At 70.6% G+C, this 55452-nt stretch carries 55 protein-coding genes, 3 tRNA genes and 1 pseudogene (2 of these 59 running past the window's edge); 28 read left to right on the forward strand and 31 right to left on the reverse strand.

The window, feature by feature from the left end; genetic code table 11:
- The 5 genes from fxsT to fxsA form a co-directional block, all read right to left on the reverse strand.
- Positions 1–24: the beginning of an FxSxx-COOH system tetratricopeptide repeat protein gene (gene fxsT, locus IG08_RS0129700; RefSeq protein ID WP_030609125.1), read on the reverse strand. 3942 nt of this gene lie to the left of the window's left edge; the window shows 24 of its 3966 coding nt (coding positions 1–24); it begins with the start codon at positions 22–24; its stop codon lies off the left edge, out of view.
- A gap of 68 nt (positions 25–92) precedes the next feature.
- Positions 93–1346 (reverse strand): TIR-like protein FxsC, encoded by a 1254-nt coding sequence (locus IG08_RS0129705; protein ID WP_030609127.1) that lies wholly within the window; start codon positions 1344–1346, stop codon positions 93–95.
- A 107-nt stretch (positions 1347–1453) separates the two neighbouring features.
- Complete coding sequence (locus IG08_RS0129710; RefSeq protein WP_030609129.1) at positions 1454–1729, reverse strand: hypothetical protein; 276 nt, start codon at positions 1727–1729, stop codon at positions 1454–1456.
- Between the two features lie 100 nt (positions 1730–1829).
- Entirely contained in the window at positions 1830–4226 is a 2397-nt protein-coding gene (locus tag IG08_RS0129715) for an FxsB family cyclophane-forming radical SAM/SPASM peptide maturase (RefSeq protein ID WP_030609131.1), read from the reverse strand.
- Between the two features lie 37 nt (positions 4227–4263).
- Positions 4264–4461: an FxSxx-COOH cyclophane-containing RiPP peptide gene (gene fxsA, locus IG08_RS0129720; protein ID WP_030609133.1), complete on the reverse strand. Its 198-nt coding sequence runs from the start codon at positions 4459–4461 to the stop codon at positions 4264–4266.
- Positions 4462–4947: 486 nt separating this feature from the next.
- On the opposite strand from fxsA, the gene IG08_RS0129725 reads away from it, so the two are divergent.
- A complete protein-coding gene (locus tag IG08_RS0129725) occupies positions 4948–5886 on the forward strand; it encodes an intradiol ring-cleavage dioxygenase (RefSeq protein ID WP_234343004.1) in 939 nt (312 codons plus the stop codon).
- 9 nt (positions 5887–5895) lie between these two features.
- Entirely contained in the window at positions 5896–6738 is an 843-nt protein-coding gene (locus IG08_RS0129730; RefSeq protein WP_030609136.1) for a triphosphoribosyl-dephospho-CoA synthase, read from the forward strand.
- Here IG08_RS0129730 and IG08_RS54525 read toward each other — a convergent pair.
- The 4 genes and pseudogenes from IG08_RS54525 to IG08_RS0129750 form a co-directional block, all read right to left on the reverse strand.
- Positions 6710–7270: an MFS transporter gene (locus IG08_RS54525; protein WP_420823294.1), complete on the reverse strand. Its 561-nt coding sequence runs from the start codon at positions 7268–7270 to the stop codon at positions 6710–6712. The genes IG08_RS0129730 and IG08_RS54525 overlap by 29 nt on opposite strands.
- 165 nt (positions 7271–7435) lie before the next feature.
- Positions 7436–7885 (reverse strand): annotated as a pseudogene (locus IG08_RS57500) (GntR family transcriptional regulator); the annotation flags it as partial.
- 53 nt (positions 7886–7938) lie between these two features.
- A complete protein-coding gene (locus IG08_RS0129745) occupies positions 7939–9408 on the reverse strand; it encodes an aminopeptidase P family protein (protein ID WP_030609142.1) in 1470 nt (489 codons plus the stop codon).
- A 92-nt stretch (positions 9409–9500) separates the two neighbouring features.
- Complete coding sequence (locus IG08_RS0129750; RefSeq protein ID WP_199820925.1) at positions 9501–11000, reverse strand: PP2C family protein-serine/threonine phosphatase; 1500 nt, start codon at positions 10998–11000, stop codon at positions 9501–9503.
- A gap of 493 nt (positions 11001–11493) precedes the next feature.
- Between IG08_RS0129750 and IG08_RS0129755 the strand changes: the two genes are divergently transcribed.
- Positions 11494–12159: a bifunctional DNA primase/polymerase gene (locus IG08_RS0129755; protein WP_030609147.1), complete on the forward strand. Its 666-nt coding sequence runs from the start codon at positions 11494–11496 to the stop codon at positions 12157–12159.
- 56 nt (positions 12160–12215) lie between these two features.
- Positions 12216–12809, forward strand: a complete 594-nt coding sequence (locus tag IG08_RS0129760; RefSeq protein WP_052424927.1) for a hypothetical protein — start codon at positions 12216–12218, stop codon at positions 12807–12809.
- Positions 12810–13066: 257 nt separating this feature from the next.
- Here IG08_RS0129760 and IG08_RS0129765 read toward each other — a convergent pair whose 3' ends face one another.
- The 3 genes from IG08_RS0129765 to IG08_RS0129775 all read right to left on the reverse strand — a co-directional run bounded on the left by IG08_RS0129765 (position 13067) and on the right by IG08_RS0129775 (position 15760).
- Positions 13067–14032, reverse strand: coding sequence for a DUF5926 family protein (locus tag IG08_RS0129765; RefSeq protein WP_030609153.1), 966 nt, complete (start codon positions 14030–14032; stop codon positions 13067–13069).
- 192 nt (positions 14033–14224) lie between these two features.
- A complete protein-coding gene (locus tag IG08_RS0129770; protein ID WP_063757796.1) occupies positions 14225–14863 on the reverse strand; it encodes an ATP-binding protein in 639 nt (212 codons plus the stop codon).
- A gap of 69 nt (positions 14864–14932) precedes the next feature.
- A complete protein-coding gene (locus IG08_RS0129775) occupies positions 14933–15760 on the reverse strand; it encodes a glycerophosphodiester phosphodiesterase (RefSeq protein WP_030609157.1) in 828 nt (275 codons plus the stop codon).
- 247 nt (positions 15761–16007) lie between these two features.
- On the opposite strand from IG08_RS0129775, the gene IG08_RS0129780 reads away from it, so the two are divergent.
- From IG08_RS0129780 to IG08_RS0129795, 4 genes are all read left to right on the forward strand, one after another.
- On the forward strand, positions 16008–17480 hold the full coding sequence (locus IG08_RS0129780) for a S1C family serine protease (RefSeq protein WP_030609159.1): 1473 nt from the start codon (positions 16008–16010) through the stop codon (positions 17478–17480).
- A gap of 63 nt (positions 17481–17543) precedes the next feature.
- Positions 17544–17630 (forward strand) — tRNA-Ser (locus IG08_RS0129785).
- 174 nt (positions 17631–17804) lie between these two features.
- Positions 17805–18773, forward strand: a complete 969-nt coding sequence (locus IG08_RS0129790) for a hypothetical protein (RefSeq protein ID WP_030609161.1) — start codon at positions 17805–17807, stop codon at positions 18771–18773.
- Positions 18774–18873: 100 nt separating this feature from the next.
- Entirely contained in the window at positions 18874–19164 is a 291-nt protein-coding gene (locus IG08_RS0129795; protein WP_030609163.1) for a zinc-ribbon domain-containing protein, read from the forward strand.
- Here IG08_RS0129795 and IG08_RS0129800 read toward each other — a convergent pair.
- Genes IG08_RS0129800 through IG08_RS0129815 form a run of 4 tightly spaced genes read right to left on the reverse strand, consistent with a single transcriptional unit; the run spans position 19155 to position 21658 of the window.
- Positions 19155–19766 carry a nucleotidyltransferase family protein gene (locus IG08_RS0129800; RefSeq protein ID WP_030609165.1) on the reverse strand — a complete coding sequence of 204 codons (612 nt, stop codon included), beginning with the start codon at positions 19764–19766 and terminating at the stop codon, positions 19155–19157. The two genes, IG08_RS0129795 and IG08_RS0129800, sit on opposite strands and share 10 nt — an antisense overlap.
- On the reverse strand, positions 19763–20296 hold the full coding sequence (locus IG08_RS0129805) for a DinB family protein (RefSeq protein WP_106981050.1): 534 nt from the start codon (positions 20294–20296) through the stop codon (positions 19763–19765). The genes IG08_RS0129800 and IG08_RS0129805 overlap by 4 nt, the downstream gene beginning before the upstream one ends.
- A 17-nt stretch (positions 20297–20313) precedes the next feature.
- Complete coding sequence (locus IG08_RS0129810) at positions 20314–20733, reverse strand: hypothetical protein (RefSeq protein ID WP_043455552.1); 420 nt, start codon at positions 20731–20733, stop codon at positions 20314–20316.
- Between the two features lie 58 nt (positions 20734–20791).
- Positions 20792–21658, reverse strand: a complete 867-nt coding sequence (locus IG08_RS0129815; RefSeq protein ID WP_030609172.1) for a bifunctional DNA primase/polymerase — start codon at positions 21656–21658, stop codon at positions 20792–20794.
- Between the two features lie 371 nt (positions 21659–22029).
- Here IG08_RS0129815 and IG08_RS0129820 point away from each other — a divergent pair, with 371 nt between their 5' ends.
- From IG08_RS0129820 to IG08_RS0129845, 6 genes are all read left to right on the forward strand, one after another.
- Positions 22030–22344, forward strand: a complete 315-nt coding sequence (locus IG08_RS0129820; RefSeq protein WP_030609175.1) for a hypothetical protein — start codon at positions 22030–22032, stop codon at positions 22342–22344.
- A 194-nt stretch (positions 22345–22538) separates the two neighbouring features.
- Positions 22539–23441, forward strand: coding sequence for a bifunctional MaoC family dehydratase N-terminal/OB-fold nucleic acid binding domain-containing protein (locus tag IG08_RS0129825; RefSeq protein ID WP_030609176.1), 903 nt, complete (start codon positions 22539–22541; stop codon positions 23439–23441).
- Complete coding sequence (locus IG08_RS0129830) at positions 23438–23827, forward strand: MaoC family dehydratase (RefSeq protein WP_030609179.1); 390 nt, start codon at positions 23438–23440, stop codon at positions 23825–23827. The genes IG08_RS0129825 and IG08_RS0129830 overlap by 4 nt, the downstream gene beginning before the upstream one ends.
- Positions 23824–24990, forward strand: coding sequence for a lipid-transfer protein (locus IG08_RS0129835; protein ID WP_030609181.1), 1167 nt, complete (start codon positions 23824–23826; stop codon positions 24988–24990). Before IG08_RS0129830 ends, IG08_RS0129835 begins: the two co-directional genes overlap by 4 nt.
- A 147-nt stretch (positions 24991–25137) precedes the next feature.
- Entirely contained in the window at positions 25138–25695 is a 558-nt protein-coding gene (locus IG08_RS0129840; protein ID WP_030609184.1) for a SigE family RNA polymerase sigma factor, read from the forward strand.
- A 147-nt stretch (positions 25696–25842) separates the two neighbouring features.
- On the forward strand, positions 25843–27486 hold the full coding sequence (locus tag IG08_RS0129845; protein ID WP_043455555.1) for a long-chain fatty acid--CoA ligase: 1644 nt from the start codon (positions 25843–25845) through the stop codon (positions 27484–27486).
- 146 nt (positions 27487–27632) lie between these two features.
- Here IG08_RS0129845 and IG08_RS0129850 read toward each other — a convergent pair whose 3' ends face one another.
- Positions 27633–31628, reverse strand: a complete 3996-nt coding sequence (locus IG08_RS0129850; protein WP_030609189.1) for a hybrid sensor histidine kinase/response regulator — start codon at positions 31626–31628, stop codon at positions 27633–27635.
- Between the two features lie 175 nt (positions 31629–31803).
- The gene (locus IG08_RS0129855) at positions 31804–32247 is read right to left on the reverse strand and encodes an SSI family serine proteinase inhibitor (RefSeq protein ID WP_030609192.1); all 444 of its coding nucleotides are present in this window, start codon (positions 32245–32247) and stop codon (positions 31804–31806) included.
- A 180-nt stretch (positions 32248–32427) separates the two neighbouring features.
- Between IG08_RS0129855 and IG08_RS0129860 the strand changes: the two genes are divergently transcribed.
- Together IG08_RS0129860 and IG08_RS0129865 are read left to right on the forward strand one after the other, a co-directional pair.
- Positions 32428–32518: transfer RNA gene (locus IG08_RS0129860), tRNA-Ser, on the forward strand.
- A gap of 187 nt (positions 32519–32705) precedes the next feature.
- Positions 32706–32778: transfer RNA gene (locus IG08_RS0129865), tRNA-Arg, on the forward strand.
- Between the two features lie 309 nt (positions 32779–33087).
- On the opposite strand, the gene IG08_RS0129870 is transcribed toward IG08_RS0129865, so the two are convergent.
- The 4 genes from IG08_RS0129870 to IG08_RS0129885 form a co-directional block, all read right to left on the reverse strand.
- Positions 33088–33291 carry a hypothetical protein gene (locus IG08_RS0129870; RefSeq protein WP_030609195.1) on the reverse strand — a complete coding sequence of 68 codons (204 nt, stop codon included), beginning with the start codon at positions 33289–33291 and terminating at the stop codon, positions 33088–33090.
- 160 nt (positions 33292–33451) lie between these two features.
- A complete protein-coding gene (locus IG08_RS0129875; RefSeq protein ID WP_030609198.1) occupies positions 33452–33994 on the reverse strand; it encodes an MOSC domain-containing protein in 543 nt (180 codons plus the stop codon).
- Positions 33995–34052: 58 nt separating this feature from the next.
- Positions 34053–34658, reverse strand: a complete 606-nt coding sequence (locus tag IG08_RS57505) for a hypothetical protein (RefSeq protein WP_052424928.1) — start codon at positions 34656–34658, stop codon at positions 34053–34055.
- Positions 34659–34660: 2 nt separating this feature from the next.
- Positions 34661–35059, reverse strand: a complete 399-nt coding sequence (locus tag IG08_RS0129885; RefSeq protein ID WP_078655801.1) for a VOC family protein — start codon at positions 35057–35059, stop codon at positions 34661–34663.
- A gap of 81 nt (positions 35060–35140) precedes the next feature.
- On the opposite strand from IG08_RS0129885, the gene IG08_RS0129890 reads away from it, so the two are divergent.
- Positions 35141–36001 (forward strand): GntR family transcriptional regulator, encoded by an 861-nt coding sequence (locus tag IG08_RS0129890; protein WP_030609207.1) that lies wholly within the window; start codon positions 35141–35143, stop codon positions 35999–36001.
- Between the two features lie 11 nt (positions 36002–36012).
- Here IG08_RS0129890 and IG08_RS61590 read toward each other — a convergent pair whose 3' ends face one another.
- Positions 36013–36624, reverse strand: coding sequence for a GtrA domain-containing protein (locus IG08_RS61590; protein ID WP_234343005.1), 612 nt, complete (start codon positions 36622–36624; stop codon positions 36013–36015).
- Between the two features lie 243 nt (positions 36625–36867).
- Between IG08_RS61590 and IG08_RS54535 the strand changes: the two genes are divergently transcribed.
- The 10 genes from IG08_RS54535 to IG08_RS0129940 all read left to right on the forward strand — a co-directional run bounded on the left by IG08_RS54535 (position 36868) and on the right by IG08_RS0129940 (position 47609).
- Complete coding sequence (locus tag IG08_RS54535; RefSeq protein WP_043455524.1) at positions 36868–37083, forward strand: hypothetical protein; 216 nt, start codon at positions 36868–36870, stop codon at positions 37081–37083.
- Positions 37080–37475, forward strand: a complete 396-nt coding sequence (locus IG08_RS56000; protein ID WP_158812293.1) for an ankyrin repeat domain-containing protein — start codon at positions 37080–37082, stop codon at positions 37473–37475. Before IG08_RS54535 ends, IG08_RS56000 begins: the two co-directional genes overlap by 4 nt.
- A gap of 39 nt (positions 37476–37514) precedes the next feature.
- Positions 37515–38390, forward strand: coding sequence for a DUF2797 domain-containing protein (locus IG08_RS0129905; protein ID WP_078655802.1), 876 nt, complete (start codon positions 37515–37517; stop codon positions 38388–38390).
- Positions 38391–38492: 102 nt separating this feature from the next.
- A complete protein-coding gene (locus IG08_RS0129910; protein ID WP_030609216.1) occupies positions 38493–38876 on the forward strand; it encodes an antibiotic biosynthesis monooxygenase family protein in 384 nt (127 codons plus the stop codon).
- 164 nt (positions 38877–39040) lie between these two features.
- Positions 39041–39781 (forward strand): response regulator transcription factor, encoded by a 741-nt coding sequence (locus IG08_RS0129915; RefSeq protein ID WP_199820922.1) that lies wholly within the window; start codon positions 39041–39043, stop codon positions 39779–39781.
- Positions 39778–41397, forward strand: a complete 1620-nt coding sequence (locus IG08_RS0129920) for a sensor histidine kinase (protein WP_030609222.1) — start codon at positions 39778–39780, stop codon at positions 41395–41397. Before IG08_RS0129915 ends, IG08_RS0129920 begins: the two co-directional genes overlap by 4 nt.
- Before the next feature lie 14 nt (positions 41398–41411).
- Entirely contained in the window at positions 41412–42932 is a 1521-nt protein-coding gene (locus IG08_RS0129925; protein WP_030609224.1) for a bifunctional glycosyltransferase family 2/GtrA family protein, read from the forward strand.
- On the forward strand, positions 42932–45124 hold the full coding sequence (locus IG08_RS0129930; protein ID WP_030609227.1) for an ArnT family glycosyltransferase: 2193 nt from the start codon (positions 42932–42934) through the stop codon (positions 45122–45124). The genes IG08_RS0129925 and IG08_RS0129930 overlap by 1 nt, the downstream gene beginning before the upstream one ends.
- 105 nt (positions 45125–45229) lie before the next feature.
- Positions 45230–46711, forward strand: coding sequence for an MFS transporter (locus IG08_RS0129935; protein ID WP_199820923.1), 1482 nt, complete (start codon positions 45230–45232; stop codon positions 46709–46711).
- A 145-nt stretch (positions 46712–46856) separates the two neighbouring features.
- Complete coding sequence (locus IG08_RS0129940; RefSeq protein ID WP_030609233.1) at positions 46857–47609, forward strand: TetR/AcrR family transcriptional regulator; 753 nt, start codon at positions 46857–46859, stop codon at positions 47607–47609.
- A gap of 4 nt (positions 47610–47613) precedes the next feature.
- Here IG08_RS0129940 and IG08_RS0129945 read toward each other — a convergent pair whose 3' ends face one another.
- The 4 genes from IG08_RS0129945 to IG08_RS0129960 form a co-directional block, all read right to left on the reverse strand.
- Entirely contained in the window at positions 47614–48075 is a 462-nt protein-coding gene (locus IG08_RS0129945; protein WP_030609236.1) for a PPOX class F420-dependent oxidoreductase, read from the reverse strand.
- 49 nt (positions 48076–48124) lie between these two features.
- Complete coding sequence (locus tag IG08_RS0129950; RefSeq protein ID WP_030609239.1) at positions 48125–48949, reverse strand: YceI family protein; 825 nt, start codon at positions 48947–48949, stop codon at positions 48125–48127.
- A gap of 92 nt (positions 48950–49041) precedes the next feature.
- The gene (locus IG08_RS0129955; protein ID WP_043455527.1) at positions 49042–51486 is read right to left on the reverse strand and encodes an MFS transporter; all 2445 of its coding nucleotides are present in this window, start codon (positions 51484–51486) and stop codon (positions 49042–49044) included.
- Between the two features lie 88 nt (positions 51487–51574).
- The gene (locus IG08_RS0129960) at positions 51575–52081 is read right to left on the reverse strand and encodes a MarR family winged helix-turn-helix transcriptional regulator (RefSeq protein ID WP_030609245.1); all 507 of its coding nucleotides are present in this window, start codon (positions 52079–52081) and stop codon (positions 51575–51577) included.
- 195 nt (positions 52082–52276) lie between these two features.
- On the opposite strand from IG08_RS0129960, the gene IG08_RS0129965 reads away from it, so the two are divergent.
- Entirely contained in the window at positions 52277–52471 is a 195-nt protein-coding gene (locus IG08_RS0129965) for a hypothetical protein (RefSeq protein ID WP_030609247.1), read from the forward strand.
- 3 nt (positions 52472–52474) lie between these two features.
- Here the strand turns inward: IG08_RS0129965 and IG08_RS0129970 are convergent, their stop codons facing one another.
- From IG08_RS0129970 to IG08_RS0129985, 4 genes are all read right to left on the reverse strand, one after another.
- On the reverse strand, positions 52475–53350 hold the full coding sequence (locus IG08_RS0129970) for an inositol monophosphatase family protein (RefSeq protein ID WP_043455530.1): 876 nt from the start codon (positions 53348–53350) through the stop codon (positions 52475–52477).
- Positions 53351–53374: 24 nt separating this feature from the next.
- A complete protein-coding gene (locus IG08_RS57510) occupies positions 53375–54094 on the reverse strand; it encodes a hypothetical protein (protein ID WP_078655803.1) in 720 nt (239 codons plus the stop codon).
- Positions 54095–54151: 57 nt separating this feature from the next.
- On the reverse strand, positions 54152–55036 hold the full coding sequence (locus tag IG08_RS0129980; protein ID WP_030609251.1) for an RNA polymerase sigma factor SigF: 885 nt from the start codon (positions 55034–55036) through the stop codon (positions 54152–54154).
- A 308-nt stretch (positions 55037–55344) separates the two neighbouring features.
- Positions 55345–55452, reverse strand: partial view of an RNA polymerase sigma factor SigF gene (locus tag IG08_RS0129985; RefSeq protein ID WP_030609254.1) — the 3' portion only. It continues 747 nt past the right edge of the window; only the last 108 of its 855 coding nucleotides appear in the window; its start codon lies beyond the right edge, outside the window; it ends in the stop codon at positions 55345–55347.

The following is a 55452-nucleotide window of genomic DNA, read 5'->3' on the forward strand; positions in this document are numbered from 1 at the left end:
TGAACCCTTGCGGTTCTCGGTCATGGAGCCCTCCGCTGTGTCGGCCTTGCTCTTCCCTCGTGCCGTGCCCGCCGGGTCTCCCGGCATTGTGCTCAGACGGGATTTCCCAGCCTGGGCAGCCATGGAGGATCGGTGGGCGCCCCCGGCGGCGGGTAGGTCTTCGCGTGGGCCTCGTAGTAGGTCACTGCCTGTCGTACGGCCTTGTGGAGTTCGGCCTGGAAGGCTTCCAGGGTGCGGATGCCACCGCTGTGCGACCGGTGGCCCGAGCCGACGGTCTGCCGTGCGGCCAGGGACCGGTCGGTGAGTTCCTGCAGCTGCCGCTCCCGGTCCGGGGGGATCGCGTCGTCCTTGTACTGGGGGATCATCACGCTGATCCAGGGCCGCTGCTGCTCGCCCAGCTGCGCCAGGAGCTGGGTGACGCGCGGGGAGTGCAGGGCCCACCGGTCGAGCAGCAGCAGGACGGGGGCGGTGGGCGGGCCGGCGGAGAGGAGGCGGTCGGCGTCGTTCTCGAAGTCGCTGACGGTGACCTGGAAGTTCATGGCCCGCACGAGGTCGGCGGCGTGCTCCGCGATGGGGCGGGTCGACACGGGGTGGTACGGGTTCCACTCGGCCGGCGTGTCCCCGTAGGAGTCGGGCACCCGCCCCGGGGGCAGGTCCGACCGGGAGGGGGCGATCACCGTGACGTCGAACTCGGGAGGGTGCGCGGCGTCGCCGAAGGCGCTGGGTAGCGACTCGTACTGCCGGAAGATCTGCCCTTCCTCCAGGTCGATGGCCCTGCTGGCGCGCACGATCCGCTGGGCCAGCCGGTACACGGCGCGTTCGTACTGCTCGTTGAGGTAGCTGAGCTTGGTCAGTCCGTAGAACCCCTCCGCCGCGTAGTCGTCCCCGAACTCCGTGTGGTGGAACTGCAAGTCCTTTGCCACCTGGGGCAGTTGGGCGAGTTCGACGGGGACCCATAACGCCGGGACGATGGCGCTCTCGTGTGACTTCCCGCGCAGGGCCCGGCGGTAGATCTCCCGCTGGGAGAACGCCCACCACTCACGGCCGCACTGTTCGCTGATGAAGTACCGGGGCGAGTACAGCGGCACGAACACCTGGCACCGGGCCAGATTCTCCGACAGCTTGTCCGTCCACCGCGTTCCCAGCGCTATTTCCTGGTCCAGGAACCCGGCCTTCTCGCCCACCTGTAATGACGTCATCTCCAGGATGTGCTTGCACAGGTCGTCGTACAGCTTCTTCACCCACGGGTTGGGGCCGGCGACTTCGGAGGCGTTCGGCGGCGTGTGCGCATAACTGAGGAAGAAGTACGGCCGTCCGCTCCTGGGGTCTTCCGCATCCACTCGCACGAATACCCCCCGATACGCCGCCGATGACGATCCAGTGTAGGAACGGCAGCCTCAACTGCGGAACAGTGCAGCGAAGTTGACAGCGGGAAGGGTGAGGTGACGGAGCGTCAGTCGCGGAGGATGAACGACATGACGATGAAGATGGCGGCCAGCAGGCCGAACGCCGCGCCCGCGCCCAGGCCCACTGCCGGGTAGAACTTCAGGTGGCCGACGGCGTAGCCGAAGATGCCCGTGATGAGGCCGCCGAGAATCGAACAGAGCACCGCGACCAGCGCGTAGTGCTTGCGCTTGCTGCGCGGAACGGGCGGATCCTCGTGCGGCGGACGGGGATCGGGGGTGGGCCCTGTCGGCTGCGGACCGGGGTGGGGTGCGGGAGAGGACACGAGGACTCCAGGGCTCGCGCTGTGTGGCGGGCGGAATCTATACGCCAGGTGGATCGGGTCGCGTCACCACGACCGGTTCTCAGCGCCGTTCCGGGCGCCCCTATTGCGTGGCGAGCCCCTTGTGGTCCGCCGCCGTCCTGCGGGCCTCGGCCAGAGCACCGGCGCTCACCGGATCCGTCAGCCGCGGCGAAACGGTCTCCCCCATGGCCGTCACGAACCGCTCCCCCAGCTCCGTCAGGGCCCCGGAGCCGGCCAGCGTCCGCACCGCCTCCACGGTCTGCTCGCGCCACCGGGCGAACTGCACCTCGGCGGCATGCGCCTCGGCACCGCCTGCCGCGGTCCGCCGCCGCGCGCGCCAGTAGTCCACCACGGCGATGTGCGCGTACGTCCCCTGCAGCAGCCCCTCCAACGGCCGCGGATCCGGACGCCAAGGCGCGTAGAACAGCCGCTCGCAGCCGGGGTCGTAAAGATCCGTCAGATCGAGTACGGCGCCCAGCTTGACGTGCTGGAACTCGTGCACCAGCAGACACGCCAGGGTCTGAGGCTCCCCGGGCCGCGCGATGGCGACCGCGCCGAAGGCGTCCCGCGCCGCCGAGCTGATGTCCGCGCCTGTGGCGGCCTCCCGCAGCGGGGTGACGACACTCAGCCCCGCGGCGAGTCCTGGCGCGTACGCGGGCAGTTCGCGCCGGATCCACTCCCACGCGGCGGCGAGATCGCTCCGCCACTCCTCGGCCGCCGCGGCGGACAGCCGGGCCCGCACGGGATACCCGTGGGCGTCCCGCCAGGGGTCCGTGTCCTCCAGGGTGACGGCCCAGCCGGACAGTTCGAACCGGTGCCGGGTCAGCCACGCCTGATCCGAACCGGCCTTGCGGCCCACGAGGTGCTCCCGCCCCGAGACCCGGACCCTGAAGCCCTCGTCCCCGCCCGCGGTGACCCGCGCCTCGCCCGCCTCGCCCACCACCAGCGCGCCCAGCGTCGGCAGCCGCAGCACCCCGGAGCCGGTCGGCACGGTGACCGTGCCCGCCCGCCCGGACCGCAGCAGCACCGCCGCGGCGAGCTCCGCCACCCCGCGCATCGCGATCGGACCGGCTTCCGCGTCGCCGGCCAGGGCCCGCTGCGCCCAGGGCCGCAGGTAGGGGTGGGCCAGCACCGCGTCCACCGACTCGGGCGCCTCGGCATCGAGGACCGCCAGGGTCTCCCAGGCCGCCGTACCGGTCGCGTCGTGCGGACTGTCGTGCCATACGGCGGCGAGGAGTTCGCGGTTGACGGTCAGCTCGTGCCGGGCCAGCGCCTCCACGGCGTCGGCGCCGCCGAAGCCGGCGGCGAGTTCGCCGAGGTGCGCGTCTTCCAGGGGGAGTCGGGGCACGGACATCCTCTGGGCCTCCCTGTCGCGGATCCCGGTGATGAGCTGTTTCAGGTCGGCGCAGTACACGGACGGGTTCATGAACTCGCCGGCACCGCTCCCGGAGCGGTAGCGGTGCGCATACAACCCGCCGCCGCACGACTGGACGACCTCACAGGCGCGGCAGGTGTCGCACAGCCCCTCCAGCCCCAGCTGCCGGGCCACGATGCCGGGGTGCGCGGCCATCGCGTCCAGCGAGTCGGCGGTGACGTTCATGCCGGTGCCGGGTGCTCCGTCGTACGCCGTCTTCAGCGAGTCCGCCTGCTCGAGCGAGCCGTCGGTCTCGATGACCGCCAGCTCCACCGGCGCCAGTCCGAGGGACTCGGTGAGACTGTTCGCCCCGCGCAGGGTGCGCAGCACGGAGTCGAGCACCCGTACCCCCATGGGCCGGCCCGCCGCGGTCCAGCGATCATGGACGGTCAGCAGCCAGTCGCCGTACGACATGCTGTCGGCGGGGCGTGCCGGTGGCTCTTCCCAGGTGGCGTGGGGGAGCAGGAAGTCGATGCGCGGCGGCGCGAGTTCGGCCAGGGCGTCGTAGACGGCGATGGGGTCGTTGCGCAGGTCGATCGTGCAGAGCAGGCCGGCGAAGAGGTGCCGGTAGCGGGGGCGGTTCAGCAGGGCGATCGCGCGCAGCACCTGGTCGTGGCTGCTGCGGCCGTTGCGATAGCGGCGGTGCAGGTCGTTGGCGGCGCGGTCGCCGTCGAGCGAGATACCGACCTTGATGTCGAACTCCGCGAACAGGTCGCAGAACTTCTCGTCGAGGGTGACGCCGTTGGTGTGGATGCGTAGATCGAGGGCGCTGACGCCGGACAGGGCGGTCTGTAAGTTCTCCGCCGCCCGGCGCAGTCGCGCCCGTCCGGCGAGGAGGGGCTCCCCGCCGTGCAGGACGACGTGAACGGTGTCGAGCCGATGGGCGCGGGCGTGCTCGGAGATGCGCCGGGCGGTGAGGTCCAGGATCTCACCGGAGATCACCTGGGGACGGCCTCGCCAACTCTGGTCCGCATGTTCGAACACATAGCAGTGATCACAGGCGAGATCACAGCGGCTGTGCATCTTCAGTACGAACTGACTCAGGGGGTGCGGCGACGGGTCCATGAGCGCACGGTGCGGTTGCCTGCCCGGGGGCCGGCGGTCAGACCGCCGACTGGAACGCTGCGACCGAGACCCGGGCGGGCCCGCGGCCCGGGGTGCCGTGCGACACGACACGGGTGAGGGCACCGGAGCCGAGACCGTCCGCGCGGGCGGCGAGCCGCACCAGCGGGACCCGCTCGGGTCCGGCGGTCTGCGGCTTCCCCGGCTCTTCGGCCGAGGCGGTGGTGGGCGCGTTCATGGCGAACCTCGATCTTCCGTAAGTCCAGGCAAAACGGATATTACGGACACCTGGAGCGTTCCGCGTGGCGAACACGCTCGTAACTGGGAGTGGGGCAGCCATGAAACCACACGGGCCGAGCGGCCGGTGAGGTGCACGGCGGTCGTTCAACTCCGCTTCTGGGCAAGGGGAGTTGTGCATATGACCATACGGCTGCGACTCCTTGTTCCCGAGGGAGTGTCTGGCGTGGGTTTTTTCGGTACGGGAGTCGTTCTTATAGGGATTCAAGGGATACCCGACCGGTTTCCACACTCAAGGGCGGGTTATCAAATCGTTACCATATCCGGGGGTTAAAACGGCGGCGCCCGCGCGGAGTTCACCCGCGCGTGTCACGGCCGCACCCCCGTGCGCCCGCCCAAGGCGCCGGTTTCAGCTTTTTCAGCATCCTCAGCCTGCACACAGCACACGCTCAAGGTCCTGACGGGCGCCCTTTCTAATTTCATGACCATGACGGGAAACCACAAGGACAAGAGCATCAGCCGGCGCCGCGCGATCGCGGTGACCGGCGGCACGGTCGCGGCCGGTGGTCTCGCCGTCGCCGGGTACCAGTCGGCCTTCGCCGACACGGCCGATGCCACCACCGAGGCGTCGGCCACGGCATCGGCCACGAGCACCAGCAGCGAGTGCATGACGCTCATGACGAGCGTCACCGAGGGTCCGTACTACCTCGACGGCGCCCTGGTCAGAAAAGACATCACCGAGGGCAAGAGCGGCGTCCCGCTGACGCTGCGCCTCACCGTCGTCGACGCCACCGACGGCTGTACCCCGGTCTCCGGCGCGGCCGTCGAGATCTGGCACTGCGACGCCTGGGGCTACTACTCCGGCTACACCACCGCCAACCCCGGCGGCTCCGCGCCCGCGGAGAGCGAGGACGGCTCGACCGCCAACGACAACACCTACCTGCGCGGCTACCAGATCGCCAACGAGAACGGTGTCGTCAAGTTCGAGACGATCTTCCCGGGCTGGTACACGCCCCGCACCTGCCACATCCACCTCAAGGTCCACACCGGCGGCGAGAAGGAGGACGGCACCTACGAGGGCGGCAAGGTCAACTACACCGGCCAGCTGTTCTTCCCGGACGACGTCGCCGAGGAGATCTTCACGCTGGAGCCGTACTCCCAGCACTCCGGCACCTACACCGAGCTGGCCGACGACATGGTCTACGACGGCGGCGGCACCTCCAGCGGCCTGCTGACCCTCAAGGCCGTCCACAAGAAGGACCCGTCCAAGGGCTACAAGGGCTCCATCACCCTGGGCGTCGACCCCGACGCCGAGAGCACCGGCGCGGGCGGCGGCGGTGGCGGCACCCCGCCGAGCGGCGCTCCCACGGGCGAGCCGCCGACCGACAGTGCCAGCGCCTCGGCCTCGGCCTCGGCCTCCTCGTAAGGTACGGCCATGAGCAGCCGCGAGGACGAGGCACTGGCGCAGGCCGCCGTGAGCGCGCTGACCGGACAGCTGGCCCTGGCTCCCAAGCCGGGCCTGCCCGATCCGCGTGACCTCGGCGCCCGCGCCACCCGCAAGGACCACTGCTCCCTGCGCTGGTCGGCCAAGGCGCTCGCGCCCGGCCTCACGGCGATGGCCGCCGCCGCCCGCCGTACCGGCGAACCCACCCCGCAGCTGCGCGCGGAGCTGGGCGCGATCGGACGCTGCACCGAACACTCGGTCGGGCTCGCCGGCGGCGGTCACCGCGGCGCCCTGTGGACCCTCGGTCTGCTGGTCGCCGCGGCCGCGCTCGAACCGCGGGCCGGGGCGAAGGACGTCGCCGCGGCCGCCAAGAAGATCGCCGCGCACACCGACAAGCGCGCCCCGCGCAGGCCCTCCCGGGGTTCCTCGGTGTCCGCGAAGTACGGCGCCGCCGGTGCCCGCGGCGAGGCCAGGGCCGGATTCCCGCACGTCCGGCGGGCGTTGGACGCCCTCGCCACCGCCCGCAAGGCCGGCGCCGCCGAACCGGACGCCCAACTGGACGCCCTGATCACCGTGATGTCCACGCTCCAGGACACGGAACTCCTGCACACCGCGGGCCCGCTCGGCCTGCGCCACGTCCAGGCGGGCGCCCGCGGAGTACTGGAAGCGGGCGGTACGGCGACGGAGGCCGGCCGGGACGCCCTGCTCGCCCTCGACGCCGACCTGCACACGCGCGCGTGGAGCCCCCGCGGCAGCGCGGGGCTGCTCGCGGGGGCCCTGTTCCTGGACTCGCTCCCGGCGACGGTCAGCTCACGGGCACGGGCTGCTGCCTGAGACCTGAGGTACGGCCGGCGGCCCGACGGGTCGCCGGCCCCATCGCGTACGACGCCACGAGCGTCGCCCCGCCCAGCAGCAGCCATCCGGGCGTGCCCCACTCCACCAGCAGCGTCGTCAGGACGAGTGGCCCGAGGGTGCGGGCCACGGTGACGCCCGTTCCGAAGAACCCCTGGTACTCGCCGACGCGATCGGCCGGCGCCAGGTCGAAGGACAGCTGCCAGGACCCCGCCGACTGCCCCATCTCCGCGACGACCTGCAGCACCGCACCGGCGACCAGCGCACCCACGGCCACCCATGGCGAGGCGCCCGCCGACAGAGCGAACACCGCGCACGCGGCCAGCATCACCCAGCCGGAGCGCCGCACCGCGCGCGTGGCCGACGCCAGCCCCGTGACCCCGCGGGCCATCCGCACCTGGAACAGCATCACGGCCCCGGTGTTGAGGACGAACAGCGCGGAGACCAGCCAGGTGGGGGCCTCGGTCCTCCCCCACTGCCTAAAGGGCGTGGGAGGTACCCCCAGGCGATCCACAGTGGAATCCCGAGGCTCAGCCACGGCATCCGCAGCAGCAGGACGGTGTTGAGCAGCGTGACGAGGGCGTACGGCCGGTCGCGCAGGACGCCGAGGCGGGCCTTCTGCACAGCCGCGACGGGTGCCACGGCAGGCAACCTCAGCAGCAGCCCCGCGCACACCAGGAAGCTCACCGCGTCCACCGCGAACGTACGCGGCGGAGGGCGCCGTAGCGACGGCCCGCCGCAGCGCCCGCAGCCAGGCGGCCGCCGGAAACACCCCCACGTCCGGACTCCCCGGCCGCAGATCGAACCGAGGCGCACGCGCGCGTACGGACGCCTCCGGCGGTTCGGTGTCGAGGGAGGGCAGCGGGGCGACGCGGGTACCCGACCCTTGCTGAGCGGTCAGGTACCCCTCGGCAACAAGCTGGTCGTAAGCAGCCTTCACGGTCCCCCGAGAGACCCCCAACTCCTCAGCAAGCCGCCGAGTGGCAGGCAACCGAGCCCCAGGAGCAAGCCGCCCATCGCGAACGGCGTCGCGCAGGGCACGCTCAAGCCCGCCGCGGCGCCCTTCACCGACGGCGGGCTCAAGATGCAGGTCCACACCAACGCCTTCAGGGGCGCGGGGCTGTGACATTTGCGGCTCCGCCGCGTGGGCGCGACCAGCCACGACTCACCCGCAGCCGAAACTCAACCCTTCAGCGAAGCCATCCAAGCCTCGACCTCGTCAGACCGGCGAGGCAAACCGGCCGACAGATTCCGGTTCCCGTCCTCCGTCACGAGGATGTCGTCCTCGATCCGCACACCGATACCCCGGTACTCCTCAGGCACGGTCAGGTCATCGGCCTGGAAGTACAGCCCGGGCTCGACGGTAAGAACCATCCCCGGCTCCAGCGTGCCATCGACATACGACTCCACCCGCGCGGCAGCGCAGTCATGAACGTCCATGCCGAGCATGTGACCCGTCCCGTGCAGAGTCCACCGTCGCTGCAACCCAAGCTCCAGCACCCGCTCGACCGGCCCCTCGACCAGCCCCCACTCCACAAGCCGCTCGGTCAGCACCCGCTGCGCCGCGTCGTGGAAGTCCCGGTACTTGCCGCCCGGCTGCACCGCCGCGATCCCGGCCTCCTGGGCGTCGTACACCGCGTCGTAGACCCGCTTCTGGACCTCGCTGTACGTGCCGTTGATCGGCAGCGTCCGCGTGACGTCGGCGGTGTAGTACGTGAGCGTCTCGACGCCCGCGTCGAGCAGCAGCAGATCTCCGGACCGGACCGGCCCGTCGTTCCGTACCCAGTGCAGCGTGCAGGCGTGCGGCCCGGCCGCGCAGATGGAGCCGTAGCCGACGTCGTTGCCCTCGACCCGCGCACGGAGGAAGAACGTGCCCTCGATGTACCGCTCGGAGGTGGCCTCGGCCTTGTCGAGGACCTTCACCACGTCCTCGAAACCACGAACCGTCGAGTCGACCGCCTTCTGCAGCTCACCGATCTCGAACTCGTCCTTGACCAGCCGCGCCTCGGACAGGAAGACCCGCAGCTCCTCGTCCCGCTCGGCGGTGACCTTGTCGGTCAGCGCGGCCTCGATGCCGGCGTCGTACCCACGCACGACCCGCACCGGACCGGTGGCCTCGCGCAGCGCGTCCGCGAGTTCGCGCACGTCGGAGACGGGGATGCCGTACAGCTTCTCGGACTCGACGAGTGAGTGCCGGCGGCCGACCCACAGCTCGCCCTGCCCGGAGAGCCAGAACTCGCCGTTCTCGCGGTCGGAGCGCGGCAGGAGGTACAGAGTCTCCTTGTGACCGCCGGAGGCGACCGGCTCCAGGACGAGCACGCCGTCCTCGGTCTGGTTGCCGGTGAGGTACGCGTACTCGACGGACGCGCGGAAGGCGTACTCCGTGTCGTTCGAGCGGGTTTTGAGGTTGCCCGCCGGGATCACCAGACGGTCGCCCGGGAAGCGAGCCGACAGCGCCGCACGGCGGGCCGCGGTCTCGGTGGCCTGCGGGATCGGCTGCAGGTCGTGCAGCTCGGTGTCGGCCCAGCCGGACTTCATGTTCTCGGCCAGCTCGTCGGACACGCCCGGGTACAGGCCGTTCTTGCGCTTCTTGATCGGCTCCTCAGACTCAGTCTCCGGGGTCTCCGGGGTGAGCTCGTCGGCCACGGTCATCCTCCTAGATACGGCATTGGACCCCCTCCATCGTACGGTCGTACGGAAGGGGGCCCAGGGCCGGAAGACCTGTTACACACCGCTATACGGCGTCACTCGAAGTGTGCGGCGAGCAGCACCACGTCCTCCTCGGAGTCCGCCTCGTCCAGCCCGCCCGGCAGCACCGTCCGCAGGACGTGATCGGCGACCGCGTCCGGGTCGTGCCGCAGCGACTTCGGCACGCTCGCCGCCGCCGCGTGCAGCCGCGCGAAGGCGCGGTCCGTGGCGTCGCCGGTGCGGTGCAGCAGCCCGTCGGTGTACAGCAGAACCGTCTCTCCCGGTTCCGCGCACAGCTCCACGCTCGGCGCCTCCCAGCACGCGAGCATGCCCAGCGGCGCCGACACGGACGTCTCCACGAACTCCGTGCGCCGCTCGCCGATCAACAGCGGCGGGCTGTGCCCGGCACCGGCCAGCGTGATCTTGCGCAGCGCGGGCTCGCAGTAGGCGAACAGGGCGGTGGCCGAGCGGGCCGGCTCGGTGAGCCTGAGCAGCAGTTCCAGGTCGGACAGGACCGCGACGGGGTCCTCGCCCTCCATCACGGCGTACGCCCGCAGGCTGGCTCTCAGCCGTCCCATCGCGGCGATGGCGCTCGGCCCGGAGCCGGTCACCGAACCCACCGCGAGCCCGAGCGCGGCGTCCGGCAGCGGCAGTGCGTCGTACCAGTCGCCGCCACCGCGCGGGCCGGTGCGGTGCCGGGCGGCGAGCCGCACTCCGGCGACGCGGGGGAGCCGGGACGGCAGCAGCTCCTCCCGCATCGTCGCCATGCACGCGCGCGTGCGCTCGACCTCGAGAAGCCGGGCCAGGTGCTCGGTGGCGTAACGGGCGTACAGGCCGACGAGGTGGCGCTGGCGCTCGACGGGCTCGGCGGGCTCGTCGTAGAGCCACACGGCGGCGCCGAGCCGGCCCGCGCCCTCGGCGGACAGGGGGAGGGCGTAGCTCGCGGCGTAGCCGAGGCGGGCGGCCACCTCGCGGTGCCGGGGGTCCAGCCCGTCCTCGGAGAACAGGTCGGGCTGCGCGATCTCGCCGTCGCCGCCGGGCAGTCCGTCGAGGATCCGGCCGTACGACATCGCACTGCGCGGCACGGTCTCGATGTGTCCGAGATCCGCGCGGGCGAGGCCCAGCCCGATGGTGGTGTCCGGTCCCAGTCCGTCGCCCGGTTCCAGGACGACGAGTCCGCGCCGGGCGCCCACCAGGGCGGCTCCGGCGCGCAGCAGTTCCTGGAGTGCGTCGGGAAGTGCATCCGTGCGCGCGAGGCGTTCGGTGAGTTCGTGAAGCGTCGTGAGGTCCGAGACCCAGCCGGCGAGACGGTCCTGAAGAAGTGCGCCGGGGGCGTTCGGCGAGGTACCCGGGGCGACAGGCGCGGGCGCGACAGTGTGTGCGGGTGCGGGAACCGTTGAATCGATTCCAGCCACTTTCGGAGGGTGAGGGGCGTTCATGGCGTCCGGCTTTCCGACCGGTGCGTATTGCTCAAAAGCATCGCAAACCCCCATGTCATTCTGCGCCGCTAGCAGTGTCTCCACATGTACACGCACTCGTGAGGGGATGTCCAGCATTGTCCTGCCGGGATTCCTGGTGTCCATGGGTAACCAGTGCCGTTCGTGCAGAAAGGCAAAGTTGGCTTAAAACTGCCTCGGGTTAGGGCTTATTGCGGTCGACTGGCCTTGCTCCACAGAGCGTCACAGCGGTCGTGATGGGTACGTACTCGGAGAAGGCCAGGGGTGGTTGACCGCCACCCGGAACCTGGCGGCGGACCCGGGCGTCTTAGCCACCGACGACCGCGCCCCATCCTCCCGTGGCGGAGGCGAAGAGAAATACGCGGGACGGCAAAACGCCAGACTTCGCCACCCCCACGCCACGCCCATGCTTTTGATAGACGCAGTGTGGGTCAGGCTGCCGCGGACGCAGCCAAGGCTCGACCCATAGGGGTTCCCCTTGTCTCGGACAAGGGTGTGATGCGCCAAAAGGTACGCACAGTGAAGTGATCGACACATGGTGTGATGTGGCCCACGGTGTTGCCAGCGGTGCAACGGAAAGGAACGAGCGCTCATGCGCGAGATCCTCGGAAAGCGACGCAGGCTCCTGTCCCAGCGCAGCGACGGAAGGCCTGAGTTGATCAGCGCGGCCCTGACCATCGCGACCGAATGGCAGTGGCCGGTACTCCCGGGCGTGGCACCGGACCCGCAGGGGCGGGCCCGCTGCGGCTGCCCCGACCCGGAGTGCGTGGTCCCCGGCGCACACCCCTTCGACCCCGGCCTCCTCGCGGCCACCGCCGACGAGCGCATGGTGCGCTGGTGGTGGACCAACCGCCCTGCCGCGCCGATCATTCTGGCCACCGGAGGCCAGGCACCCTGTGCGGTCAGCCTGCCGGCCCTCCCGGCCGCGCGCGCCCTGGCCGCACTCGACCGCAAGGGCATGCGCCTCGGCCCGGTCGTCGCCTCGCCCACCCGCTGGGCGCTGCTCGTGAAGCCGTACTCCATGGAGCAGTTGGGCGAACTGCTGTACGCCAAGGACTTCGTCCCGGGTTCCCTCCGCTTCCACGGCGAGGGCGGCTACCTCGCCCTGCCCCCGTCCGAGACCGGCCACGGAGAGATCCGCTGGGAGCGCGCTCCGCTGCCCGGCTCGGCCGCCCCCTGGGTGCCCGACGTGGAGGCCGTGGTGGACGCCGTCGTCGAAGCCCTCACTCGTACGGGTGTGAGCGCACCCGAGTTGTAGGGGTGTCGGGCGCGGGCGGAACCGGCCGCCCGCTCCCGGTAGTTATCTTCCGGTACATGCTGCGACATTCTGGGGGACGACCCCCAGACCCCCGAAGAGTTCGTCTGCTCGCCCTGTCGGGCGTCGTGGCATGCGCGGTCGCGCTCCCGCTGGCCGTGGCGTCCGCGGGGCAGGTGGGCGACGGGGGTGGTCGTGCCGCCGTACGCACGTCTGATTCGGTACGGCCTTCCGCTCCCGAGGATGCCAAGGCACCCTCCGTCGATCCCACCCGCTCCTCCCGGCTGCTGCTGGGCCTGGGACTCGCCACCGCCGCCCGCTGCGGACCCGAACTCACCTCCCCCGACGGCATCGAGGCGCAGACCTGTGTCCTCACGCAGGGTGAGCAGACCTGGGCGCGTACTTACTACCGCAACGCGACCGGCGGGGCGCTGGACTCCGTCCTGAGCCTCATGGCGCCGGGCGGCCGCACCGTGCAGATGCGCTGTGCCGTGGGGGCGGAGGACGAGCCGGCCAGTTGCGAGACGCCCAGGAAACGCACCCAGGGAGAGCTCGACGGTTACTCGGCGGTCGCGGAGTTCGCGGCGCGAGCCGGAAGCGGGCCGCTGCTGCTGCGAGCCGGAAGCAACTCCTCGGCGCCTACGGGCAGTTGACGACCCGCGGCGTTCCGTAAAGGAGTGCCGGACACAGAAAGACCCGGTTGCTGGCGACGGGGGATGCACCAGCAACCGGGCTACTCGAACGGTAACAAGAGATCGGCTGTTCGCAAATTCCGGGTCGGTGCTCCCTGGCCGATTCGGACACCGATTCGGACACCGATTCGCTTGTTCCGAGCGGGAGTTGTGAGCGGAGTCACCTGTTCCGGAAGGGGCCTGTGCGGCTGACCGACCGGTCAGCCGCACAGCGGATGTCAGCTGAGAGTGACCTGCCGGTTGGTCAGGCCGCCGCGGGCACGGCGCTCGTCGGCGGTCAGCGGTCCGTCCGTGGCCAGGGCGCCGGCGAGGCGCTCGGCGAACTCGGCGGCCGGCTTCTCGATGTCCTCCGCGGTGATCGCGCTGGGCAGGTCCCAGACCGGGACGGTGAGCCCGTGAGCGCGGAACGAGCCCACGAGGCGGGTGCCTTCGCCGAGGCTCGACTTTCCGGCCGCGTGCAGCCGCGCGAGGGCGTCCAGAAGCTGCTCCTCGGGATACGGCATGACCCAGCGCAGGTGGTTCTTGTCCGGCGTCTCGCACCAGTACGCGGCGTCCACGCCGGTCAGCCGCACGGTCGGGATGGCCGCGGCGTTGGCCCGCTCCAGGGAGGCGGTCACCTCCGGCGTGGCGTTCTCCGCGTCCGGCACCCAGAACTCGAAGCCCTCGTGCACAACTGGCTCGAACGCGCCTTCGGGGGCGAGCAGATCCTGCAGCCGCGGACCGTCGGCGGGCGCACGGCGGCCCTCGACCGGGGTGCCCGGATTCGCGGTGAGCGCGCGCTGGAGGGTGTCGGCGAGGTCGCGGCTGATGTCTCCGGACGCCGTGTCGTTCTGCAGGCCGAGCAGCACCGAGCCGTCGTCGCGGCGCAGGGCGGGCCAGGCCATCGGCAGCACCGTGGCCAGCGTGACCGACGGGACGCCCTCGGGGAGGCCGTCCTTCAGCGTCAGTTCGACAGTGGCGGCCGGCACCAGCTCGCGCAGCGCCACCCAGTCGCCCTCGCCCGGCAGCCCCTCGAACGGGCGGTGCACCAGCTCGGTCGCGGCCTGTGCGGCGGCCCGGCCGTGGCAGGCCTTGTAGCGGCGGCCACTGCCGCACGGGCAGGGCTCACGGGCGCCGACGACCGGGACCTCACCGTCGGTGATCTGCGGCCGCTGGGCCTTCGTCTGGGGTCGCTTCTTGGCCATCGTGGCTGTCTCCCGGTTACGGCTCGTCTCGTACGGGCGCGAGCCTAGCCGTTCGTGACTTGGTCGATGGGAGCCTGTGGACAAAGCGTGGCGGTCCGGCAGCGCCCTTTCAGGGGTGCGGGGAACCGCGCGACCAGCTACAACGAGCCCGCAGACGCCGGACGGCATGTCGCGGCACCCCCAGCGGCGCAGCTAGTCCATGTCGTCGAACGCGTCCGCGAAGTCCAGGTTGGATATCGCAGACACCGACGGAGCCGCGACGCGCGTAGCGAAGTCGCCTCGGCGGTAACCCGTGTCCGGGTCATGGACATCGGCGTGGACGACCACCCACACCGTGACCTCACCCTGAGCGTCGTCCCGGACACCCCAGTCGTCGGCCAGCGCGGTGATGATGTTCAGCCCGCGGCCGCCGTGCGCGGTGACCGAGGGCGTGGCCGGAGCCGGGCGGGTGGGCCCGCCGCCGTCCGTCACCTCGACCGTGAGCCTGCCGCCCGCGTCCACACGCCATGCGGCGCGGACGTCGCCGTCCCCGGCCAGGGCGTCGCCCAGCGGCCGGCCGTGCTTGCACGCATTGCTCAAGAGTTCGGAAAGAATCAGTACGGCGTCGTCGATGACCGAATCCGCCACCCCGCCCCTGCGCAGCTGCACGCGCATGCGGTGTCTCGCTTTCCCCACGCCCGCAGGGCCATGGGGTACGGCCATGCTCGACGACGTGGGCACCTCCTGTGCCACCACCAACGCCACCCCCGAGACCTCCTTTGCCCCACGCCACCGTGTGGATGCCCCATTGGCCTGTACCGGAAACCGGCCAATCCGCGTCCGCTGACGCATTCGTAACGATCGAATACGGTCCGAACGCGCCGGAGCACACCCTGTTACGGCGAGATGTCGGGCGAGGTGTCAGCGGCCGAGCTGGTCCAGCACCGCGCGCGGACGGTTGGTGATGATGGCGTCGACGCCCAGGTCGACGCAGAGATCCACATCCTGGGGCTCGTTCACGGTCCACACGTGCACCTGGTGGCCGGCCCGCTTCAGGCGCTCGATGTACGCCGGGTGATTGCGCACGATCCGGATCGACGGCCCGGCGATCCGCACCCCCGCCGGCAGCCGCCCGTCCCGCAGCCGGGGCGAGACGAACTGCAGCAGGTAGACCGTCGGCAGCGTCGGCGAGGCGGCACGCACGCGATGCAGTGAGCGCGCCGAGAAGCTCATGACTCTGACGGGAGACTCCGCGTCCGAGGTCGGCGCGTCCAGCCCGAACCGCTTCAGGAGCACCAGCAGCCGCTCCTCCACCTGCCCCGCCCAGCGCGTCGGGTGCTTGGTCTCGATGGCCATCTCCACCCGCCGCCCCGCGTCCGCGACGAGCTCCAGCAGCCGCTCCAGGGTCAGTACGGAGGTGTCCTCGCGGTCCTCGGGCCGGAACTCCCAGTCGGGCTCCTCGTCGCGCGTGCGCCAGAACTCCCGCGTCTTGCGTGAACCGAAGTCAAGGGCGGCGAGATCGGCGAGCTCCAGCGCCGAGACGGCCCCGCGGCCGTTGGACGTACGGTTGACACGGCGGTCGTGGACACAGACGAGGTGTCCGTCCGCCGTCAGGCGCACATCGCATTCGAGGGCGTCCGCACCGTCCTCGATCGCCTTCTTGTACGCGGCCAGGGTGTGCTCGGGAGCGTCTTCGGAGGCTCCGCGGTGGGCGACGACTTGGATCCGGTGCTGCCGTGCGAGGGTCACCGCGTCATGGTGCCACCGCACGGGGGTACGCGTGCGAACGGAGACATATGGATTGCGCCTCATTTGTCTCGCATGGCCTATATAAAGAACGACCGAAGACCCACAGGGACCGCTTATGGTGCCCTGACGCCCCGTAGGAAAAGCTGACGGCATACAAAAGGACATGCACAGCTGACTCGCGCCGGACACCGACCAGCGTGACCGAGTGCGACCGACAAACGACAGCCGTGGACCGAGGAGAAAAGCTGTGAGCACCGAGAACGAGGGCACCGCGGTACCCCCGGCCCCGTCTGCACCCCCCGTGCCGGTGGACGCTCCCGCTCCCTCGGCACCCTCCGCCCCCGAAGCGGGCGCGCCGACGACCCCGCTCCCGCCGGTGCCTCCGGGCGCCCCCGGCGCACAGGAGCAGGAACTGGTGCACGCCGGAGCGCCTGCCTATGCCGCGACGGCCCAGGGCAGTGGCCCCGGTCCCGAAGACACCGCCCCCGGCTCTGAGGGTGCTTGGCCGCCCCCGGTCGTCCCGTCGTACGCCGACGGCGGCTCCGGCGGCGACGGCACCGCCTGGGGTGCCACCTACCAGCAGCCCGCGCCGAAGCCCCGCAGCGGGCGCGGCGGTCTCGTCGCCGCGATCCTCGTGGCCGCGCTGGTCGCCGGCGGCCTGGGCGGCGGCCTCGGCTACACCCTGGCCAAGAACAACGACGACGGCGGCTCCTCGACCACCCTCTCCGCCTCCGACAGCGGCGGCAGCGTCAAGCGCGACGCGGGCACCGTCGCGGGCGTCGCCGCGAAGGCCCTGCCCAGCACGGTCACCATCGAGGCCGAGTCCACCAGCGGCGAGGGCGGCACCGGCACCGGCTTCGTCTTCGACACCCAGGGCCACATCGTCACCAACAACCACGTGGTGGCCGACGCGGTCGACGGCGGCAAGCTGACCGCCACTTTCCCGAGCGGCAAGAAGTACGACGCGGAGGTCGTCGGCCACGCGCAGGGCTACGACGTCGCGGTCATCAAGCTCAAGAACGCGCCGAGCGACCTCAAGCCGCTCACCCTGGGCAACTCGGACCAGGTGGCGGTCGGCGACTCCACGATCGCGATCGGCGCCCCCTTCGGCCTGTCCAACACCGTCACGACGGGCATCATCAGCGCGAAGAACCGCCCGGTGGCGTCGAGCGACGGGAGCGGTTCGAACGCCTCCTACATGAGCGCGCTGCAGACGGACGCGTCGATCAACCCGGGCAACTCCGGCGGCCCGTTGCTGGACGCGCAGGGCAACGTGATCGGCATCAACTCGGCGATCCAGTCCAGCAGTAGCGGCGGCCTCGGCGGCACCAGCCAGTCCGGCTCGATCGGCCTCGGCTTCGCCATCCCGATCAACCAGGCCAAGTACGTCGCCCAGCAGCTGATCAAGACCGGCAAGCCGGTCTACGCGAAGATCGGCGCGTCGGTGTCCCTGGAGGAATCCACGGGCGGCGCGAAGATCACCGAACAGGGCGCCAGCGGTGCCGACGCTGTCGAGTCGGGCGGCCCCGCCGCCAAGGCCGGCCTCAAGCCCGGCGACGTCATCACCAAGCTCGACGACTCGGTGATCGACTCCGGCCCCACCCTCATCGGCGAGATCTGGACCCACCAGCCCGGCGACAAGGTCAAGATCACCTACGAGCGCGACGGCAAGACCAACACGGTCGAACTCACCCTGGGCTCCCGCACGGGCGACAGCTGACCCACGCGCGCGCGTGGCCACCCGTTAGTCTTGTCCCCGCGCCGCCGGTCACCGGCGGCGCGGGGAGGCGTGCCCGAGCGGCCTAAGGGAACGGTCTTGAAAACCGTCGTGGCAGCGATGTCACCGTGAGTTCGAATCTCACCGCCTCCGCAGGGCATGGACGTGTTGATCAGAAGGGGCGCCTCTCCTTGAGAGGCGCCCCTTCTGTCGTCTGCTCACGGGATTGATTTCGCTGATGAAAGGGGGTGGGGAATCAACTTTCGGTTTGTCAGCCTCGGTCATGTCAGGCCGGACCCCGGCAGACCGAGCACTGGAGAACTGCGCATGCCCCACTCACACACAGTGGCGGTCCCCGAGCAGGGAACGCCCCAGCCGTCGGCACCCGAGCCCGTACCCACGCCCGGCTCGTCCCCGTACCGCGTGATCGCCGGTCCAGGGACGCGACACCGGCTGCCGAGGCCGGTACTCCTCGTCTTCCAGATGTTGCTCGTGGTGCTGCTCACCACCGGCGCGCTCGTGTCCACCACCGGTTCCGCCAGTGCGGAGGACGAGCCCGGCGACGCGGTGTCCCAGGGTTCGCTGCCCGGTGTGGTCTACCGCGGAGACTCCCGGTCGGTGAACGACATCTGGGCGAACGGCTTCGTGTCCCGGGGAACGAACTACGACATCCAGTCCCATGTCCGCGGCGACCGGGCCGGGAACAGCGGCTACGTGTCCACGTCGGGTACGCGGTCGGTGGCGGAGCAGTTCGCGCGGAGCCAGGGGATGCTCAACCTCGCCGCCGCCGCCAGCCAGCCGCGTTGCCAGGGAGTGGGCTGGACCATCCTCCAGAACATCCCGTTCATCGGACCCTCGGTGGTCGAAAGCTGCGAGCACTCGGCCGTCACCGCTCTGAGCTACGTCTACACGATCAACCCGCACTTCGCGAACGTCGTCCTGCACGTTCCCGAGCAGCTCCGGGGGAACAGTGATCTGCACGATCACTACGCGAGCCAGGACGAGTGGGCCTTCTTCCGCAGGATCCCGCCCCAGGCGATCACCGGCGTCCACATCTACCGGATGACGGGGCGGGCCGCCGGCCAGATCCTCATGCCGCAGAGCATCACCTTCCGCTACGACCGCTGGGTGGCGAACCCCAACTACGACCCCAACTTCCGCTACAACCCGGTCAGCGACCAGGCCGCCCACTTCTCCTTCAACACGGACCTGAACGTTCCCCCGATCCCGGCGAACAACTACAACCGGGGCTGCAGCGCGACCCAGCGGTGCAGGGGCGGCGGCAGCGGAGGCTGAGCCGGTGAAGGGGTGTCTCTCGTCCGGAGGCACCCCTTCCGCGCGGAGTGGGTAGAGTCGCCGATCACGGCTGATGACTGGCGGAGGGAAGGACCACGACGTGATCATCTTCGGTACCAAGGGCTACCTGTACCAGCTCGCGATACTCACCCTGGTGTGCGGCCAGTGCGGCAACCCCGCCGCGCACACGCTCAGGAAGCGCGTCACGAAGTTCACGCTGTTCTTCGTGCCGCTGTTCCCGATCTCGACGAAGCACACGACGCAGTGCACGTTCTGCGGAGCGGAGTCGAAGCTGACCAAGGAGCAGGCGGAGCAGCTGCAGGCGCAGGCCACGGGCGGACAGGGCGGCCAGATGCACGGGCAGCCGCAGCAGCAGCCGTATCAGTCCTGAGAAGGGCCCCCGGGCCAGTCCAGCACGGTCAGCTCGGGCCACTCCTCACGCCACCGCTTCGCCTTGGCCTCGTAGACCTCCCGCGGAGCGAGCACCGGATTCGGGCGTACGACGAGGTTGAACACGTCGGAGAGGCCGTGCGGCGCGTAGACCCGCCACCGGCCCCCGGACTCCAGGCGTACCCCCACGCAACAGGTCGTCGCGGCGAAGCTGTCGATGGCCGCCTCCGTGGAGGTGTACGGGGCGCACGGGACGCCGAACTTCCGCTCGTACCAGAGGTGGACACGGGCCTCGTTGCGGATCTCCACCTCGGCCGGCAGACCGGCGAAGGCTTCCTCTCCCGCCCTGATCACCGCGTCCTCGGCCTCCCACGACAGGTCACCGTCGTCGAAGTAGAAGACGTCGTAGTCCTTGATCCCGCCGGCGGCAGGCCGGTCCGTGACCACGTTCCACACGGTCTGGAACAGACAGCCCGCCGTCACGTACCAGCCGGGCAGGTCCAGTGACGCGGTCCGCCGCAGGGCCTCCAGCAGGACCTCGTTGCGGGACAACGCGGCCTTCAGGGCGGCGAGTTGTTCGTCCAGAGGGAGCCGGCCGGTCACTGTTCTCCCAACGCCCCACGCAGCAACCGCACCTGACCGATCTCCGCCGCGTTCTTCATCAGCTCCGCATTCGCCCAGGCCAGCATGTCGGCGACGGTGTACGTCGGGTCGTTCGGCCAGGGGAACGGGGCCGTGGCGTCCAGGTCGGGGTCGGCGAGGCGGTCCGTGGCCGTCAGCCAGGCTGTGCGCAGGGCCCGCAGCCAGTCGACCGTCGGTTTCCCGGGGCCCGGCCAGTCCACGCCTGCTCGGTCACGCGGTGGCCGGCCCTCCACGTGATCCAGGGCCACCCCCCACCACCAGCCGATGTGCCAGCTCAGCCAGGCGATGGTGGGCACGGGGACGGGATCGGGCTCGGTGTCCGACCAGTCGGGGAGCCACGTGTCGTCGGGGGTGCGGCGTACCGTCCAGCACAGGGGCGCCGGTTCCCAGAGGAAGTCCTCGGGGGTGAGGCGGTCGAGGTGGTACTCGAACAGGGCCCAGGTCAGGTCGAATTGGTGGCGCAGGAGATCGCGGCGGGGGTCGGCGGTCATCGGGCGAGCCTGGCACATCACAGCTCGTAGTCACACGCCAATTCCTCCCACGCCACCTCCCGCAGCCCGGATTCCGCGTCGCAGCCCGACGGCACCCACGCGCTGGACTGGAACCAGACGACCGTGAGGTGGGAGCCGTACAGGTTCGGGTCGAGGGGTGTGGAGCGGAACGTGCCGACGCAGGCCACCGGCGGGAGCATCTCCACCGGGCCGAAGGCGCCGGCGTACTGGTCGGGGTACTCGCGCACGGGTTGGACGAGGTGTACCGGTGTGGCGGGGGAAGCCTGATCGGCCGAGCTCAACAGGCCTTTGATCTTCAGCTCGTTGACCGGTCTGCAGGGATAGCCGTCCGGCATCCCGCCGTACGTCGAGGAGAACCGCAGTTCGGTCAGGTCGAGGTGGCGTCCCGAGTTGAGGACGACCCGGGCCAGTGCCATCGTCGGCACTCTGAAACGGTCTTGCATCGAGCTCCCCTGGTGTGCGTGGCTCCTCTCCTCACGGCCGATGCCCCGTCATCCGCGCCGCCGACGCGATCGTCGCCCGCGCCTCGCGCTCGGTGAGCCCCGTGTTGAGGGCCGCCTCGACCAGGGGATCGACGAGGGCGGGGCCGATGCCGTCCTCGTAGGCGCGGCAGGCCGCCCAGAACAGGCGGGTGTTGCGCTGGCCCTCGTGCGCGGCGAGGACGAACTGGACGAGACCCTGGCCGTGGCTCCCGGCCGACGGGGCGCCCGGGAAGTGGGTACGGGGCGGGGGCAGCAGCAGGTGCAGCAGCGCGGGTGGGCAAGCGGCCGGGGCCAGGTGCGCGGTGCCCGGTGCCGTGCCGTAGACGCCGTGGTCCGTGCGCGAGCCGGGACCGACGAGGTAGCCGCCGGCGCCCCGGATGTCGATGCCGGGGGCCAGGCGACCGGCGGAGTTGGGGACCACGACGTCCGGCGGGCCGCTCAGCCACAGGTGGCGGCCGCCGCTGGGGGTGAGCACGACGACCGTGTCGGGGATCGTGAACAGATGGCGCAGGGCCAGTTCGCGCAGGGCCGCCGAGGAGTCCGTGCCCGACTTGGTGTCCAGGTCGATGCCGATCAGGTGGTGGGGCGGGAGGCCGCACGCGATGCCGTAGCCGGTCGCCCAGGGGGCCGCCGCGAACAGCTCGCGGATGCGCGACGGGGCCGTCGAGGCGTCGTAGACCCCGTGGCCGAGGCGGCCGCACTCGCCGTGGCAGGGCGGGGGCGTGGGTTCGTCGCGGTGGGGGGAGCGCAGGGCCGGGAGCTTCGTCCGGGACAGGGGGATGACGGCCAGTCCGCGCTCGGCGGCTGACAGGGCGTGTGCGAGGGCCAGCGTCGTGGCCTGCCGGTCTGTGGTGGCCATACCTCTATGTTCGTACGAGTGTTCGAAAAAGGGAAGGGGAGGTGCCCACGACTCGCCGGGCCGGATGAATTGGCTGGAAATGTGCCGGAACGCTTCAGCTCTTGTCCCGCTTGATCCTGATGCACCCTCACCGCCCTGACCTGCCGCTTGAGGTCGCGAAAGGGGTTTATCGACAAGTCATCACGCTTCAGGGGGAATCGCCACTTCCGGCCTGGTTCGCCGGGGATTCGGTGGGCAACTCTGATCTCGCGACGTCGAGCACAACGAACACAGCACGACCGAGGCGGTCGGCCAACCGCCTTGGGACAAGCCGTACTTGATTCAACGGGACGGCTTGAAGCAAGCCGTTACTTGGTTCTGGAGGAACAAACATGGCAAGCATCCGTACCGCCCGCGTCATCGCCGCCGTCTCCGCCCTCCCGCTCGCCGCCGCGCTCTTCACCGGCGTCGCGGCGGCGGACAACGGCGCCTTCGCGGACGACGGATCGAACGCGGGTGTGGCGACCGTCGGCAACAGCGGCGTCGGGCACGACAACTACGGCAACTCGTCCACCACCCAGCAGCAGGCGATCGGCTCCGGCGCCTCGAACCAGAGCAACACCGCCCAGGTCAACGGCTCCGCGTTCACGGCCATCAACCAGGGGAACGACAACACCTCCGTCAACTTCACCCCGCTGTGGTGGTGATCTGAGAGGGCCGCGCGGCCCTCGACTCCGGGGTGTGTCTGTGGGGGTGTGACACGTCTGCGCGGCGGCGCTTCGGTGCCGCCGCGCAGGCGTTTTCACGTGCCTGGCGGTGACCTTGACATCCCGTCATATCTGACGGACAGTCAGAAACCCTCGACCGTGAGGACCGTGAGGACCGCGAGAGGAGTACGGCCGTGAGCGATGACCTGCTCGCACGGCTGAAGTCCTACGAAGGATGCCCCGCCGCCGTCGCCCGCACCGGCAAGGACCCCGTCAACGCCCCCATGATCCGCCACTGGTGCGAGGCCCTGGGCGACACCAACCCGGCGTACACGGGCCCTGACGCCGTCGCCCCGCCCACCATGCTCCAGGTGTGGACCATGGGCGGCCTGACCGGCCACGACACCAGAACCCAGGCCTACGACGAACTCCTCGCCCTCCTCGACGAGTCCGGCTGCACCTCGGTCGTCGCCACCGACTGCGAGCAGGAGTACGTCCGCCCCCTGCGCCCCGGCGACGAGATCACCTTCGACACGGTCATCGAGTCGGTGTCCGCCCGCAAGACGACCAAGCTGGGCACGGGCCACTTCGTCACCACCCGCACCGAACTGCGCGTCGGCCCCGACCTCGTCGGCATCCACCGCTTCCGCATCCTCAAGTACGCCCCCGCACGCCGCCCGGAGAAGAAGCCCCCGCGCCCCCGCCCCGTCGTCAACCGCGACAACGCCGGCTTCTGGAAGGGCGTGGAGCAGCACAAGCTCCTCATCCAGCGCTGCACCGCCTGTGCCACCCTCCGCTTCCCGTGGCTCCCCGGCTGCGCCTCCTGCGGCGCCCCTGACTGGGACACGGTCGAGGCGACCGGCGAGGGCACCGTCTACTCGTACGTCGTCATGCACCACCCGCCCTTCCCCGCCTTCGACCCGCCGTACGCGGTCGCGTTGATCGAGCTCGCGGAGGGCGTGCGGATGATCAGCAACGTGATCGGGACGCCGTACGAGAAGGTGCGGATCGGTATGCCGGTGCGGCTCGAATTCCAGTCGTACGACGACGAGTTGGTGCTGCCCGTCTTCCGCGTCGCCGAGGAGGCCGCCGTATGAAGGCCGGCGACGAGATTCCGCCCCTCACCATCCCGGTCACCCGCACCCTGATCGTCGCCGGAGCGATCGCGTCCCGCGACTACCAGGACGTGCATCACGACGCCGAACTCGCCCGCCGCAAAGGCTCCCCCGACATCTTCATGAACATCCTGACGACGAACGGCCTGGTGGGCCGCTACATCACGGACCACTTCGGGCCGGCGGCCGTACTCAAGAAGGTGGCCATCAGGCTGGGCGCGCCCAACTACCCCGGGGACACGATGGTGTTGACCGGCACCATCGAAGACGTGGACGGTGACACCGTGACGGTCCGGGTCATCGGGGCCAATGGCATCGGCAACCACGTGACGGGGACGGTCACCGTGTCTCAGGGGAGCGCGAGATGAGCGCACGCGCGCGTGACGTGCTCGGCGGACGGGCGGCGATCGTCGGCATCGGGGCCACGGAGTTCTCCAAGGACTCGGGGCGCAGCGAGCTCAGGCTGGCGGCGGAGGCGGTGCGGGCGGCCCTCGACGACGCGGGGCTGACGCCCGCCGACGTGGACGGGATGGTCACGTTCACGATGGACACCAGCCCGGAGATCACCGTCGCCCAGGCCTGCGGGATCGGCGAGCTGTCCTTCTTCTCCCGCGTCCACTACGGCGGCGGCGCGGCCTGCGCGACGGTCCAGCAGGCCGCGCTCGCGGTGGCGACCGGCGTCGCGGAGGTCGTGGTCTGCTACCGGGCCTTCAACGAGCGCTCGGGGCGCCGCTTCGGCTCGGGCGTGCAGCACCGCGAACCCTCCGCCGAGGGGGTCGCGCTCGGCTGGTCCCTCCCCTTCGGGCTGCTCACGCCGGCGTCCTGGGTGGCGATGGCGGCCCAGCGCTATCTGCACACGTACGGTCTGACGCCGGAGGCGTTCGGGCACGTGGCGGTGACGGACCGCGGGTACGCGGCGACCAACCCGGCCGCCTACTTCCACGACCGCCCCCTCACCCTCGCCGACCACGCCGCCTCCCGCTGGATCGTCGAGCCGCTCAGACTCCTGGACTGCTGCCAGGAGACCGACGGCGGCCAGGCGATCGTCGTCACCTCGCCCGAGCGCGCCCGCGACCTCCCCCACCCGCCCGCCGTCGTCGCGGCGGCCGCCCAGGGTGCCGGCCGGGCCCAGGAGCAGATGACGAGCTTCTACCGTGACGACCTGACCGGCCTCCCGGAGATGGGCGTGGTCGCACGGCAGCTGTGGCGCACGTCCGGGCTCCGGCCCGGCGACATCGACGTAGGGATCCTGTACGACCACTTCACCCCGTTCGTGCTGATGCAGCTGGAGGAGTTCGGGTTCTGCGGGAAGGGGGAGGCGGCGGATTTCGTACGCCTGGCGGAGCTGCCCCTCAACACCCACGGCGGCCAGCTCGGGGAGGCCTACCTGCACGGCATGAACGGCATCGCGGAAGCGGTACGGCAGCTGCGGGGGACGGCGGTGAACCAGGTACCGGGGACGGAGCGCGTACTGGTGACGGCGGGGACGGGAGTGCCGACCTCCGGCCTGATCCTGACCACCGACGTATGACCCTCAGGGGTTAACCCGCAGTACCCCGGACGCGTTCGTCCACCTTCAGGAGGTGCAGCCAGCCCCACTACTACAACCTGAGGCGGACTCGTCTTCGGGACCTGCGGCCGATCCGCAGGAAGGGGCCCCGCTCCTAGCGTGGAACCCATGACCACACTCGTCTGCACCAGCGCTTCGAAGGCCGCCGGACCGGCGACGCAGACCCTTCCGTACCCCTCGTTCGCCTCGTACGTGAAGGCACGCCAGCCGGTGCTGCTGCGTACCGCCCGGTCGCTGACCGCGAACCCGAGCGACGCGGAGGACCTGCTGCAGACCGCCCTGACCAAGACGTACGTCGCCTGGGAGCGCATCGAGGACCACCGGGCCCTCGACGGCTATGTGCGCCGGGCCCTGCTGAACACCCGGACCTCGCAGTGGCGCAAGCGCAAGGTCGACGAGTTCGCGACCGACGAGATCCCCGAGCCCGACCCCGCACCCGGCGGCGACGACCCTGCCGAGCAGCAGGCGCTGCACGACGCGATGTGGCGGGCGATCAGCAAGCTGCCCGCGCGGCAGCGGGCGATGGTCGTCCTCAGGTACTACGAGGACCTCAGCGAGGTCCAGACGGCCGAGGTGCTCGGGGTGTCCGTGGGGACCGTGAAGTCGGCGGTGTCGCGGGCGCTGGGGAAACTGCGCGAGGATCCTGAGCTGGTGCTCGCCCGATAGACCTAGCGGCTGGGCTCTGTGAACGCAACGTGACGTGATCGATCACCCGGTCCTAGTGACATACCGCGCGGTATGTGCGCAGAATCAGCGCAACCCTTACTACCGCGTAGGCAATGTCGCCCCCGGGAGGACGCCGTGCTGAGCACGATGCAGGACGTACCGCTGCTGATCTCGAGGATCCTGACCCACGGGTCGACGATCCACGGCACATCACAGGTGACCACCTGGACCGGGGAGAGCGAGCCGCACCGGCGCTCCTTCGCCGAGATCGGAGCCCGCGCCGCCCAGCTGGCGCACGCCCTGCGCGAGGATCTCGGGGTCGTCGAGAGCGAGCGGGTGGCGACGCTCGCCTGGAACAACTCCGAGCACGTCGAGGCCTACTTCGCGATCCCCTCCATGGGCGCGGTCCTCCACACCCTCAACCTCCGCCTCCCGCCCGAGCAGCTCGCGTGGATCGTCAACCACGCCGCCGACCGGGTCGTGATCGTCAACGGTTCGCTGATCCCCCTGCTCGCCCCGCTGCTCCCGCACCTCAAGACGGTCGAGCACGTCGTCGTCACCGGCCCGGGCGACCGCTCGCCCCTCGCCGACGGCCACGCGCGCGTGCACGAGTACGAGGACCTGATCGCCGGCAAGCCGACCACGTACGACTGGCCCGAGCTGGACGAACGCCAGGCCGCCGCCATGTGTTACACCTCCGGCACCACGGGCGACCCCAAGGGCGTGGTCTACAGCCACCGTTCGATCTACCTGCACTCGATGCAGGTCAACATGGCCCAGTCGATGGGCCTGACCGACCAGGACACCTCGCTCATCGTGGTCCCGCAGTTCCACGTCAACGCCTGGGGCCTGCCGCACGCCACCTTCATGACCGGCGTCAACATGCTGATGCCGGACCGGTTCCTGCAGCCCGCCCCGCTCGCCGAGATGATCGAGGGTGAGAAGCCGACGCACGCGGCCGCCGTCCCCACCATCTGGCAGGGCCTGCTCGCCGAGCTCACCGCCAAGCCCCGCGACGTCAGTTCCCTCACCCAGGTCACCATCGGCGGCTCGGCCTGCCCGCCCGCCCTCATGGCGGCCTTCGACAAGCTGGGCATGCGCGTCTGCCACGCCTGGGGCATGACGGAGACCTCCCCGCTCGGCACGATCGCCCGTCCGCCGGCCCACGCGGTCGGTACCGAGGGGGAGTTCGCGTACCGCCTCACCCAGGGCCGCTTCCCGACCGGTGTCGAGGCCCGCCTCACCGGCCCCGGCGGCGAACGCCTGCCCTGGGACGGCGAGTCGGCCGGAGAGCTGGAGGTCCGCGGCAACTGGATCGCCGGCGCCTACTACAACGGCCCCGACGCCGAACCCCTGCGCCCCGCCGACAAGTTCAGCGAGGACGGCTGGCTCAAGACCGGCGACGTCGGCACGATCTCCCCCGAGGGCTTCCTCACCCTCACCGACCGCGCCAAGGACGTCATCAAGTCCGGCGGCGAGTGGATCTCGTCGGTGGACCTGGAGAACGCGCTGATGGCGCACCCCGACGTCGCCGAAGCAGCCGTGGTGGCCGTCCCCGACGACAAGTGGGGCGAACGCCCGCTCGCCACCGTCGTGTTGAAGGAGGGCTCCACCGCCGACTTCGAGTCCCTGCGCGCCTTCCTCGCCGACGACGGCCACGTCGCCAAGTGGCAGCTCCCGGAGCGCTGGACGATCATCGAGTCCGTCCCGAAGACGAGCGTGGGCAAGTTCGACAAGAAGGTGCTGCGCAGGCAGTACGCCGAGGGCGCCCTGGACGTCACCAAGCTCTGAGCCGTAGCCAAGCGGACCTGGTGAAATCAGGTGCGGAACCGCGCCCCGTAAGGGGCGCGGGGCTGTATCGATATGCGGCTCCGCCGCGATGGGGGAGCGACCAGCCCCCACCGGCCCGCGGCGAACGAACCGCACAACCAGCGGAGCTAATTCGTCCCGATCCGCGAGAGCAGGTCCACGATCCGGCTCTGCACCTCGGGACTGGTCGACCGCTCCGCGAGGAACAGCACCGTCTCGCCGGACGCCAGCCGCGGCAGGTCGGCCTGGTCGACGGCGGCCGTGTAGACGACGAGCGGGGTCCGGTTGAGCTGCCCGTTCGCCCGCAGCCAGTCGACGATCCCGGCCTGGCGCCGGTGCACCTGCATCAGGTCCATCACCACCAGGTTCGGCCGCAGCTGCGAGGCCAGCGTCACCGCGTCCGCGTCGCTCGCGGCCCGCGCCACCTGCATCCCGCGCCGCTCCAGCGTCGCCGTCAGCGCCAGCGCGATCTCCGCGTGCTCCTCGATCAGCAGCACGCGCGGCGGGTGCTGCTCGGTGTCCCGAGGCGCCAGTGCCTTGAGGAGTACGGCGGGATCGGCGCCGTACGCCGCCTCCCGCGAGGCCTGTCCGAGTCCCGCCGTCACCATCACCGGCACCTCGGCGGCCACCGCGGCCTGCCGCAGCGACTGCAGCGCGGTCCGCGTGATCGGCCCGGTCAGCGGGTCCACGAACAGCGCGGCCGGGAAGGCGGCGATCTGCGCGTCGACCTCCTCGCGCGAGTGCACGATGACCGGCCGGTAGCCGCGGTCGCTGAGCGCCTGCTGGGTGGTGACGTCCGGCGCCGGCCACACCAGCAGCCGCCGCGGGTTGTCGAGCGGCTCGGGCGGCAGCTCGTCGTCCATCGGCTGGGGCCGCGGGGTGTCGGGGATCTCGACCGCCCCGCCGGGACCGTCCAGCGGCTCGGGTCCTTCGGCCGCGTTCTCGTCCGGTGCCCCTATGGCGTACGACCGCCCGGTCGCCTCGGTGGCCTGCGCGAGCCGGGACTGGCCGGCGAGCGATGGCTGGGGCTGCGGCTGGGCCTGCTCGGCCGTGGGGTGCGGGCGTGCCGTCTGCTCCGGGGTTCCGGCGGTGGCGGGGTCGGGCCGCGTGCCGAGCTTGCGGCGCCGGCCTCCGCCGCCCGGTGCGTGCGGGGGAGGCGTGGCCGACGACGGCTGCTGGACCTGGGCCGCCTGGCGGGTGAACGGGACGCCCTGGCCCAGGGTCCGGACGCTGATCGCGCGGCCCTGGGTGGAGTTCGGGTCGAGCGCCGGTGCGGGGGCCGCGGGGGGCGCGGCGGCTGCGGTGGCCTCGGCAGGGAGCGGCTGCGCGGCTCGGGGCTGTGCGGCCGGTGCCTTGGGCTCCGGGGCCGGCGCGGGCTGAGGAGCGGCCGGCTTCGGCGGTTCGGGGGTTCCGGCGCCGGTGGTGCCGTCCGCGGCGGGCCACGGCTGGGGGGCGGCGGGTGCCTCCGCCGGGAGGGGCTGGGGCACGGGCTGCGCGGGGGCGGTGCCCTGCGCCGGGACGGGAGCCGACTGCCCCGGAGCCGCCACCTGAACATCCTCCGCCGGCTGGCCCACGGCCCGCCGACGGCGGCCCGTCGGCGCGTTCGCGGGGTGCGGCTGCGGCGGGGTGTGGTCGGCGGACTGGTCGTGCGGTACGGCGTCGTGCCGGCCGTCGTCGACGGGGACGGCCTGGCCGGGTACCTGCAAGAGCCCGTTGGCCGGAGCGGCAGCCTGCCCAGGAACCGGCACGGGCACCTGTCCCGCCTCGTCCGCGTCGTCGGACGGCCGGTCCGCGTCGGCGGGCGGCAGAGCGAACACCGTACGGGGCCCCGCCTCCTGCGCGGCGGCACGCTCCGACGCGGCGGCCAGGGCACGCCGCCGGCGCCCGCCCGCCTGCTCGGAGTCCTGACCGGACGCGCCCTGTCCCGACTCGGCGGAAGCCGCGGGCAACGCGGGCGGCAGCGCGTGCTGTTCGCCGTCGTCGCGCCGGGCACGCCGTCCGCCGGGCGCGGGCACGCCCTGCGGCGGAACGGTCCCGCCCAGGCCGGTCGCCACGGCCGCGGTCCCCGCGGCATGCTCGGCGGCGGTCATGACGGCACCCTCGGACACATCGGCGTCCTCGGGAGCGGCACCCTCGGCGCCCTCGGCGGGCCGCCCGCGGCGCCGCCCGGTACCGCCCGAGCCCTCGCCGTCCTCGCCGGAGGCCTGGGCCGGCACGGACACGGGCTCCTGCTCCGCCGCCGCACGCCGCCTGCGCCGCCCGGTGGGCGCGGACCCCTCGGTAGCGGACACACCGGACTCATCGGACTCGCCGCCTGGCACCTCGCTCTCCAGGAAGGCGTCCACGGAGGACCGCCGGGCCCGCCGCCGCCCGCCACCGGGGCTCTGCTCGGGCACGACGGCTGCAGCGGGGGCGGCGGGGCCGGCCTCCAGCGCGGCCGGGCCGGGCGGCGTAACGGCCCCCGCCCCACCGCCGATCGGCACTTCCAGCACATACGCGTTGCCGCTCATGCCCGGCACGTCGTGCGTCTGCAGTACACCGCCGTGGGCGCGCACGATCCCGCGCACGATCGGCTCGTGCACCGGGTCTCCCCCGGCGTACGGCCCGCGCACCTCGATGCGTACGACTTCCCCGCGCTGCGCCGCCGCGACCACGACGGTGTTGTCCATGTAACCGCCCGCGGACACGGGCGAGTTGCCGGTGGCGTCGACTCCGGCCACGTCCGCGACGAGATGCGCGAGCGCGGTCGCGAGGCGCTGCGCGTCGACCTCGGCCTCGATGGGCGGCGCGTGGACGGCGAACTGCACGCGCCCGGGCCCGATGAGCTCCACCGCGCCGTCCACACCGGCGGCGACGACGGCGTCGAGCATCACCTTCGTACGGACCACGTTGTCGGTGCCCGCGTCGAGCCGCTGGTAGCCGAGGACGTTGTCGATGAGGTGGGTGATGCGCGAGTAGCCGGCCGACAGGTGGTGCAGCACCTGGTTGGCCTCGGGCCACAGCTGCCCGGCGTCGTCCGCGGCGAGGGCGGACAGTTCGCGGCGCAGCTCGTCGAGGGGCCCGCGCAGCGAGCGCCCGAGCAGCGTGAGCAGCTGGTCGTGGCGGCCGGCCAGGGCCTCGAACCGGTCCTTCTCCCGCTCCCCGAGCGCCGCGTACCGCTCCTCGTTGGCGCCGAGTTCCTCGTCGTGCTGCTCCTGGAGGTCCTCGAGCTCGGCCACGTGCTTCTGGCGCAGCGAGGTCAGCTCGGAGGCGTGCTCCTCGGCGAGCCGCTCCAACTCCTTCGCGTGCCGCTCGTCCGCCGCGGCCTTCTCCTCGGCGAGCGAGTCGTACGGCCGCCGGTCGGTGAAGGTCAGCACGGCGCCGACGAGCTGGTCGCCGTCGCGTACCGGCGCGGTCGTCAGGTCGGCCGGGAGCTTCTCGCCCTTCTTCGACCACAGCACCTGCCCGCGCACCCGGTGCTTGCGCCCGGAGCGCAGGGTGTCGGCGAGCGGCGACTCCTCGTACGGGAACGGCGTGCCGTCACCACGGGAGTGCAGGATGAGGTCGTGCAGCTCGCGCCCGCCGAGATCACTGGCCCGATAACCCAGTATCTGAGCGGCGGCCGGATTGACGAGCACGATCCGCCCGTCGGTGTCGGTCCCGACCACGCCCTCGGACGCGGCCCGCAGGATCATCTCGGTCTGCCGCTGCGAACGCGCCAGTTCGGCCTCGGTGTCCACGGTCCCGGTCAGGTCGCGTACGACGAGCATCAGCAGCTCGTCGCTGCCGTAGCCGTAACCGTCGTAGGCCTGCTGCCCGTTCTCCAGGTTCGCGCTGGTGACCTCGACCGGGAACTCGCTCCCGTCGGTCCGGCGCGCGATCATCCGGGTCGGCTTGGTCTGCCCGCGCGGATCCATGTGGTCGGGCCGCCGCATCGACCCCGGGATGAGCCGGGAGTCGAACTGCGGCAGCAGATCGAGCAGCCCACGCCCCACCAGTGCCGTACCGGGCGCTTCGAAGGCTTCGAGCGCGATGGTGTTGGCGTTCACGACGGTCCCATTGGCGTTGACCAGCACCAACGCATCGGGAAGCGCGTCGAGTATGGCTGCGAGGCGAGCAGCGCCTCGGGATGGCCTGCTGCTCACGAGACGCTTCCTCCCTGTTACCGCACCTTGCCGACCGCTCGGGCCATCTTGCCAACCGGCCCGCGACGTGTCACGCGAGGGAGTCTAAGCGCAGCGGTTGTGCGGGGGGTGCCGGATGAGAGGGAGGTCGCACGACGAAGTGAAGTAGAACGTGTGAGCGTACGCATGACGATCTTTATGCCCTGGGTGCGCCCAGCTCGGGCAGCAGCGGCACGAACCGGTCCCAACGCGCGATGTCACACCCGTCGCTCCGGTCGAACCGCGCGTCGACGGGCCGCCCGGCCCACGTGCCCGTGACATGCGCGGTGGCGGGTCCGCCGTACTGCATCGTGCAGATGCTGTTATTCGGCACGGGGGCGAAGGTGTCCCGCCCCCACTGGGTGTTCCGGTCGAGCGCGGCACAGGCACCGGAGACGTCGGGGTGGCTGCCGTGGCCGGGGTGACAGTCCAGCTCGTAGGTCCCGTCGGCGCCGGTGCCCGCGTCCTGGACGGTGACGGTGAGGTGGTCACTGCCGGTGTGGGCGGCGGCGGAGGGGGCGGCGGTGAGGACGAGGAGGGGGGCGAGCGGGGCGAGCGGGGCGAACCGCGCGAACCGGCCGAGCCGGGTGACGTACGACATGACCTGCAACATGACCTGACTAACGCGGAGGACGGCCGGACGTTGCGAAACCGTCTCGTGCGCGCCGAACGACTTTGCCCTGCGGCCTGCCCGCCTAGTACCGTGGGAGGCGATTGGTGACACCGCGCTCGACTGTGTCATCATCTGCACGCACCACTCGCGCACGCGAGCGGTTGTGCTGGAGGCGTCGCCTAGTCCGGTCTATGGCGCCGCACTGCTAATGCGGTTTGGGACTTCAATCCCATCGAGGGTTCAAATCCCTCCGCCTCCGCGCGTGATCACCGAAGCCCCGGTCCACCCGACCGGGGCTTCGTCGTTCAGGGTGCCCTGTAGGCATGTTTCCGCAGGTCACAAGCGGTATGGCAAACGGATTTCACATGGCGGCGGCAGTCATGTAATGTTCTTCCTGTCGCCGCGAGCGGCCCGGACGGGCAAGGAACGGCGAGAAAACAAAACAAGCACTCGTAGCTTAACGGATAGAGCATCTGACTACGGATCAGAAGGTTGCAGGTTCGAATCCTGCCGAGTGCACATTGGTGAGAGGCCCCGGAGAGATCCGGGGCCTCTTGCGTTGTGGCGGACGGGCGCTGTCAGGGTGTGGGCCGTCATCTTGTCGTTCGGATAGCGAGCTCGGTGAGCAGGGCGCGTGCCCGTTGTTCGATCCTGTCCCGGATGGGGCGGTTACCGCGTCGACGTTTTGGCCTGCCGGGTCCAAGTCCGCGAGCGGCTGCGGCTGCCAGGGCTGACGTGCACACAGACAAGAGGCCCAGGAGAGGGGAGCTCCGGGGCCTCTTGCGTCGGGTTCTGGATGTGGTGGGGGTACGGCAGAGACGTACGGGGTCATGCGGCCATGGCCAGGTGGTGGAACGCCTCCGTGGTGCCGGGGTGGGCGATCTCGTCCAGGAGGTGGCGCCAGTCGGGGTCGGTGACGGCGGGGTGGGCCTGGTCCCAGGCGTTGAGGAGCGGGGCGAGGTCGTGGTCGCGGGGGGTCTCGGTGCGGGCGTCCATGGTGGTGCTTGTCTTCGAGGACTGCAGCGGCTTCATGGGAGTTCCTTCCGGAGGAGGGGGGGTGAACCTCGGGGATCCGTTGTCCGTTGGGTACTACGATGCCGCCGGCCGCTTGCCGCAACCATGGCGCTCCCCACCCATTCGCGGGTGTAGGTGGCTGCACCCCGGGTGGGTTGCTCTCCCCCCTCCCGGAGCGTCAGACCCGGTCCAGGGGCCGGTGCGGGCCGCTGGGAAGCTCCGTCTTGATCGTGTCGCCGGGGCGGATCTCGCCGCCTTCCTTCACGATGCTCATGATTCCGGCCTTGCGGACGAGGTTGCCGGACTCGTCCCGCCGGACGACCTGTTTCAGGAGACCGGTCTGGAAGGCGTCGATCTGGAGGCACGGGTTGCGCAGCCCGGTCACCTCCAGGACTGCGTCCGGGCCTATGCGGAGGAGGGTGCCGACCGGGAGGGCGAGGAGGTCGATGCCTCGGGTGGTGATGTTCTCGCCGAGTTGGCCCGGGGTGACCTCGAAGCCCTGCAGGCCCACCTCGGTGAAGAGCTCCTCGTGGATGAGGTGGACCTGCCGGAGGTTCGGCTGGGTGGGGTCCTGGGCGACGCGGGAGCGGTGCTTGACCGTGACGCCGGCGTGGATGTCGCCCTCCACGCCGAGGCCGGCGAGCAGCGTGATGCTGTCCCGGTTCGGCTTGGTGAAGGAGTACTCGCCGTTGCTGCTGACCGCGGTGACTGTCCCGCTCATGCCGTGGAACCCCCGTCCTTCGACAACACAGATCTGTTTCGAGCCTAGCCCTCAGCTGCTAGAGAGCAGGAAGGGATTCCCAACGGCGGCGCGCGCGGCGGTGGTCGAGCCAGAAGACGTAGTCGCGCAGGTACCGCTCCAGTCCGCCGTCGTCGATATGGGCCACGAAGTCCCGGTGGCCCTGGGCGGCGTCCTGGTAGTGGCCCCGGTACTCCGCCGTGCCGTTGAAGCCCCAGTCGCGGTGCGTGTCGGCGCCCCAGTCGGCCGCGATGGCCAGCGCCCACTCGCGGACCCGGCCGCGGTCGCGCCACCATGCGCGGACGGTGTCGGCGGTCCAGTGGTCGTCGCCGTCCCAGCCGTATCCCTCGTACAACTCCATGGTGGCCGCGGAGACCAACGCCTCGGTCTCCGTCTCGTTCGCGGGCTGGCGGTAGACGAACTCCGACCCGAATCCGCCGCCCAGGTCGTCGTCGTAGCAGATGTGGTGCGGGGCGTCGTCGCGGCCCAGCATCATGGAGTCGGTGGCGGCGCCGTAGAAGGGGCCGGGGACGTTGCGCCAGTTCCTTTCCGTCCATACGCCGGAGAAGACGGGCCTTGTCGGAGACGTGGCGGTGACGAGGCGGCGGGCCGTGGGGAGCGGGTCCCAGTAGGGGTGGCGCGGCACGTTCAGTGGTCCACGTCCTGTGGATACCAGCGCAGTTCTACGGTGTTGCCGTCCGGGTCCTGCACGTAGACCGACTGGGCCTCGCCTCGGGCGCCGAAGCGGCCGACCGGGCCTTCGAGCACGGTGAAGGTGCCGGAGGCGATGACCTCGTGCCAGTCGAGTGGCTCGACGACCAGGCAGATGTGGTCGACGTTCGACTCGGAGCGGGGGCGGTCGAGCAGGTCGATGATCGTGGTGGGCGTGACCCGCACGGACGGGAACGACACCTTGCCGGCCCGCCACTCGTCCACACGGACGGGCTCCAGGCCGAGGGGGCCGCAGTAGAACTCCAGGGCGCGTTCGACGTCCTGGACGTTGAGGACGAGGTGGTCGAAGTCCTTGACTCGCAGGTGGGGTGACATGGGGCTAGCTTCCTACGGCTCGGGGACGGAGGACGGCACCGGAGGGGTTTGTTCGGCTCGGGTGGGCGGTACGAGCGCGGTGTGAGTCGAGGGAACGGTGGCGGCAGGGAGCTTGAGCGCGTCCTGGGCGAGCTGCGGGCTCGTATTGGAGACGGCCGATATCCGCTGAACGGGATCCTGCCGAGCCAGCGTGAGCTTGCCGCGGAGTTCGATGTGTCCAGAGACACCGTCCAGCGGGTGCTCGGAGAGCTGAAGGCCGAAGGGTTGATCGCGATCCGTCAGGGGGTCGGCGCGCGGGTGATCGGGGCGCGGGGGGTGCCTGAGCTGGGGAGCAGCGCGGAGCACGACCGCATCGTGACGCTCGGGACGGTCATCTGTCGCGCCTTCGAGCGGGCGGAAGTGACCATGGACGTCTTCTCGCTGACGACGGAAGCCCTGGACGGGCACCTTCGGCTTCAGGCGGAGCGGATCCTTGCTCAGGAGATCGCTCCCCAGCGCATCGCCATACGGCTGCTGCTTCCCTCCGAGTCGCTTGAGACGCCGTACTGGCGGACCGAGGACGGTGCTCACGACGATGGCCTCAGAGAGCGGATGCTGGGTGTCACGCGTCGGCACACCGCAGCGCTGCGTACTTTGCTGAGTGAGCTGGATGCCAGGGGACTTGTGCCCGAGGTGGACGTGGAGATCCGGCACGTACACATTGTGCCGATGTTCAAGCTGTACCTGGTCAACGGCGTTGAGGCGCTGTACGGCCCCTATCAGGTTCCCCAGCGGTCCATCGTGCTGGACGACGGCCGGGAGATCGAGGCGACTGACGTGTTCGGCCCGGGCGCAGGGCTCACGCTCCACGTCAAGGACCATCAACCCGACTCCCAGGGAACCGTGTTCGTGCAGAGCATGCAGGCGTGGTTCGACTCCATCTGGGAGGTCCTTGCGCGCTGACTGCTCCTCGATCAGCAGGCTGCGCCCACCACCGGCCGGGTCAGCAGGGGAGAGTCGAGCCAAGTGGTGGGCGTGGCCGTTGCCGTCGTCGGGGAAAGGGGGGTCGTCGGTGTCGTCTCGGTGGACGTCGTGTTCGGGGTGGTCGGCGTCGTGCGGTTCTTGCGGCTGCCCGCGAACACGAACATCCGCAGGACCAGGAAGCGGCCTATGCCGGCCAGGCCCGACGCGCTGAGGTAGACCGCCTGTTCCGTGAGCATGCTGGGCGAGGACTGGACCGCGTGGAGGATGAACATCGCGGCGCAGGTCACGACGTAGGCGGCGGTGGCCGAGCCCGCGGACTGGAGGTGTCGGCGCAGGCCGGGGCGGCGGCCGGTGCCGAAGGTGAAGAGGGCGTGCAGCTCGGTGCACAGGATGGTGGAGGCGACGGTGATCACCGCGTTCGCGACCGCCCAGGGCATCGCCAGCGCCACCAACGGTACGGCGGCGCTGGAGAGGACGCCGACACCGCCACCGCAGATGACGAAGCGGATGAAGGAGGCGACCGGCCCCGGGGCCGCACCGTCCGTGCGTCGCGTCTCGCGAGCCGGCTGCGGCTGCGGCTTCGACGTGAGGAGCGACTCCATGGTGGTTTCCTTCCGGGCGGTCTCGAACTTCTTGGATCCAGAGCTGACACCGACCGAGCTTCAGTGGGGCTTCAGTCGAACTTCAGCCGGGATCAGCTCCCGGATCAGCCGAGATCAACGATGCCGTCGGGCGGGCCGCGGAACGATGGAGCGCCCTCCCGAAACCGAGGTAGGGCTGGCTACACCCTCAAGGGGTGGGTCACCCCCGAGGACAGGCCGGCGACGCCGGGGACAATCGCTTCCGTGGAGGCGGCGGAGCGGTTCGTGAACGCGGCGGGGGACGGCGAACCGGCCGTCGTGGAACGGATGTTGGGGGACGGCGTCGACGCCGACGCGGACGACATCCACCGGCGTACGGCCCTGGCGGCGGCCGTGCGCGCGGGGCACGCCGGGGTGGTGGGCCCGCTCCTCGACGCGGGGCGGATCCGCGGCAGCGGGTGGGCGAGTACGGGGAGATGACCTCGTTGTCCTGCGCGGCGCTCCACGGGCACACCGGGGTTCTCGAAGCCCTCCTCGACCGTGGCGTCCACCCGGACGAGCGGGACCGGCTGCGTCAGGTGCCCCTGGTGCCGGCGGCGACCGGGACGGCGGAGGGGCAACCGGCCGCCGTGGAACTGCTGTTGGACCGTGGGGCCGACCTCGAGGCGGAGCTGAACCGCGGGACCGCGCTGGAGTGGGCGGCCTGTTTCGGGTACGGGGGAATGGTGCGGTACCTGGTGGGGCGGGGGGCCGTCGTACGGCCCACGCTCCTCCCCCACCTCCGCCGGCATGCCGAGGAGCGTGTCGGGCGTCGGCAGGCGTACGGGGACATCGCCGCCGTACTGCAGACAGCGGCCGGCTCCGGGAGCTGAAGCCGCCGTTGTCAGTGGTGCCCTCTAATCTCGTGAGGGATGGCACAGGCGTGGAAGTGCTCGGGGCTGCGATGGTCGGCGGACGGCCCCGTGCTGGTGTGGGACGGCGGGCGGCGCAGTGCGCTGACCTGGGGGAAGCGGGTGGCCTTCGGGGTCGCGGAAGGGGGTGTGCGGACGTGTGTGGGAGCGCGGGGGCATGCGTGTCCGGTGCGGGCGGCGGTGTCGGGGCGGAGCACGGGGGCGCGGTGCGAGGAGTGCGGGCGGCTGGACCGGGCGCACTCCGTGGCCGCGGACACGATCGCGGACGATCCTCGGCCCTACCGCGTATATCTGGCGTGGTTCGGGCCGGGGATGGTGAAAGTCGGGATCACCGCCGAAGAGCGGGGTTCCGCCCGGCTGCTTGAACAGGGCGCCGTCTGCTTCACCTGGCTCGGCACCGGCCCCCTCATGGCCGCGCGCCGCACCGAGGAGCTGCTGCGGGCCGCCCTCGGGGTGCCCGACCGGATTCCCTACGGCGACAAGCGGGCGGTGCGGTCCGCGTTGCCGGCGTCGGCGGCGGAGCGGGCGGCCGAGATCGCGGAATTGCATGAGCGGGCGGTGGCACTGGGCAGGTGGCCCGAGTCGCTGGAGCAGGCGCCGTACGGACCGGTCGATCACGTCGAGGTCTTCGGGCTCGCCGGGCTGCCCACCGCCGTCGGCGCGGTGAGCGAGCTCGTCGCGGGCGGTGCGGTCGGGGGACGACTGGTGGCGGCCGCGGGGCCCGACCTGCACCTGGAGACGGACGGCAAGGGGGTCGTCGTACTGGACACACGGTTGATGACCGGGTGGGAGCTGGTTCCTGCCGGCAACGCCGAAATCTCCGTGCCCATACGGGAGTTCAAGGGGGCGACAGGGGTCCAGGACGGGTTGTTCTGATGCACCGGACGGAGGGGGAACGGTCAAGAGTTGGATCCCTTAAGGATCCCTTTCGGTAAGTGGTCTGGACGGTGTGTGGCTGCTGAGTCGATCGTGGGTGACATGAGTGATCGCCGTATCGCACCTGTCGCCGCCCATGAACCTCCGTACTACGCCGTCGTCTTCACCTCCGTGCGCGCCGAGCACGACGAGGGAGACGGCGGAGACGACGGAGACGACGGGTACGCCGACACCGCCGCGCGCATGGGGGAGCTCGTGCAGCGGATCCCCGGGTTTCTCGGTGAGGACTCGGCGCGTACGCCCGGTGGGCTGTCCGTCACCATCGCCTACTTCCGGGACCTGGCCGGGATAGAGGCGTGGCGGGGGGACGCGGAGCACCGGGCTGCCAAGGCGTACGGGCGGGAGCACTGGTACGAGCGGTACTCGCTGCACATCGCCAAGGTGGAGCACAGTCGCAGCTATGAGCGTGCGGAGGCCGGGCCGTGAGTCGACCCAGGGCCCGACCCAGGGCCCGACCTGCTCGGACGTCCCGTCCGTCCCACCGAACAAGGAGTTCCCCAGGGACTCCCTGAGAGTCTCCTGTGCGTTTCTCAGGAAAATCACAGATTTCCGAAAGGGTGTTCTCAGGGGACCCCGACATGGTGTTCACCATGACCACGACCTCGCCCCAGGGGCGCACCGAACTGCTGAGGCCGGACGGGAGCCCCGTCCGCGTGCTTGTGGTGGACGACGAGCTGTCGATCACCGAACTGCTGTCCATGGCCCTCCGCTATGAGGGCTGGCAGATCCGTAGCGCGGGGGACGGCCAGGGTGCCGTCCAGACCGCGCGTGAGTTCCGGCCCGACGCCGTCGTCCTGGACATGATGCTGCCCGACATGGACGGTCTCGCCGTCCTGGGTCGGCTGCGCCGTGACCTCCCGGACGTCCCCGTCCTCTTCCTCACCGCCAAGGACGCCGTCGAGGACCGTATCGCCGGCCTCACCGCCGGTGGCGACGACTACGTCACCAAGCCGTTCAGCCTCGAGGAAGTCGTCGCGCGACTGCGCGGGCTCATCCGCCGCTCCGGTGCCGCCGACCGCCGCTCCGACTCCGTGCTCGTCGTCGGTGACCTCACTCTCGACGAGGACAGCCACGAGGTCTCGCGGGCCGGGGAGGGCATCCACCTCACCGCGACCGAGTTTGAGCTTCTGCGCTTCCTCATGCGTAATCCTCGGCGAGTGCTCAGCAAGGCTCAGATCCTCGACCGCGTGTGGTCGTACGACTTCGGAGGGCAGGCCAATGTCGTCGAGCTCTACATCTCGTACCTGCGCCGCAAGATCGACGCGGGTCGTGAGCCGATGATCCACACCCGGCGTGGTGCCGGCTACCTGATCAAGCCCGCGGCCTCATGAGCGGGCGACGACGGCCGCGCAAGCAGACGCGCGCGGGTAAGCCCCGCACCCTGCGGACGCGGCTCGTCGTCGCGTCCGTGGTGCTGATCGCGGTGGTCTGTGCGGTGATCGGCACCGTGACGACACTGGCGTTGCGGTCGCATCTGTACGAGCAGCTGGAAGGCAAGCTGAACGAGGTCTCGGCGCGGGTGGCGCCACGCGACGACTTCAAGCAGCCGCCCGCCGCCGGGGCCGGTGGTGGAGACACCGACCAGAGCAGTGCGGCCAAGGACAAAGCGGCCACCCCTGCCACCTTCGTCACGGGCCCGGGGCCGGACGGCACGGTCGCGGCCAAGGTGGAGAAGGGCAAGATCACCGACGCCAAGCGCGGTGACAAGTCCAGCGACTACCAGATGACGGCCGTGGAGCTCACGGACGCCCAGCTCACGGTGCTCAACGACGTCCCCAAGGATCAGAAAGAGCACAGGGTCGAGCTCCCCGGCATCGGCAACTACCTCGTCCGGTATGCCACCAACGACACCTCCGCCTACTACGTCGCCATCCCCACCGCGGACGTCGACGCCACCATCGACACCCTGATCCTCGTCGAGGTCAGCGTCACCGCCGCCGGTCTCGGCGCCGCCGTCATCGCCGGCTACGTGCTGGTCGGCCTTGCCACCCGCCCCCTCCGCCGGGTCGCCGCCACGGCGACCCGCGTCTCCGAACTCCCCCTCCACACCGGCGAGGTCAACCTCAGCGAGCGGGTGCCCGAGTCCGAGACCGACCCGCACACCGAGGTCGGCCAGGTCGGCGCCGCGCTCAACCGCATGCTGGACCACGTCCACGGCGCCCTGCACTCCCGCCAGCAGAGCGAGATGCGGGTACGGCAGTTCGTCGCCGACGCCAGCCATGAACTCAGGACCCCCCTCGCCTCCATCCGGGGGTACGCCGAGCTCACCAGACGCGGCAGAGAGGACGTCGGCCCCGACACCCGGCACGCTCTCGGCCGTATCGAGTCCGAGGCGGGCCGGATGACGTTGCTCGTCGAGGACCTGCTGCTGCTCGCGCGTCTGGACGCCGGGCGGCCGCTGCAGTTCGAGCAGACCGACCTCATCCCGCTCGTCGTGGACACCATCAGCGACGCCCGCGCGGCCGGCATGGAGCACAACTGGCGGCTCGACCTGCCCGACGAACCGGCCATCGTCTCCGGGGACGCGGCCCGGCTCCAGCAGGTGCTCATCAACCTGCTCGGCAACGCCCGCAAGCACACCCCGCCCGGTACGACCGTCACCGCACGTGTACAGCGGCGCGGTCCCTGGATGTGCGTGGACGTCGAGGACAACGGCCAGGGCATCCCTGACGATTTGCTTCCGCACGTCTTCGAACGGTTCGCGCGCGGCGATTCCTCGCGCTCCCGTGCCTCCGGCTCGACGGGCCTCGGCCTGGCGATCGTTCAGGCCGTCGCGACCGCGCACGGCGGTGCCGTGACCGTCGACAGCGTTCCCGGACGCACGGTCTTTACCGTGCACTTGCCCGCTGTTGGCCCGCAGTTGCCCCACCCGGCCCCCGAAACGAATTGGCAATCGTACTCACAGGCACAGCACAGCGCTGCCATATGGGTGCAACAGGGCGCTTGACCAGAGTCGATGTCATGCGAACCGACCTTTCTCCCGGCAACTTGCCGGCGCGGGAGCACCTCCCGGCCGGAGACGCCGGTACGCCTGTCCTGGACGTAGTGATCCCCGTCTACAACGAGGAGAAGGACCTCCAGCCGTGTGTGCTGAGACTGCACGAGCACCTCAAGCGCACGTTCCCGTACGCGTTCCGCATCACGATCGCGGACAACGCGTCGACGGACACCACTCCCCTGGTGTCCCAGCGGCTGGAGGCGGAGATCCCCGAGGTGAAGGCCTTCCGGCTGGAGCAGAAGGGTCGCGGCCGGGCGCTGCGGACCGTCTGGTCCGCCTCGGACGCCCCGGTCCTCGCGTACATGGACGTCGACCTGTCCACCGACCTCAACGCGCTGCTGCCGCTGGTGGCGCCGCTGATCTCCGGTCACTCCGACCTGGCGATCGGTTCCCGGCTGGCCCGCAGCTCCCGCGTGGTGCGCGGGCCGAAGCGCGAGTTCATCAGCCGGGCCTACAACCTCATCCTGCGCGGCTCGCTGCAGGCCCGCTTCTCGGACGCGCAGTGCGGCTTCAAGGCGATCCGCCGTGACGTGGCCCAGGTGCTGCTGCCGATGGTCGAGGACACCGACTGGTTCTTCGACACCGAGATGCTGGTGATCGCCGAGCGCGCGGGGCTCCGTATCCACGAGGTGCCCGTCGACTGGGTCGACGACCCGGACTCCACCGTTCACATCGTGAAGACCGCGACCGAGGACCTCAAGGGGGTGTGGCGCGTGGGCAAGGCCCTGGCCTCCGGTTCGCTGCCGCTGGACCGGATCACCCGTCCCTTCGGCGACGATCCGCGCGACCGCGAGATCAAGGACGTACCGAAGGGGCTGGCCCGCCAGCTCGTCGGCTTCTGTGTCGTCGGCGGTCTGTCCACCCTGTTCTACCTGGTGCTCTACAGCGCCTTCCGCGGCTTCTCCGGCGCGCAGATCGCCAACGCGCTCGCGCTGCTGGTCTCGGCGGTCGCCAACACGGCCGCCAACCGACGACTGACCTTCGGGGTGCGCGGCCGGGGCAGCGCCGTCAAGCACCAGGCGCAGGGCCTGGTCGTCTTCGGTATCGGCCTCGCGCTGACCAGCGGTTCGCTCGCCGCGCTGAACGCGGCCAGCAGCGACCCCGCGCACTCCACCGAACTGGCGGTGCTCATCGCCGCCAACCTCGCGGCGACGGTGCTGCGCTTCCTGCTCTTCCGGGCCTGGGTGTTCCCCGACCGGCGCGACGACCAGCCGTCGACCGTCGTCGCCGGCAACAACCTCTCGTCGCCCACCTACTCGACCAGGACACAGCAGCAGCACGGCAACCAGCCGCTGCCGCAGCGTCCGATGGTCAACCAGTACGCCACGGGGCCCGGTGCCTCGTACGAGACGACGCAGTTCGATTCGGCCCAGTTCGATACGACCCAGTTCCGCGCCGGTGAAGCCGCGGACCGCACGTGGGCGGACGCCACCATGCAGCTGCAGCCGGTGCGCCCGACCGACACCGATCCGAGGGACTCCTGATGACCACGCACTTCGATACGGCGGTACAGGAGCCCGTGACTCCGTCCGCTCCGTCCGCCCCGCCGGCCCCCGAGGCCGGTGAGCCCAAGCAGCCGTTCGTGCAGAGACTGTGGCGCGGCCGGCCCGAGGACCCCCGCTGGGTGCGCCCGGCGTTCTGGGGCATGCTCCTCGCCACCGCGGCGCTCTACTTCTACAACCTGAGCGCCTCCGGCTACGCCAACTCCTTCTACTCGGCGGCCGTCCAGGCCGGCACCAAGAGCTGGAAGGCGATGTTCTTCGGCTCGCTGGACGCGGGCAACGCCATCACCGTCGACAAGCCCTCGGCCTTCCTGTGGCCGATGGAGATCGCGGCCAGGATCTTCGGCCTGAACTCGTGGACGATCCTCGGCCCCGAGGTCCTCATGGGCGTCGGCACGGTCGCGGTCGTCTACGCCTCGGTGCGCCGCCGGTTCAGCCCCGGGGCCGGTCTGATCGCGGGCGCCGTGCTCGCGCTCACTCCCGTCGCGGCGCTGATGTTCCGGTTCAACAACCCGGACGCGATGCTGGCCCTGCTGATGGCGCTGGCCTGCTACTTCGTCGTCCGCGCCGTCGAGGACGGCAAGACGAAGTGGCTGGTGTACGCCGGTGTGGCGATCGGTTTCGCCTTCCTCGGCAAGACCCTGCAGGCCTTCCTGATCCTTCCGTCCCTGGCCATCGTGTACGCGGTCGTCGCCCCGGTGTCGCTGAAGAAGCGCTTCGGACAGCTGGCCGCGGGCACGCTCGCGCTGATCGTCTCCGGCGGCTGGTGGGTCGCGATCGTCGAGCTGTGGCCGGCGTCCTCCCGCCCCTACATCGGCGGTTCGCAGAACAACAGCTTCCTTGAGCTGACCTTCGGCTACAACGGTCTCGGCCGCCTCAACGGCGAGGAGACCGGCAGCGTCGGCGGCGGCGGTGGCGGCACCGGCACCGGGCAGTGGGGCGAGACCGGCTGGGACCGGATGTTCAACTCCGAGATCGGCGCTCAGATCTCCTGGCTGCTGCCGGCCGCGCTGATCCTGCTGGTCGCGGGCCTGGTGGCGACGCGCAAGCTCAAGCGGACGTCGGTGACCCGCGGTTCGTTCCTTGTGTGGGGCGGCTCGCTGCTGATCACCTTGGTCGTCTTCAGCTACATGGCGGGCATCTTCCACCAGTACTACACGATCGCCCTCGCCCCCTACATCGCGGCCGTGGTCGGCATGGGCGCGGACGTCCTGTGGAAGAAGCGCGGCGAGATGTGGGCCTCGCTCACCCTCGCGGCCTCCGTCGTCGCGGCCTCGGCCTGGGGATACGTCCTCCTCAACCGCACTCCCGACTACCTGCCCTGGCTGAAGTGGTTCGTCCTCGTCGGCGGCCTGACCGCCGCGTTCGGCCTGATCTTCGTGGCCAAGCTCGGCCGGCAGCTGGCGCTCGCCGCGGTGGGCCTGGGAATCGTGGCCTCCCTGGCCGGCCCGACGGCGTACACGCTGAGCACGGTGAACTCCGCGCACACCGGCTCCATTCCCACGGCGGGTCCGTCGGGCGCGAGCATGATGGGCGGCGGCGGTGGCCGGGGCGGCGGTCCCGGTGGCGGCATGGGCGGCGGTATGCCCGGCCAGAACCAGCAGAACGGCAACGGCAACACGCAGGGCCAGGGCCAGCAGGGCGGCGGCATGCCCGGCGGCACCGGCGGCACCGGCGGCTTCGGCGGCGGTATGCCGGGCCAGAACGGCAACACCCAGGGCAACGGAAACACCCAGGGCCAGAACCAGCAGGGCGGCATGGGTGAAGGCGGCGGCATGGGCGGCGGAGGCGGTGCCGGCGGTCTGCTCAACGGCGCCACCGTCACCGACGAGGCCAAGAAGCTGCTGGAGGCCGACGCCGACAAGTACACGTGGGCCGCGGCCGCGATCGGCGCCCAGAACGCCGCGAGCTACCAGCTCGCCACCGACGAGTCGGTCATGGCGATCGGCGGCTTCAACGGCACCGACCCGTCCCCGACGCTGGCGCAGTTCAAGGAGTACGTGGCGGACGGCAAGATCCACTACTTCATCTCCTCCGGCAGCAGCGGCGGCATGGGCGGCAGCAGCAGCGAGGGCACGTCCTCGCAGATCACCTCCTGGGTCGAGGCCAACTTCAAGAAGGTGACGGTCGGTTCGTCCACCTTCTACGACCTCACGCAGAAGGCGAGCAGCTGACGTCGACCGACGGTTGATCGACGGGGGAAGGGCGGCGACTTCGGTCGCCGCCCTTCTTCGTATCTCTGTTGTACGCCGTATGGGAACTGTTCTACGGTGTACAGCATGTCCGCTCCCGCGCCCGTCACCGTTTCCCAAGGCCACCCCCAACGCTGGCTCATCCTCGGCGTCATCTGCCTCGCCCAGCTCACCGTGGTGCTCGACAACACCGTCCTGAACGTCGCGATCCCCTCGCTCACGCGTGAACTGGGCGCGGCCACCTCGGACATCCAGTGGATGATCAACGCGTACTCACTGGTGCAGTCCGGACTGCTGCTCAGCGCGGGCAGCGCCGCCGACCGCTACGGCCGCAAGAAGATGCTGATAGCGGGCCTGACCCTGTTCGGTGCGGGCTCGCTGACGGCCGGACTGGCCGACAGCACGGGCCAGTTGATCGCCGCGCGGGCCGGCATGGGCGTCGGCGGCGCGCTGCTGCTGACGACCACGCTCGCCGTGGTGATGCAGATCTTCGCGCCCGAGGAGCACGCCAAGGCGATCGGTATCTGGGCCGCGGTCAACGCGCTCGGGTTCGCGTGCGGCCCGCTGCTCGGCGGCTTCATGCTGGACCACTTCTGGTGGGGCGCGATCTTCCTGATCAACCTGCCGGTCGCGGCGATCGGCCTGGTGGCCGCCATCACTCTGGTCCCCGAGTCCAAGAACCCGAGGGGCGACCGGCCCGACCTGCTCGGCGCCCTGCTGTCGACGATCGGCATGGCCTCCCTGGTGTTCGCGATCATTTCCGGGCCCGACCACGGCTGGACCTCGGGCCGGGTACTGGTGCCGGCGGCCGTCGCGGTCATGGTGCTGGCGGGGTTCGCGTACTGGGAGAGCCGGATTCCGTTCCCCATGCTCGACCTGCACTTCTTCAGGAACCAGCGGTTCACGGGAGCGATCGCGGGCGCGGTGCTGATCACCTTCGGGATGGGCGGGTCGCTCTTCCTGCTCACCCAGCACATGCAGTTCGTCCTCGGGTACGGCCCCTTGGAGGCGGGTGTGCGTACGGCGCCGCTCGCGCTCGCGATCGTGGCGCTGAACTTCTCCGGTCTGGCGGCGAAGGGAGCGGCCAAGCTGGGGAACCCGGCCGCCATAGGACTGGGCATGGCCCTGATGGCAGGCGGCTTGATATCCATCGCGATGTTCGCTTCCGGCGGTTACGCCGGGACGCTGCTGGGGCTGCTGCTCATCGGCGCGGGAGCGGCGATCGCCAACCCGGCGATGGCGCACGCGATCATGAGCTCGATTCCGCCGGAGAAGGCGGGGATCGGAGCGGGGATCAACGGGACGGTGGCGGAGTTCGGGCAGGGGCTGGGCGTTGCGGTGCTCGGCGCGGTGCTGAGCTCACGGTTCGCGGCGTTGATTCCGGTGGCGGCGGTGTCCCTGCCGGGGGCGTTGGCGGAGGCGGGGTCGGCGGAGGAGAAGGCGCGTATCACCGATGCGTACTCCTCCGGGCTGGAGACCAGTTTGTTGGTGGGGGCGGTGGCTGTGCTGCTGGGTGGGTTGGTCGCGGCGGCGTTGTTGCGGCGGGCGGAGAGGGCAGAATCCGCCTAGGAGCTCGGGAGGTTCTGTCGTCTCGCGGCTGCAGGTTGGTCGTGGCTGGTCGCGCCCACGCGGCGGAGCCGCAGATGTCACAGCCCCGCGCCCCTGAAGGGGCGCCTAACATGACCGGAATTGAAAGGTTCTAGGAAGGTGCGCCATGGGCGAGGCAGCCAAGCGGACCAGTGTCTGGCTGGAAGGCAAGGCGCGCCGGAGTGGCCGTAGTGGCGGGCAGCCGTCCGGGCTCGACCGGGACCGGATCACCGAGGTGACCGTGCGGCTGCTGGACGCCGAGGGACTGGCCAAGTTCTCCATGCGGCGCCTGGCAGCCGAGCTGAACGTCACCGCGATGTCCGTCTACTGGTACGTCGACACCAAGGACGACCTCCTCGAACTCGCCCTGGACGCGGCCTTCGGCGAACTACGCCTGCCCGACCCGGAGGCCGACGGTGAGGACTGGCGCGAGCAGCTGCGCATGCTGGCCACGGAGTACCGGTCCCTGCTGGTACGGCACCCCTGGCTGTCGCCCCTCGCGGGCACGTTCCTCAACATCGGCCCGAACTCGCTCGCCTTCTCCCGTGTCGTACAGCGGGTCATCCGGCGCACCGGGCTGCCGACCCGCGGCCTGACGGGGGCGATCTCGGCCGTCTTCCAGTTCGTGTACGGCTACGGCACGATCGAGGGCCACTTCTTCACCCGGGTCGCCGACACCGGTATGACACCGGACGACTACTTCCGGCACGCCATGAGCACGGTGAACGAGTCCCCGACGACCGCCGAGGTCATCGAGGAGTCCAAGGAGCTCATGGCGGCCCGCGGCGGCGACACGGTCGAGGAAATGCTGAACCGGGACTTCACCTTCGCCCTGGACCTGCTGGTGGCGGGCATCGAGGCGATGGTGAAAAGGGGCTGAACTCTCAGGCGAGCCGTGCCGGAAAGCCTCCCGTCGCCACCGGACCCCACTTCTCCGGCGTGACCCGAATGATCGACTTGCCCTGCTTCATCATCGCCGTCCGGTACTCGTCCCAGTCCGGATGCTCCCCGGCGATGTTCCGGTAGTACTCCACGAGCGGCTCGACGGACTCGGGCGAGTCGATGACCTCCGCGGTGCCGTCCACCTGCACCCACGGCCCGTTCCAGTCGTCGCTCAGGACGATCAGGCTGACCCGCTCGTCCCGCTTCGCGTTCCGCGTCTTCGCCCGCTCGGGGTACGTCGAGACGACGATCCGCCCCGAGTCGTCGACCCCGCAGGTCAGCGGCGACCCCTGGGGGCTGCCGTCGGCCCGGCGGGTCAGCAGGATGGCGCGATGACGGGGTCGTACGAAGTCCAGCAACTCGTCCAGTGATACGGCGGTGTTCTTCGCGATGTTCGGTGCCATGGGCGTCAGCCTAGGCGTCCGGGGTCGGCTCAGCCTGTCCCTGCCGTGCTTACGCCGCCGGCGGCAGCGACTCCCCCTGCACCGCCTGGATGTCCAGCTCGACCTTGAGGGTCGTACCGATGGCCGCGATGCCGGCCTGCACGACCTGGTTGTAGTTCATGGCGAAGTCCTCGCGCCGCAGCTGCGTGGTCGCGCGGAAGGCGGCCCGGGTCCCGCCCCAGGGGTCGGCGCCGGTGCCGAGGTAGGCCAGGTCCAGATCCACGGGCCGTACGACACCGTGCAGGCCCAGTTCGCCGTGCACCGTCCAGCGGTCCGTACCGGCGACCGTCAGGCCCGTCGAGCGGTAGGTGATCTCGGGGTACCGCTCGACGTCCAGGAAGTCCGCGGACTTCAGGTGGCCGTCCCGCATGGCGTTGCCCGTGTCGATGGAGGCGGCCCGGATCACCGCATCCACCCGGGACTTGGTCACGTCGTCCGGCGCGACCTCGATCGAGGCGTCGAACTCGGTGAACCGGCCGTGCACGCTGGAGATCCCCAGGTGCTGGGCCACGGCGCCCACCGTGGAGTGCGCCGGATCGACGGTCCACGGCCCGGGCGGCGGCAGCTCGGCCCCGCCCTGCCGGGCCAGCGTGATCGTGCCGACCTCGGCCCGGCCGCTCGCCGTGACGATCGCGCCGGCGGCGGCGGGCGCGTACCCGACGGCGGTGACGATGACGGTGTACGCCCCCGGGGCCAGCGGCTCCGCGTCCCGCACCGCCCCCTCGGCGTCCGCCTCGGCCCGCAGCACCTGCGAGCCGGTCATGTCGGTCACCGTGACGACCGCGTGCGACACGGCCCACCCGTCCCGCGTACGGATCTTCGCGGTCAGTCCCATCTCACCAAACTCCTCTGAAGAAACCGGCCCGTGGTGCAGGGCGCGCACCTCCGCTCAGGGCGCGCGCCCTGCACCACGGGCCGGGGTTCGAACTACTCGCCGGGGTGGCCGAGTTCGATGTCGTGGTCGTCGACTCCGCGGCCGTTCACCGTCAGGGCGGTGGCCACCGGCGGGTAGCCCGTCGCGATGACCGTGTACTCGCCGCCGTCCAGGTCGGTGAAGGCGTACGCCCCGTCCGTCCCGGTGGTGGCGGTGCCGACCACGTTGCCCGCGGCGTCCACGAGCGTGACCCGAGCGTCGGCCAGCGGACCGTGCGGCGCCTTGACGACACCCTGGAGCTGGGCGCCCGAGTCGAGGTCGACCTCGATACGGGTGACACCGGTGCCGCCGACCTCGACGGGCAGCGCGCGCGGCCGGTACCCGGCGGCGTTCACCGCGACGGTCACGGCACCCGGCACCAGCTCGGCGAAGCCGAACTCGCCCTGCTCACCGGTGGTCCCGGTGGCCAGCAGATCGCCCCGCACATCGGTGACGATCACCATCGCGTCCTTGACGGGCTCGCCGGTCTGCGCGGCCCGCACCAGACCGTTCAGCCCGCTGGTGCCGCTGAGCAGGATGTCGTACGACACCGGCTCGCCGTTGACGATCACGGTGGACGCCTGCGGCTGGAACCCGTCCGCGGAGGCGATCAGGACGTACGACCCGACGCTCGGCGCCTCGAAGGCGTAGGAACCGTCGGCCTGCGTGACCGACCTGCCCAGCTGCCGTCCCGCCAGCGAGATCAGCGTGACCGCGGCCTGCGGCACGGGCGCGCTCTCGGCGCCGCGGACGAAGCCGTGGACCGGGATGCCGCCGGAGCCCTCCGAAGAAGCCTCCGGGCGGGCGATCGTGGCGACGGCGGACAGCTTCTGCGTGCCGTCGGGGGCGGTCTCCGTGTCGGAGGAGGCCACGGCCCAGCTCGGGACGTGCTCCTGAGCGGCAGCCGGAACCTCGGCCTCGGCCGGAGCCGCCGTCGCCTCGGCCGCCTGCGCCATCGCACCCTTCGTCTTCAGCGGGACCTCCTTGATGAACAGCGTGATGAGGAAGGCGAGCAGCGCCAGGGCCGCCGCGATCAGGAACACGTCCGCGATGCCGTGGCCGTACGCGCTCTCCATGACCGTGCGCAGCGGCGCGGGCAGCTTGTCCATGTCCGGGATCTCGCCGGTGGAGCTCGAACCGGACGCGAGGGAGGCGTACTTGGGGCCGAGGCCGGCGATGCCGTCCTGGGCGTAGTCGGTGATGCGGTGGGCCATGACGGCGCCGAGCGCCGAGACGCCCATCGCACCGCCGAGGGACCGGAAGAAGGTGACCGTGGAGCTGGCCGAACCGAGGTCGGACGGGTCGACCTGGTTCTGCGTGGACAGCACCAGGTTCTGCATCATCATGCCGACGCCGAGGCCCAGGAGGGCCATGAAGACCGCGGTCTTCCAGTACTCCGTGTCGTAGCGGATGGTGCCCAGCAGGCCCAGGCCCGCCGTGATGAGCACGCCACCGCTGACCAGCCAGGCCTTCCACTTACCGGTGCGGGTGATGAACTGCCCGGACACGGTGGAGGAGACGAACAGGCCGCCGATCATCGGGATCGTCATGACGCCCGACATCGTCGGGGACTTGTCCCGGGCCAGCTGGAAGTACTGGCTGAAGAAGACCGTGCCGGAGAACATCGCGACGCCCACGAACATCGAGGCGAGCGAGGAGAGGGTGATGGTCCGGTTGCGGAACAGCCGCAGCGGGATGATCGGCTCACTGGCCTTGGACTCGACGAGCACGAAGATCAGCCCGAGCAGGACCGAGCCACCGACCATCGCGTACGTCTGCCACGACACCCAGTCGTACTTGTCACCGGCGAAGGTGACCCAGACCAGCAGCAGCGAGACCGCTGCGGAGATGAAGAACGCGCCGGCCCAGTCGACCTTCACCTGGCGCTTCACGACGGGCAGGTGCAGGGTCTTCTGCAGCACGATCAGCGCGATGACCGCGAACGGCACACCGACGTAGAAGCACCAGCGCCAGCCGAGCCAGCTCGTGTCGGTGATGACACCGCCGAGCAGCGGACCGCCGACGGTGGCGACCGCGAAGGTCGCGCCGAGGTAGCCGGAGTAACGCCCGCGCTCACGCGGGGAGATCATCGCGGCCATCACGATCTGCGCGAGGGCGGAGAGACCGCCGACGCCGATGCCCTGGATCACCCGGCAGGCGATCAGCATGCCGGCGTTCTGCGAGAGACCGGCGGCGGCGGAGCCCAGCACATAGATGACCAGGGCTATCTGTACGAGCGCCTTCTTGCTGTACAGGTCGGAGAGCTTGCCCCACAGGGGCGTGGCCGCGGTCATGGAGAGCAGCGCGGCGGTGACGACCCAGGTGTAGGCGGACTGGCCGCCGCCCAGGTCGCCGATGATCTCGGGCAGGGCGTTGGTGACGATCGTCGACGACAGGATCGCGACGAACATGCCGAGCAGCAGCCCGGAGATCGCCTCCATGATCTGCCGGTGCGTCATGGGAGCGGCGGCGTCGGCGGACCCTCCGCCGTGCTTCGCATGAGCCCGCACACCGGCTGGTGTGGTCGTTGCCATGGGCTTCCTTCTCTTACTTGGTGATTGCGGGTGTACGGGTGGACTGATCGAGTACGGGGGCGGTGGGCGGCCGGGGCTCCGGGTGCGGGGTGCGGCCGTCGTCGAAGCTCGCCCTGAGCCGCGCCATGAGGGCGGTCAGCTGGGCCACCTCGTCGTCGCTCCAGTGGCTCAGCCGCTCGGCGAGCATCCGGCAGGTCTGCCGCATCATCCGGTCGAGCTGCGCCTGGCCCTCGGGGGTGAGGTGCAGGATGCGCGAGCGCTTGTCCGCCGGGTCGGGGGAGCGCTGGATCCACCCGCGCTCCGCGACGTGCGTGACATGCCGGCTGGTCACGGACATGTCCACGGCGAGCAGCTCCGCCAGCTTGCTCATGCGCATGTCGCCGTGCCGGCCGAGAAGCGTCAGTACGGCGGCGGAACCGCCGGGGCACTCGGACGGCAGGATCCGTCCCATCTCCCTCCGCACGGCACCGAAGGCGCTGAACTGACGCATCAGTTCCTCGTATTGCGCCTGCTCGGCCATCACACCTCCCGTATTCGTTGCTTAGGGCAACCATAGAAGCGCTTGGTTGCTACAGGCAAATAAAACGGGGTAGGTGCGGTATAAAAACTTGGCAAAGGCAAGTATTGCGACTGTAAATGTGCAGGTGGGGAGAGGTGGTGCAGGGAACCGGCCCCTACTTGGGCCCCACCCCCGGATTCGCTAGTGTCTCGGGGCATGGCTAACACCCAGGGCCCCCAGGGCAACCACGACCCCGCCGGCAACACCCAGATGTTCCGCGCGTTCGTCGACGAGGCCCCTCAGGGCCAACAGCAGCAGGCGGCTTCCGGCGGTCCCCGCGTCGGCCTCATCATCGGAGTGATCGTCGCGGTGGCGATCGTGGCGGCGGTGGCCTGGCTGGCGCTGAAGTAGGGCTCAGTCGGCGTCGTCGTCGAGGCCGTCGCCGAGGTCCTCCTCGAGGACACGCAGGTCGCGGCGGCGAGGCAGGCCCCTGACGAGCTCCAGGAACGCGTCGTGCAGGTGCCCGTTGGTGACCAGCACTGTCATGTCACCCGCCAGCACCGACGCGCCCCCGAGGTCGGTCACCCGGCCGCCCGCCTCCGCGACGATGACGGGCAGCGGAGCCACGTCCTCGTGACCCATCGGCGGCCCCGCGACGACCCAGGCGTCGGCATGCCCCGTCACCAGGGCCGCGACGGCGCCGGTCGAGGGCGTCAGCAGCACCCGGCGGTGCAGGGCCGTGAGGAGTTCCTCCGGCCAACCGCCCGGGTTGTGCATCTGCGTGCGCGCGCCGCCGAGCCGGGTCCGCGTGCTGACCCGGCCGGGGCGCCCCGACCGCAGGTCCGGTTCTGCGCCGTCCAGCACCCGGCAGCCCAGGCCCCGCCCGGCCGCGATCACCCGCCGGCTCAGGGGCATGTTGATGACGCCGATGGCCGGCCCGTGCTCGTCCTCGTGGGCGAGGTCGTTCGTGAACAGCGGCACCCGGCGGGTGAAGTTCGCGGTCCCGTTGACGGGGTCGACGATCCACCGCCGCCCGGACGACCCGGCGGTCGAGCCGCCCTCCTCGCCGAAGAGCCCGTCCTCGGGCACCCGGCGCCCCAGCTCGGCCCTGACCAACTCCTCGACGGCCAGGTCGACTTCGGTGACCTCCGTGCCGTCTTCCTTACGACGGCTGCTCCAGCCGTCCCCGAAGAAGCCCCGCGCGGACATCCGGCCGGCCCGGCCCGCCGGGCGGACGGCGAAGTCGAGAAGCTCCCGGTCGGCGGGCGGAGCGTCGCACGCGTAGTCCATGCGGCGAGCCTTCCACGGCCCCCGTCACTCCCACTCCACCGTCACGTCCCGCGTCTCCACATGCATCCCGATCGGCACTCGCCACGCGTCCACGCACACCGTCCAGGTCTTCGTCCTCCGCGCGCCGGCGCCGATCGGGACCGGGAGCTTCTCCTCGGACTCGACGGTCGCCCAGTCGATACCGAGGGCGCCGATGACGTGGGTGCCGAAGGTGACGGTGCCCGAACGCACCGCGGAGCCACCGGTGTTGTGGAAGGCAAGGGTCACGTCCTCGCACCAGCGCTCGTCCGCGGGCTCCCGGGTCGGCTCGGCCCAGGTGAGCGCGGCGGGGCCGCCGGGTGTCGTGGAGGACGGGGAAGTCGCAGGCGTACGACTGGACTTGGCGCCGTCCGCCGCAGGGCTTGCGCCGCTGCTCGTGCCGGGCGGCGGCGGTGCGCTCTCCGGGAGCCGAGCCGAAGTTCCGCCTGCCGAAGGGGAGTCGGCCGCAGGTGAGTCGGCCGCAGGTGGGTCGGCCGCTGACGGCGTCCCGTCGAGCGGCACCAGCGTCACACCCCCCGTCGGCGCCACCGCCGTACCGGAGGATCGGGACGGGCCACCGGCCGACCCCGTGGCGACATACCCGTCACCACCCCCGCCGCCCGCGCACGCGGCCAGCACCCCGCCCAGACAGACGACGGCCGCCGACGCGCCGATCAAGGCGCCCCGACGGCCATGCGTCGCACTGGAACGTGTCGCTCGAAGCATCGCGCCATGGTGGCTGACACTCCGTCAAATAGGAACCCTCAGGCCTCTACTGGGCCCTCAGTCCGAGATGAGCCCCTCCCGCAGCGTCGCCAGCGTCCGGGTCAGCAGCCGGGAGACGTGCATCTGGGAGATGCCGACCTCCTCGCCGATCTGCGACTGGGTCATGTTGGCGAAGAAGCGCAGCATGATGATCTGCCGCTCGCGGGGCGGGAGTTTGGCCAGCAGGGGCTTCAGGGACTCGCGGTACTCGACGCCCTCCAGGGCGGTGTCCTCGTAGCCGAGGCGGTCCGCGAGGGAGCCCTCGCCGCCGTCGTCCTCGGGAGCCGGGGAGTCGAGCGAGGAGGCCGTGTACGCGTTGCCGACCGCGAGGCCGTCGACGACGTCCTCCTCCGACACGCCCAGTACCTGGGCGAGTTCGGGGACGGTCGGGGAGCGGTCCAGCTTCTGGGAGAGCTCGTCGCTGGCCTTGGTGAGGGCCAGGCGCAGCTCCTGCAGGCGGCGCGGGACGCGCACCGACCACGAGGTGTCGCGGAAGAACCGCTTGATCTCGCCGACCACGGTCGGCATCGCGAACGTCGGGAACTCCACGCCGCGTTCGCAGTCGAAGCGGTCGATCGCCTTGATCAGGCCGATGGTGCCGACCTGGACGATGTCCTCCATCGGCTCGTTGCGGGAGCGGAAGCGGGCGGCCGCGTAGCGCACCAGCGGGAGGTTGAGCTCGATGAGGGTGTCCCGGACGTACGCGCGCTCGGGGCTGTTCTCGTCGAGTGCGGCGAGCCGCAGGAAGAGGGAGCGGGACAGGGTGCGGGTGTCGATGGCTCCGGAGGAGACCGGGATGGCCGGGGCCGGTGCGGCCTCGACAGCCGTTACGTCGTCGAGCGCGGGCGCAGCCTCGCTCTTCGTGAGCGTGAGCACCTTCGAGCTGCCCTGGTCTGCGGACATGCCACCCCCTTTGGGTCGCGGGACGGTACGGCCGACGCTCGGTCGAGCAACGTCAGCCTCCACCTGAATACCGGAGCCGAAGCCCCGGCAAACGCTCTTCCCGCAGAATGTCACATGTCGGCAACACGCTGTAGTGACATGTCGACATGTGAGACCCGAATCCGCCCTGGATAAAGGGGGTCTGACGGTATTTCGGCGCAGAAGCGTCGGGAACCGCCCTGGTGAGCGATTACCTCTCCCCGGTTATCCCTCGCTCACGCTTGCGGTTACGGGGAGATCCCGCCCGGACTCGCGCCTGGGGCCGGTTCCTACGCCTCGATCCGGTTCGCGGACCGCAGCCGCTGGAAGCTGCGCGCGAGCAGCCGGGAGACGTGCATCTGGGAGACGCCGAGTTCCGCGCTGATCTGCGACTGGGT

The organism is Streptomyces fulvoviolaceus (assembly GCF_000718165.1).
Lineage (GTDB): Bacteria > Actinomycetota > Actinomycetes > Streptomycetales > Streptomycetaceae > Streptomyces > Streptomyces fulvoviolaceus.

Coding starts and splice junctions, on each gene's coding strand:
- IG08_RS0129770 (WP_063757796.1), bottom strand. CDS start 14,863: ATGCGTCAGCGGACGCGGATTGGCCGGTTTCCGGTACAGGCCAATGGG.
- IG08_RS0129925 (WP_030609224.1), top strand. CDS start 41,412: ATGCGAACCGACCTTTCTCCCGGCAACTTGCCGGCGCGGGAGCACCTC.
- IG08_RS0129715 (WP_030609131.1), bottom strand. CDS start 4,226: ATGGACCCGTCGCCGCACCCCCTGAGTCAGTTCGTACTGAAGATGCAC.
- IG08_RS0129930 (WP_030609227.1), top strand. CDS start 42,932: ATGACCACGCACTTCGATACGGCGGTACAGGAGCCCGTGACTCCGTCC.
- IG08_RS0129820 (WP_030609175.1), top strand. CDS start 22,030: ATGGCAAGCATCCGTACCGCCCGCGTCATCGCCGCCGTCTCCGCCCTC.
- IG08_RS0129750 (WP_199820925.1), bottom strand. CDS start 11,000: ATGCTGGACATCCCCTCACGAGTGCGTGTACATGTGGAGACACTGCTA.
- IG08_RS0129875 (WP_030609198.1), bottom strand. CDS start 33,994: ATGAGCGGGACAGTCACCGCGGTCAGCAGCAACGGCGAGTACTCCTTC.
- IG08_RS0129870 (WP_030609195.1), bottom strand. CDS start 33,291: ATGAAGCCGCTGCAGTCCTCGAAGACAAGCACCACCATGGACGCCCGC.
- IG08_RS0129980 (WP_030609251.1), bottom strand. CDS start 55,036: ATGTCCGCAGACCAGGGCAGCTCGAAGGTGCTCACGCTCACGAAGAGC.
- IG08_RS0129755 (WP_030609147.1), top strand. CDS start 11,494: ATGCGCGAGATCCTCGGAAAGCGACGCAGGCTCCTGTCCCAGCGCAGC.
- IG08_RS61590 (WP_234343005.1), bottom strand. CDS start 36,624: ATGGAGTCGCTCCTCACGTCGAAGCCGCAGCCGCAGCCGGCTCGCGAG.
- IG08_RS0129730 (WP_030609136.1), top strand. CDS start 5,896: ATGAGCAGCCGCGAGGACGAGGCACTGGCGCAGGCCGCCGTGAGCGCG.
- IG08_RS56000 (WP_158812293.1), top strand. CDS start 37,080: ATGACCTCGTTGTCCTGCGCGGCGCTCCACGGGCACACCGGGGTTCTC.
- IG08_RS0129725 (WP_234343004.1), top strand. CDS start 4,948: ATGACGGGAAACCACAAGGACAAGAGCATCAGCCGGCGCCGCGCGATC.
- IG08_RS0129935 (WP_199820923.1), top strand. CDS start 45,230: ATGTCCGCTCCCGCGCCCGTCACCGTTTCCCAAGGCCACCCCCAACGC.
- IG08_RS0129960 (WP_030609245.1), bottom strand. CDS start 52,081: ATGGCCGAGCAGGCGCAATACGAGGAACTGATGCGTCAGTTCAGCGCC.
- IG08_RS0129905 (WP_078655802.1), top strand. CDS start 37,515: ATGGCACAGGCGTGGAAGTGCTCGGGGCTGCGATGGTCGGCGGACGGC.
- IG08_RS0129955 (WP_043455527.1), bottom strand. CDS start 51,486: ATGACGCACCGGCAGATCATGGAGGCGATCTCCGGGCTGCTGCTCGGC.
- IG08_RS0129940 (WP_030609233.1), top strand. CDS start 46,857: ATGGGCGAGGCAGCCAAGCGGACCAGTGTCTGGCTGGAAGGCAAGGCG.
- IG08_RS0129915 (WP_199820922.1), top strand. CDS start 39,041: ATGACCACGACCTCGCCCCAGGGGCGCACCGAACTGCTGAGGCCGGAC.
- IG08_RS0129885 (WP_078655801.1), bottom strand. CDS start 35,059: ATGTCACCCCACCTGCGAGTCAAGGACTTCGACCACCTCGTCCTCAAC.
- fxsA (WP_030609133.1), bottom strand. CDS start 4,461: ATGAACGCGCCCACCACCGCCTCGGCCGAAGAGCCGGGGAAGCCGCAG.
- IG08_RS0129765 (WP_030609153.1), bottom strand. CDS start 14,032: ATGGCCAAGAAGCGACCCCAGACGAAGGCCCAGCGGCCGCAGATCACC.
- IG08_RS0129965 (WP_030609247.1), top strand. CDS start 52,277: ATGGCTAACACCCAGGGCCCCCAGGGCAACCACGACCCCGCCGGCAAC.
- IG08_RS0129920 (WP_030609222.1), top strand. CDS start 39,778: ATGAGCGGGCGACGACGGCCGCGCAAGCAGACGCGCGCGGGTAAGCCC.
- IG08_RS0129910 (WP_030609216.1), top strand. CDS start 38,493: ATGAGTGATCGCCGTATCGCACCTGTCGCCGCCCATGAACCTCCGTAC.
- IG08_RS0129845 (WP_043455555.1), top strand. CDS start 25,843: ATGCAGGACGTACCGCTGCTGATCTCGAGGATCCTGACCCACGGGTCG.
- IG08_RS0129745 (WP_030609142.1), bottom strand. CDS start 9,408: ATGACCGTGGCCGACGAGCTCACCCCGGAGACCCCGGAGACTGAGTCT.
- IG08_RS0129810 (WP_043455552.1), bottom strand. CDS start 20,733: ATGGCACTGGCCCGGGTCGTCCTCAACTCGGGACGCCACCTCGACCTG.
- IG08_RS0129945 (WP_030609236.1), bottom strand. CDS start 48,075: ATGGCACCGAACATCGCGAAGAACACCGCCGTATCACTGGACGAGTTG.
- IG08_RS0129815 (WP_030609172.1), bottom strand. CDS start 21,658: ATGGCCACCACAGACCGGCAGGCCACGACGCTGGCCCTCGCACACGCC.
- IG08_RS0129790 (WP_030609161.1), top strand. CDS start 17,805: ATGCCCCACTCACACACAGTGGCGGTCCCCGAGCAGGGAACGCCCCAG.
- IG08_RS0129970 (WP_043455530.1), bottom strand. CDS start 53,350: ATGGACTACGCGTGCGACGCTCCGCCCGCCGACCGGGAGCTTCTCGAC.
- IG08_RS57510 (WP_078655803.1), bottom strand. CDS start 54,094: ATGCTTCGAGCGACACGTTCCAGTGCGACGCATGGCCGTCGGGGCGCC.
- IG08_RS0129760 (WP_052424927.1), top strand. CDS start 12,216: ATGCTGCGACATTCTGGGGGACGACCCCCAGACCCCCGAAGAGTTCGT.
- IG08_RS0129830 (WP_030609179.1), top strand. CDS start 23,438: ATGAAGGCCGGCGACGAGATTCCGCCCCTCACCATCCCGGTCACCCGC.
- IG08_RS0129855 (WP_030609192.1), bottom strand. CDS start 32,247: ATGTCGTACGTCACCCGGCTCGGCCGGTTCGCGCGGTTCGCCCCGCTC.
- IG08_RS0129805 (WP_106981050.1), bottom strand. CDS start 20,296: ATGACCGCCGACCCCCGCCGCGATCTCCTGCGCCACCAATTCGACCTG.
- IG08_RS0129840 (WP_030609184.1), top strand. CDS start 25,138: ATGACCACACTCGTCTGCACCAGCGCTTCGAAGGCCGCCGGACCGGCG.
- IG08_RS0129835 (WP_030609181.1), top strand. CDS start 23,824: ATGAGCGCACGCGCGCGTGACGTGCTCGGCGGACGGGCGGCGATCGTC.
- IG08_RS0129950 (WP_030609239.1), bottom strand. CDS start 48,949: ATGGGACTGACCGCGAAGATCCGTACGCGGGACGGGTGGGCCGTGTCG.